73 protein-coding genes (1 of these 73 only partly in view) are annotated in these 48526 nt (G+C 52.4%); 59 read left to right on the forward strand and 14 right to left on the reverse strand.

Annotated features, from left to right (window positions below):
* The 5 genes from ppiA to argD all read left to right on the forward strand — a co-directional run.
* Window positions 1–396 carry the 3' portion of a peptidylprolyl isomerase A gene (gene ppiA / locus ACERJC_RS16810; RefSeq protein WP_042322832.1) on the forward strand. 177 nt of this gene lie to the left of the window's left edge, so the window shows 396 of its 573 coding nt (coding positions 178–573); its start codon lies off the left edge, out of view; its stop codon occupies window positions 394–396.
* Between the two features lie 108 nt (window positions 397–504).
* A complete protein-coding gene (gene ficA, locus ACERJC_RS16815) occupies window positions 505–672 on the forward strand; it encodes a FicA/YhfG family antitoxin (protein WP_373672110.1) in 168 nt (55 codons plus the stop codon).
* Window positions 662–1264, forward strand: a complete 603-nt coding sequence (locus ACERJC_RS16820; RefSeq protein WP_373672111.1) for a putative adenosine monophosphate-protein transferase Fic — start codon at window positions 662–664, stop codon at window positions 1262–1264. The genes ficA and ACERJC_RS16820 overlap by 11 nt, the downstream gene beginning before the upstream one ends.
* Window positions 1265–1295: 31 nt before the next feature.
* Window positions 1296–1859: an aminodeoxychorismate synthase component 2 gene (gene pabA, locus ACERJC_RS16825; RefSeq protein WP_373672112.1), complete on the forward strand. Its 564-nt coding sequence runs from the start codon at window positions 1296–1298 to the stop codon at window positions 1857–1859.
* A gap of 85 nt (window positions 1860–1944) precedes the next feature.
* Window positions 1945–3162 (forward strand): bifunctional acetylornithine/succinyldiaminopimelate transaminase, encoded by a 1218-nt coding sequence (gene argD / locus ACERJC_RS16830; RefSeq protein WP_286631791.1) that lies wholly within the window; start codon window positions 1945–1947, stop codon window positions 3160–3162.
* Between the two features lie 97 nt (window positions 3163–3259).
* Here the strand turns inward: argD and ACERJC_RS16835 are convergent, their stop codons facing one another.
* Both ACERJC_RS16835 and crp read right to left on the reverse strand, forming a co-directional pair.
* The gene (locus tag ACERJC_RS16835; RefSeq protein ID WP_152400230.1) at window positions 3260–5347 is read right to left on the reverse strand and encodes a YccS/YhfK family putative transporter; all 2088 of its coding nucleotides are present in this window, start codon (window positions 5345–5347) and stop codon (window positions 3260–3262) included.
* Window positions 5348–5398: 51 nt separating this feature from the next.
* Window positions 5399–6031: a cAMP-activated global transcriptional regulator CRP gene (crp, locus tag ACERJC_RS16840; RefSeq protein WP_000242758.1), complete on the reverse strand. Its 633-nt coding sequence runs from the start codon at window positions 6029–6031 to the stop codon at window positions 5399–5401.
* Between the two features lie 307 nt (window positions 6032–6338).
* Between crp and ACERJC_RS16845 the strand changes: the two genes are divergently transcribed.
* On the forward strand, window positions 6339–6743 hold the full coding sequence (locus ACERJC_RS16845; protein ID WP_152400228.1) for an OsmC family protein: 405 nt from the start codon (window positions 6339–6341) through the stop codon (window positions 6741–6743).
* A 74-nt stretch (window positions 6744–6817) separates the two neighbouring features.
* Here the strand turns inward: ACERJC_RS16845 and ACERJC_RS16850 are convergent, their stop codons facing one another.
* The 4 genes from ACERJC_RS16850 to ACERJC_RS16865 are packed head-to-tail and all read right to left on the reverse strand — an operon-like array spanning window position 6818 to window position 10886.
* Window positions 6818–7687, reverse strand: a complete 870-nt coding sequence (locus tag ACERJC_RS16850) for a phosphoribulokinase (RefSeq protein WP_046491247.1) — start codon at window positions 7685–7687, stop codon at window positions 6818–6820.
* A 54-nt stretch (window positions 7688–7741) separates the two neighbouring features.
* On the reverse strand, window positions 7742–7960 hold the full coding sequence (locus ACERJC_RS16855; protein ID WP_152400224.1) for a YheU family protein: 219 nt from the start codon (window positions 7958–7960) through the stop codon (window positions 7742–7744).
* Between the two features lie 2 nt (window positions 7961–7962).
* Entirely contained in the window at window positions 7963–8979 is a 1017-nt protein-coding gene (locus tag ACERJC_RS16860) for a hydrolase (RefSeq protein ID WP_235922448.1), read from the reverse strand.
* Window positions 8980–8984: 5 nt separating this feature from the next.
* Window positions 8985–10886, reverse strand: a complete 1902-nt coding sequence (locus ACERJC_RS16865; RefSeq protein WP_373672113.1) for an ABC transporter ATP-binding protein — start codon at window positions 10884–10886, stop codon at window positions 8985–8987.
* 137 nt (window positions 10887–11023) lie between these two features.
* Between ACERJC_RS16865 and kefG the strand changes: the two genes are divergently transcribed.
* The 4 genes from kefG (at window position 11024) to slyD (ending at window position 14281) form a co-directional block, all read left to right on the forward strand.
* A complete protein-coding gene (gene kefG / locus ACERJC_RS16870; protein ID WP_042322810.1) occupies window positions 11024–11575 on the forward strand; it encodes a glutathione-regulated potassium-efflux system ancillary protein KefG in 552 nt (183 codons plus the stop codon).
* Window positions 11575–13380 carry a glutathione-regulated potassium-efflux system protein KefB gene (kefB, locus tag ACERJC_RS16875; RefSeq protein ID WP_373672114.1) on the forward strand — a complete coding sequence of 602 codons (1806 nt, stop codon included), beginning with the start codon at window positions 11575–11577 and terminating at the stop codon, window positions 13378–13380. Before kefG ends, kefB begins: the two co-directional genes overlap by 1 nt.
* A gap of 9 nt (window positions 13381–13389) precedes the next feature.
* Window positions 13390–13590, forward strand: coding sequence for a YheV family putative zinc ribbon protein (locus ACERJC_RS16880; RefSeq protein ID WP_042998388.1), 201 nt, complete (start codon window positions 13390–13392; stop codon window positions 13588–13590).
* A 94-nt stretch (window positions 13591–13684) separates the two neighbouring features.
* On the forward strand, window positions 13685–14281 hold the full coding sequence (gene slyD / locus ACERJC_RS16885; protein ID WP_178825662.1) for a peptidylprolyl isomerase: 597 nt from the start codon (window positions 13685–13687) through the stop codon (window positions 14279–14281).
* A 135-nt stretch (window positions 14282–14416) separates the two neighbouring features.
* Here the strand turns inward: slyD and ACERJC_RS16890 are convergent, their stop codons facing one another.
* Window positions 14417–14635, reverse strand: a complete 219-nt coding sequence (locus ACERJC_RS16890) for a protein SlyX (RefSeq protein ID WP_042322802.1) — start codon at window positions 14633–14635, stop codon at window positions 14417–14419.
* 223 nt (window positions 14636–14858) lie between these two features.
* Here ACERJC_RS16890 and fkpA point away from each other — a divergent pair, with 223 nt between their 5' ends.
* From fkpA to bfr, 11 genes are all read left to right on the forward strand, one after another.
* Window positions 14859–15683, forward strand: a complete 825-nt coding sequence (gene fkpA / locus ACERJC_RS16895) for an FKBP-type peptidyl-prolyl cis-trans isomerase (protein WP_152400218.1) — start codon at window positions 14859–14861, stop codon at window positions 15681–15683.
* A 290-nt stretch (window positions 15684–15973) separates the two neighbouring features.
* The gene (locus tag ACERJC_RS16900; protein ID WP_042286247.1) at window positions 15974–16696 is read left to right on the forward strand and encodes a helix-turn-helix transcriptional regulator; all 723 of its coding nucleotides are present in this window, start codon (window positions 15974–15976) and stop codon (window positions 16694–16696) included.
* Complete coding sequence (gene tusD, locus ACERJC_RS16905) at window positions 16696–17082, forward strand: sulfurtransferase complex subunit TusD (protein ID WP_102602913.1); 387 nt, start codon at window positions 16696–16698, stop codon at window positions 17080–17082. The genes ACERJC_RS16900 and tusD overlap by 1 nt, the downstream gene beginning before the upstream one ends.
* A complete protein-coding gene (gene tusC / locus ACERJC_RS16910; protein ID WP_373672115.1) occupies window positions 17082–17441 on the forward strand; it encodes a sulfurtransferase complex subunit TusC in 360 nt (119 codons plus the stop codon). The genes tusD and tusC overlap by 1 nt, the downstream gene beginning before the upstream one ends.
* A 7-nt stretch (window positions 17442–17448) precedes the next feature.
* Window positions 17449–17736: a sulfurtransferase complex subunit TusB gene (gene tusB / locus ACERJC_RS16915; protein ID WP_178826359.1), complete on the forward strand. Its 288-nt coding sequence runs from the start codon at window positions 17449–17451 to the stop codon at window positions 17734–17736.
* A gap of 125 nt (window positions 17737–17861) precedes the next feature.
* Entirely contained in the window at window positions 17862–18236 is a 375-nt protein-coding gene (gene rpsL, locus ACERJC_RS16920) for a 30S ribosomal protein S12 (protein WP_000246815.1), read from the forward strand.
* 96 nt (window positions 18237–18332) lie between these two features.
* Window positions 18333–18803, forward strand: a complete 471-nt coding sequence (rpsG, locus tag ACERJC_RS16925; RefSeq protein ID WP_042322792.1) for a 30S ribosomal protein S7 — start codon at window positions 18333–18335, stop codon at window positions 18801–18803.
* A 96-nt stretch (window positions 18804–18899) separates the two neighbouring features.
* On the forward strand, window positions 18900–21014 hold the full coding sequence (gene fusA, locus ACERJC_RS16930) for an elongation factor G (RefSeq protein WP_046491016.1): 2115 nt from the start codon (window positions 18900–18902) through the stop codon (window positions 21012–21014).
* Between the two features lie 70 nt (window positions 21015–21084).
* Entirely contained in the window at window positions 21085–22269 is a 1185-nt protein-coding gene (gene tuf / locus ACERJC_RS16935) for an elongation factor Tu (RefSeq protein ID WP_373672116.1), read from the forward strand.
* Window positions 22270–22451: 182 nt separating this feature from the next.
* Window positions 22452–22646 (forward strand): bacterioferritin-associated ferredoxin, encoded by a 195-nt coding sequence (gene bfd / locus ACERJC_RS16940; protein WP_012135433.1) that lies wholly within the window; start codon window positions 22452–22454, stop codon window positions 22644–22646.
* A gap of 72 nt (window positions 22647–22718) precedes the next feature.
* Window positions 22719–23195, forward strand: a complete 477-nt coding sequence (bfr, locus tag ACERJC_RS16945; RefSeq protein WP_042326254.1) for a bacterioferritin — start codon at window positions 22719–22721, stop codon at window positions 23193–23195.
* On the opposite strand, the gene ACERJC_RS16950 is transcribed toward bfr, so the two are convergent.
* On the reverse strand, window positions 23179–23661 hold the full coding sequence (locus ACERJC_RS16950; RefSeq protein WP_373672117.1) for a prepilin peptidase: 483 nt from the start codon (window positions 23659–23661) through the stop codon (window positions 23179–23181). The two genes, bfr and ACERJC_RS16950, sit on opposite strands and share 17 nt — an antisense overlap.
* Window positions 23662–24038: 377 nt before the next feature.
* On the opposite strand from ACERJC_RS16950, the gene rpsJ reads away from it, so the two are divergent.
* From rpsJ to arfA, 31 genes are all read left to right on the forward strand, one after another.
* Window positions 24039–24350: a 30S ribosomal protein S10 gene (gene rpsJ, locus ACERJC_RS16955; RefSeq protein ID WP_001181005.1), complete on the forward strand. Its 312-nt coding sequence runs from the start codon at window positions 24039–24041 to the stop codon at window positions 24348–24350.
* Window positions 24351–24382: 32 nt separating this feature from the next.
* On the forward strand, window positions 24383–25012 hold the full coding sequence (gene rplC / locus ACERJC_RS16960) for a 50S ribosomal protein L3 (RefSeq protein WP_042326256.1): 630 nt from the start codon (window positions 24383–24385) through the stop codon (window positions 25010–25012).
* A gap of 10 nt (window positions 25013–25022) precedes the next feature.
* Entirely contained in the window at window positions 25023–25628 is a 606-nt protein-coding gene (gene rplD, locus ACERJC_RS16965; RefSeq protein WP_000424395.1) for a 50S ribosomal protein L4, read from the forward strand.
* A complete protein-coding gene (rplW, locus tag ACERJC_RS16970) occupies window positions 25625–25927 on the forward strand; it encodes a 50S ribosomal protein L23 (protein ID WP_000617546.1) in 303 nt (100 codons plus the stop codon). Before rplD ends, rplW begins: the two co-directional genes overlap by 4 nt.
* Before the next feature lie 17 nt (window positions 25928–25944).
* Window positions 25945–26766 carry a 50S ribosomal protein L2 gene (gene rplB / locus ACERJC_RS16975; RefSeq protein WP_000301864.1) on the forward strand — a complete coding sequence of 274 codons (822 nt, stop codon included), beginning with the start codon at window positions 25945–25947 and terminating at the stop codon, window positions 26764–26766.
* 16 nt (window positions 26767–26782) lie between these two features.
* Entirely contained in the window at window positions 26783–27061 is a 279-nt protein-coding gene (gene rpsS / locus ACERJC_RS16980) for a 30S ribosomal protein S19 (protein WP_001138117.1), read from the forward strand.
* A gap of 14 nt (window positions 27062–27075) precedes the next feature.
* Window positions 27076–27408 (forward strand): 50S ribosomal protein L22, encoded by a 333-nt coding sequence (gene rplV, locus ACERJC_RS16985; protein ID WP_000447529.1) that lies wholly within the window; start codon window positions 27076–27078, stop codon window positions 27406–27408.
* Between the two features lie 17 nt (window positions 27409–27425).
* Window positions 27426–28127: a 30S ribosomal protein S3 gene (gene rpsC / locus ACERJC_RS16990; protein WP_000529945.1), complete on the forward strand. Its 702-nt coding sequence runs from the start codon at window positions 27426–27428 to the stop codon at window positions 28125–28127.
* Between the two features lie 12 nt (window positions 28128–28139).
* A complete protein-coding gene (gene rplP / locus ACERJC_RS16995; RefSeq protein WP_000941208.1) occupies window positions 28140–28550 on the forward strand; it encodes a 50S ribosomal protein L16 in 411 nt (136 codons plus the stop codon).
* The gene (gene rpmC, locus ACERJC_RS17000) at window positions 28550–28741 is read left to right on the forward strand and encodes a 50S ribosomal protein L29 (protein WP_000644742.1); all 192 of its coding nucleotides are present in this window, start codon (window positions 28550–28552) and stop codon (window positions 28739–28741) included. Before rplP ends, rpmC begins: the two co-directional genes overlap by 1 nt.
* Window positions 28741–28995, forward strand: coding sequence for a 30S ribosomal protein S17 (rpsQ, locus tag ACERJC_RS17005; protein WP_002438707.1), 255 nt, complete (start codon window positions 28741–28743; stop codon window positions 28993–28995). Before rpmC ends, rpsQ begins: the two co-directional genes overlap by 1 nt.
* Before the next feature lie 162 nt (window positions 28996–29157).
* Window positions 29158–29529, forward strand: a complete 372-nt coding sequence (gene rplN, locus ACERJC_RS17010) for a 50S ribosomal protein L14 (RefSeq protein WP_000613954.1) — start codon at window positions 29158–29160, stop codon at window positions 29527–29529.
* A gap of 10 nt (window positions 29530–29539) precedes the next feature.
* Window positions 29540–29854 carry a 50S ribosomal protein L24 gene (rplX, locus tag ACERJC_RS17015; protein WP_035894981.1) on the forward strand — a complete coding sequence of 105 codons (315 nt, stop codon included), beginning with the start codon at window positions 29540–29542 and terminating at the stop codon, window positions 29852–29854.
* A 14-nt stretch (window positions 29855–29868) separates the two neighbouring features.
* Window positions 29869–30408, forward strand: a complete 540-nt coding sequence (gene rplE / locus ACERJC_RS17020) for a 50S ribosomal protein L5 (RefSeq protein WP_001096206.1) — start codon at window positions 29869–29871, stop codon at window positions 30406–30408.
* Between the two features lie 14 nt (window positions 30409–30422).
* Window positions 30423–30728 (forward strand): 30S ribosomal protein S14, encoded by a 306-nt coding sequence (rpsN, locus tag ACERJC_RS17025; protein ID WP_001118929.1) that lies wholly within the window; start codon window positions 30423–30425, stop codon window positions 30726–30728.
* A 33-nt stretch (window positions 30729–30761) separates the two neighbouring features.
* Entirely contained in the window at window positions 30762–31154 is a 393-nt protein-coding gene (rpsH, locus tag ACERJC_RS17030; protein WP_000062611.1) for a 30S ribosomal protein S8, read from the forward strand.
* 12 nt (window positions 31155–31166) lie between these two features.
* The gene (gene rplF, locus ACERJC_RS17035) at window positions 31167–31700 is read left to right on the forward strand and encodes a 50S ribosomal protein L6 (RefSeq protein ID WP_012135817.1); all 534 of its coding nucleotides are present in this window, start codon (window positions 31167–31169) and stop codon (window positions 31698–31700) included.
* Window positions 31701–31709: 9 nt separating this feature from the next.
* Window positions 31710–32063 (forward strand): 50S ribosomal protein L18, encoded by a 354-nt coding sequence (rplR, locus tag ACERJC_RS17040; RefSeq protein ID WP_000358956.1) that lies wholly within the window; start codon window positions 31710–31712, stop codon window positions 32061–32063.
* 14 nt (window positions 32064–32077) lie between these two features.
* On the forward strand, window positions 32078–32581 hold the full coding sequence (rpsE, locus tag ACERJC_RS17045; protein WP_000940121.1) for a 30S ribosomal protein S5: 504 nt from the start codon (window positions 32078–32080) through the stop codon (window positions 32579–32581).
* A 3-nt stretch (window positions 32582–32584) separates the two neighbouring features.
* Window positions 32585–32764: a 50S ribosomal protein L30 gene (gene rpmD / locus ACERJC_RS17050; protein WP_001140434.1), complete on the forward strand. Its 180-nt coding sequence runs from the start codon at window positions 32585–32587 to the stop codon at window positions 32762–32764.
* A gap of 3 nt (window positions 32765–32767) precedes the next feature.
* Complete coding sequence (rplO, locus tag ACERJC_RS17055) at window positions 32768–33202, forward strand: 50S ribosomal protein L15 (RefSeq protein WP_001238917.1); 435 nt, start codon at window positions 32768–32770, stop codon at window positions 33200–33202.
* Between the two features lie 7 nt (window positions 33203–33209).
* Window positions 33210–34541 carry a preprotein translocase subunit SecY gene (gene secY, locus ACERJC_RS17060; RefSeq protein WP_001118864.1) on the forward strand — a complete coding sequence of 444 codons (1332 nt, stop codon included), beginning with the start codon at window positions 33210–33212 and terminating at the stop codon, window positions 34539–34541.
* A gap of 31 nt (window positions 34542–34572) precedes the next feature.
* Entirely contained in the window at window positions 34573–34689 is a 117-nt protein-coding gene (rpmJ, locus tag ACERJC_RS17065) for a 50S ribosomal protein L36 (protein WP_000868187.1), read from the forward strand.
* 146 nt (window positions 34690–34835) lie between these two features.
* Window positions 34836–35192 (forward strand): 30S ribosomal protein S13, encoded by a 357-nt coding sequence (rpsM, locus tag ACERJC_RS17070; RefSeq protein ID WP_046490351.1) that lies wholly within the window; start codon window positions 34836–34838, stop codon window positions 35190–35192.
* A gap of 16 nt (window positions 35193–35208) precedes the next feature.
* Window positions 35209–35598 (forward strand): 30S ribosomal protein S11, encoded by a 390-nt coding sequence (gene rpsK / locus ACERJC_RS17075; RefSeq protein ID WP_001029684.1) that lies wholly within the window; start codon window positions 35209–35211, stop codon window positions 35596–35598.
* Between the two features lie 33 nt (window positions 35599–35631).
* On the forward strand, window positions 35632–36252 hold the full coding sequence (gene rpsD / locus ACERJC_RS17080; protein ID WP_000135226.1) for a 30S ribosomal protein S4: 621 nt from the start codon (window positions 35632–35634) through the stop codon (window positions 36250–36252).
* A 25-nt stretch (window positions 36253–36277) separates the two neighbouring features.
* Window positions 36278–37267: a DNA-directed RNA polymerase subunit alpha gene (locus tag ACERJC_RS17085; protein WP_001162094.1), complete on the forward strand. Its 990-nt coding sequence runs from the start codon at window positions 36278–36280 to the stop codon at window positions 37265–37267.
* Between the two features lie 40 nt (window positions 37268–37307).
* On the forward strand, window positions 37308–37694 hold the full coding sequence (gene rplQ, locus ACERJC_RS17090) for a 50S ribosomal protein L17 (RefSeq protein WP_001216372.1): 387 nt from the start codon (window positions 37308–37310) through the stop codon (window positions 37692–37694).
* 107 nt (window positions 37695–37801) lie between these two features.
* The gene (locus ACERJC_RS17095; RefSeq protein ID WP_373672118.1) at window positions 37802–38170 is read left to right on the forward strand and encodes a DnaJ family domain-containing protein; all 369 of its coding nucleotides are present in this window, start codon (window positions 37802–37804) and stop codon (window positions 38168–38170) included.
* A gap of 10 nt (window positions 38171–38180) precedes the next feature.
* The gene (gene zntR, locus ACERJC_RS17100) at window positions 38181–38606 is read left to right on the forward strand and encodes a Zn(2+)-responsive transcriptional regulator (RefSeq protein WP_152400210.1); all 426 of its coding nucleotides are present in this window, start codon (window positions 38181–38183) and stop codon (window positions 38604–38606) included.
* 55 nt (window positions 38607–38661) lie between these two features.
* Complete coding sequence (gene arfA, locus ACERJC_RS17105) at window positions 38662–38880, forward strand: alternative ribosome-rescue factor ArfA (RefSeq protein WP_152400208.1); 219 nt, start codon at window positions 38662–38664, stop codon at window positions 38878–38880.
* Here the strand turns inward: arfA and mscL are convergent.
* The 5 genes from mscL to def all read right to left on the reverse strand — a co-directional run bounded on the left by mscL (window position 38877) and on the right by def (window position 43640).
* A complete protein-coding gene (gene mscL / locus ACERJC_RS17110) occupies window positions 38877–39287 on the reverse strand; it encodes a large-conductance mechanosensitive channel protein MscL (RefSeq protein WP_152400205.1) in 411 nt (136 codons plus the stop codon). The two genes, arfA and mscL, sit on opposite strands and share 4 nt — an antisense overlap.
* A gap of 141 nt (window positions 39288–39428) precedes the next feature.
* Window positions 39429–40805, reverse strand: coding sequence for a Trk system potassium transporter TrkA (gene trkA / locus ACERJC_RS17115; RefSeq protein WP_012908437.1), 1377 nt, complete (start codon window positions 40803–40805; stop codon window positions 39429–39431).
* Window positions 40806–40826: 21 nt separating this feature from the next.
* Entirely contained in the window at window positions 40827–42116 is a 1290-nt protein-coding gene (gene rsmB / locus ACERJC_RS17120) for a 16S rRNA (cytosine(967)-C(5))-methyltransferase RsmB (RefSeq protein ID WP_152400203.1), read from the reverse strand.
* Between the two features lie 52 nt (window positions 42117–42168).
* Entirely contained in the window at window positions 42169–43116 is a 948-nt protein-coding gene (gene fmt / locus ACERJC_RS17125; protein ID WP_373672119.1) for a methionyl-tRNA formyltransferase, read from the reverse strand.
* A 14-nt stretch (window positions 43117–43130) separates the two neighbouring features.
* On the reverse strand, window positions 43131–43640 hold the full coding sequence (gene def / locus ACERJC_RS17130; RefSeq protein WP_042326273.1) for a peptide deformylase: 510 nt from the start codon (window positions 43638–43640) through the stop codon (window positions 43131–43133).
* A gap of 129 nt (window positions 43641–43769) precedes the next feature.
* On the opposite strand from def, the gene dprA reads away from it, so the two are divergent.
* From dprA to ACERJC_RS17160, 6 genes are read left to right on the forward strand one after another with little or no spacing between them, the layout of a single operon-like run.
* Window positions 43770–44894, forward strand: a complete 1125-nt coding sequence (gene dprA / locus ACERJC_RS17135; RefSeq protein ID WP_373672120.1) for a DNA-protecting protein DprA — start codon at window positions 43770–43772, stop codon at window positions 44892–44894.
* Window positions 44866–45339, forward strand: coding sequence for a DUF494 family protein Smg (gene smg / locus ACERJC_RS17140; RefSeq protein WP_012908442.1), 474 nt, complete (start codon window positions 44866–44868; stop codon window positions 45337–45339). The genes dprA and smg overlap by 29 nt, the downstream gene beginning before the upstream one ends.
* Window positions 45340–45365: 26 nt before the next feature.
* A complete protein-coding gene (locus ACERJC_RS17145) occupies window positions 45366–45923 on the forward strand; it encodes a DNA topoisomerase family protein (protein WP_373672121.1) in 558 nt (185 codons plus the stop codon).
* Window positions 45913–46485, forward strand: a complete 573-nt coding sequence (tsaC, locus tag ACERJC_RS17150; RefSeq protein WP_178824673.1) for an L-threonylcarbamoyladenylate synthase type 1 TsaC — start codon at window positions 45913–45915, stop codon at window positions 46483–46485. Before ACERJC_RS17145 ends, tsaC begins: the two co-directional genes overlap by 11 nt.
* Before the next feature lie 4 nt (window positions 46486–46489).
* Window positions 46490–47308 carry a shikimate dehydrogenase gene (aroE, locus tag ACERJC_RS17155; RefSeq protein ID WP_373672130.1) on the forward strand — a complete coding sequence of 273 codons (819 nt, stop codon included), beginning with the start codon at window positions 46490–46492 and terminating at the stop codon, window positions 47306–47308.
* Window positions 47305–47562 carry a DUF1488 family protein gene (locus ACERJC_RS17160; protein ID WP_152400193.1) on the forward strand — a complete coding sequence of 86 codons (258 nt, stop codon included), beginning with the start codon at window positions 47305–47307 and terminating at the stop codon, window positions 47560–47562. Before aroE ends, ACERJC_RS17160 begins: the two co-directional genes overlap by 4 nt.
* Here the strand turns inward: ACERJC_RS17160 and ACERJC_RS17165 are convergent.
* Window positions 47538–48092, reverse strand: a complete 555-nt coding sequence (locus tag ACERJC_RS17165) for a gamma carbonic anhydrase family protein (RefSeq protein ID WP_373672122.1) — start codon at window positions 48090–48092, stop codon at window positions 47538–47540. The two genes, ACERJC_RS17160 and ACERJC_RS17165, sit on opposite strands and share 25 nt — an antisense overlap.
* Before the next feature lie 26 nt (window positions 48093–48118).
* Between ACERJC_RS17165 and ACERJC_RS17170 the strand changes: the two genes are divergently transcribed.
* The gene (locus tag ACERJC_RS17170) at window positions 48119–48286 is read left to right on the forward strand and encodes a hypothetical protein (RefSeq protein WP_373672123.1); all 168 of its coding nucleotides are present in this window, start codon (window positions 48119–48121) and stop codon (window positions 48284–48286) included.
* The last annotated feature ends 240 nt before the right edge of the window (window positions 48287–48526 follow it).

The following is a 48526-nucleotide window of genomic DNA, read 5'->3' on the forward strand; positions in this document are numbered from 1 at the left end:
GTGAACAACGGTTTCTATAACAACACCACGTTTCACCGCGTGATTCCGGGCTTCATGGTCCAGGGCGGTGGCTTCACTGAACAGATGCAGCAGAAGAAACCCAATCCTCCGATTAAAAACGAAGCCGACAACGGCCTGCGCAACACGCGCGGCACCATCGCGATGGCGCGTACTGCCGATAAAGACAGCGCGACCAGCCAGTTCTTTATCAACGTAGCCGATAACGCCTTCCTCGATCACGGCCAGCGTGACTTCGGTTATGCCGTATTTGGTAAAGTTGTGAAAGGGATGGACGTGGCTGATAAGATCTCCCAGGTTCCGACCCATGATGTCGGCCCTTACCAGAATGTGCCGTCAAAACCGGTTGTTATCCTGTCCGCAAAAGTTCTGCCGTAATCCTTTCCTGCGCGGGCATTGCTGGCCCGCGTCGTTTCATCCTCCCTGCGTAACTGCGTTTTGCTGCTTATACTTGTGGCAAACACGGATCAATCAGGGAGGCGTAAAGTGAAAAAACTCACCGACAGGCAAAAATCCCGGCTCTGGGAACAGCAGCGAAACGTGAATTTTCAGGCCAGTCGCCGTTTTGAGGGCGTCGAACATCCGCTAATCACGCTTAGCGCCGCAGAGGCGCTGACGCGTCTGGAAGAACTCCGGAGGCACTATGAGCGCTAAAATTGGCGACGACCGCGATCCGTATCTCTACCCCGGACTGAACGTGATGCGTAACCGTCTGGGGATCCACCAGGTCGAACGTCTGGAACAGGCCGCTTACGAACTCACCGCGCTACGTGCGGCGACCATCGAACTGGGACCGGCGAAGCGCGGGTTACCTCACCTGTGTGCGATTCATCGTCAGCTTTACCAGGACGTTTTCGACTGGGCAGGCCACCTGCGTGAAGTGGATATCTATCAGGGAGATACCCGTTTCTGCCACTTCGCCTACATCGAAAAAGAGGGCAATGCCTTGATGCAGGATCTGGAAGAAGAGGGCTACCTGATAGGACTGCCGGAAGAGAAATTCGTCAATCGTCTTGCGCATTATTACTGTGAGATCAATGTGCTGCATCCATTTCGTCTTGGCAGCGGCATGGCGCAGCGGATTTTCTTCGAACAACTGGCTATTCATGCCGGTTATCTTCTTCACTGGGGGGATGTTTCGGTGGCGGAGTGGAATCGGGCGAATCAGGAAGGGGCGATGGGCGACCTTAGTGCTTTACAGGCGATATTTCGTAAAGGGGTAAGCGAAGCCGAGGAAACTGAGTAGAATAGCGCGGTTTTCCTGGACTGGAGCCGTCATGATCCTGCTTATCGATAACTACGATTCTTTCACCTGGAACCTCTACCAGTATTTTTGCGAGCTGGGCGCTGACGTGCGGGTTAAGCGTAATGACGAGTTGACGCTGTCGCAGATCGATGCGCTGAATCCGCAAAAAATCGTCATTTCGCCCGGCCCCTGCACTCCAGATGATGCCGGAATTTCGCTGGACGTGATTCGCCACTATGCCGGTCGTTTGCCGATACTGGGTGTTTGTCTGGGGCATCAGGCGATGGCGCAGGCATTTGGCGCGACAATCGTGCGCGCCGCAAAAGTGATGCACGGAAAAACGTCACCCATCCGCCATACGGGACAGGGCGTGTTTCAGGGGCTAGCTAACCCCCTTACCGTCACCCGTTACCATTCTCTTCTCATCGATCCCGCCACGCTTCCCGACTGCTTTGAGGTGACCGCCTGGAGCGAAACGCAGGAGATTATGGGGATCCGCCATACGACGTGGGATCTGGAGGGCGTGCAGTTTCATCCGGAAAGTATTCTTAGCGAACAGGGTCATCAGCTGCTGGCCAATTTCCTCAGTCGGTGATTTGTGGTTGCTATCCGATGATTTTTTATGCATATTTTGTGATTATATTTTCACATTCATTTTTGCGTAACTGGATGGTCATGAGATGGCAACTGAACAAACGGCAGTAACCCGGGCAACTTTTGATGAAGTCATTCTGCCAATTTATGCACCGGCGGAATTTATTCCGGTAAAAGGGAAAGGCAGCCGGGTCTGGGATCAGCAGGGCAAGGACTACGTTGATTTCGCGGGCGGGATTGCGGTGACTGCGCTGGGGCACTGCCATCCGGCGCTGGTGGAGGCCCTGAAAACCCAGGGCGAAACGCTCTGGCATACCAGTAACGTTTTCACCAACGAACCCGCACTGCGTCTGGGGCGAAAAATCATCGACGCCACCTTTGCCGAGCGCGTGCTGTTCATGAACTCCGGGACAGAAGCCAACGAAACGGCGTTCAAGCTGGCGCGTCATTACGCCTGTGTGCGCCATAGCCCGTTCAAAACCAAAATCATTGCCTTTCATAATGCATTCCACGGCCGCTCGTTGTTTACCGTTACCGTGGGTGGACAGCCGAAGTATTCTGATGGCTTCGGTCCAAAACCGGCGGATATCGTCCACGTTCCGTTTAACGATCTCCACGCCGTGAAAGCGGTGATGGATGACCATACCTGCGCTGTCGTGGTTGAACCTGTACAGGGTGAGGGCGGCGTTCTGGCCGCAACGCCGGCGTTCCTGCAAGGTCTGCGTGACCTCTGCAGTCAGCATCAGGCGCTGCTGGTGTTTGATGAAGTGCAATGCGGAATGGGGCGCACCGGCGACCTCTTTGCCTATATGCACTACGGCGTGACGCCGGATATTCTTACCAGTGCGAAAGCCCTGGGCGGCGGCTTCCCGGTGAGTGCGGTCTTGACGACTCAGGAGATCGCCTCAGCGTTTCACGTCGGCTCTCATGGATCAACCTACGGCGGCAACCCGCTAGCCTGCGCGGTAGCAGAGGCGGCGTTCGACATCATCAACACCCCGGATGTGCTGGGCGGCGTGGTGGCGAAACGGCAGAAATTTGTTCAACATCTGCAACAGATTGATGAGCAGTACCACGTGTTTAGCGACATTCGCGGCATGGGCCTGTTGATTGGTGCCGAGTTGCAACCGCAGTACAAAGGACGCGCGCGCGATTTCCTCTATGCGGCGGCGGATGCTGGCGTAATGGTGTTGAATGCGGGGCCGGACGTGATGCGCTTTGCGCCATCGCTGGTGGTGGAAGAGGCGGATATCGACGAAGGGATGCTGCGTTTTGCCGACGCTGTCGCAAAAATTGTCGGTTAACAGTTTGCCTGATGGCGCTGCGCTTATCAGGCCTGGTGTCGATAACACGCTCCATGTAGGCCGGATAAGGCGTTACGCCGCCATCCGGCAATCAGTGTTAACCCCGCATATCCCGCAAGCGGCGGCTGAGCCAGATTCCGTGGTGCGGCCGCTGACGCCATGCCACTGACGAGATGGTATGCATAGTGTTCAGGTGGCCGATAACACGCTGCAGATGCTGTTCCAGGGTGCTTAACGGTCCGTGGGAAAGCATCTCTGGCGCTTCCAGAATATTCACATCCCCTGAGCTGCCAGGCCCGTCATACTCCAGTCGCTGCTGACAGCGTTGCAGCGCAATTTCACACGATTGCAGGTATCGTTGCGCCAGATCCGGCGTGAGCATCGTATGCTCGCGCGCCAGCGTGGTCATCGCATTGATGTGTTCGACGATAAACTGGCTGTGCGTCACCCACAGCTTCATATCTTCCAGATAATGGGTGTTGAAGCCGGGTTCCTGCATCGCCTGATTGAGCGAGTTGAACAACGTGTTGTGTGCCTGGTTGACCCGCATACGTTGCCAGGCGAGCGGCGTCGGTTGCGGATCGTTGCTTAGAATCAGGCGAATGGCCTCCTGATCGGCCTCCAGCGCGTCATGGGCGTTTTTACGCAACAGACCGCTCTGCCATTGCGGCCACAGCCAGACGGTACCCCCGAATGCAATCAGGCAGCCTATGACCGTATCGACAAATCGCGGGATAATGAACTGCTCGCCGTCCAGCGTCAGGAGTTGTAAGGTATACACCGCGGTGATGGTAAATCCTACCGTCGCCCAACCGTAGTTTTTCCGGATGGTCAGATAGCTGACCAGGGTGATTGCCAGCATCAGCGCCAGCGTATACCCCTCAGGAATATGAAAGTGCAGCGTCACGCCTGCGATAATCAGCCCCACCAGCGTTCCCGCCGAACGGTGCAGAATACGCACGCGGGTGGCACCGTAACCATTTTGCGTCACAAACAGAACGGTCATTAGGATCCAGTAAGGTTTCGGCAGATGTAACGCGGACCCCATCAGACTGGCAATGCTGAGCATTACGCTGATACGCCCGGCGTTACGCAGCGCCGGAGATTTCAACGAGAGGTAGTTTTTCAGCGCCGGCAGCAGCGGTAACCGACGCTGTTTGTCGGCCATCAGATCGCGGGCGTAGAGTGGGCGCTGAGTGCGAAGCACGCGGGCGATACGGCTGAAATGCCAGTAACAGAACTGCCCTACGGGGTTATCCGGATGCTGATTAGCAATTTTTTCCAGCGCGCCAATCTGCTTTTGCATGGTGAACCGCGTCGGCAGTCGGTGATAGAGAATGTCATCCGCCAGTACGCGCAGGCGAGCGGCGACCGTTTGCGCATTCCAGCGAATCACCTGTTCCGCATGGCTGCGTTCGACCAGCTTTTGCACTTCTTCCGGCTGATGCAGACTGACGGAGATATGCTCCTGCAGATCCAGCGCTTCCTGAAAGGCGCGCAGCATCCGCTTGTAGTCATTGTTGCGGTGCGCCGACAGCATGTGCATCTGCTGATAGCACTGGGTGATGAGGTCGACCGCTTTCTGCTGGCGCATCAGCAGTGGCGGCAGGGCTTTTTCCGGATCAGTATGCTGGGTCAGCATACTGTATTTGGCTTCGCAGTAATCCGCCAGTTCACGGTATAACAGGCTCAGCGACTCGCGAAGCGGCTGTTCGCGCCAGAGCCAAAACCAGAACCAGTTAAACAATCCGTACCATAGCGTGCCCAATGCGTAGATCAGCAGAGGCTCCCAGACCGGCATGTTCCCCGCGAGGCTCAGTGTGAAAATCGCTGCAATCAGCGAGGCTGGAAGCAGGCGGGCGTGAAGGGAGCTCAATTCCGCAGTGACGCCGAGCGTGAGCGTTAGTCCGGTCAGGATCAGGGGTAACGGTATCGCCTGCGCCAGCAGCAGTTGCATGATCAGGCTACAGCCGGCAAACAGCGACGCCCCGATAATCAGGCGTTTGAAAAAGCGTTTGTGCGGAGTATCAAGCCCGGCAATGTTGCAGCAGGCGGGAACGAGAGAGAAGAGCAGGCCAAGATGTAACTGCCCGATGAGCAGGCCGACGGCCACGGGCAAACAGAGCACCAGTGTTTGACGTAGTGCATAGTTGATTTCTGGGTGATAAATCAGTCTGCGCCACATTGGCAAAACAAAAATGACGCGCTATCGGGTAGCGCGTCATTTTCGATGAGATTAACGAGTGCCGTAAACGACGATCGTTTTACCGTGAGCGGAGATCAGGTTCTGATCTTCCAGCATCTTCAGAATACGACCAACGGTTTCGCGAGAGCAGCCAACGATCTGGCCAATCTCCTGGCGAGTGATTTTGATCTGCATACCGTCCGGGTGAGTCATCGCATCAGGCTGTTTCGCCAGATTCAGCAGCGTCTGGGCGATACGACCGGTCACATCGAGGAAGGCCAGGTTACCGACTTTCTCCGAAGTAACTTGCAGGCGGCGAGCCATTTGGGAAGACAGGCGCATCAGAATATCTGGGTTCACCTGGATCAACTGGCGGAATTTCTTGTAGGAAATTTCAGCCACTTCACACGCTGTTTTCGCTCGAACCCATGCGCTACGTTCCTGGCCTTCTTCAAACAGGCCCAGTTCGCCAATGAAATCACCCTGATTCAGATAAGAAAGGATCATTTCTTTCCCTTCCTCATCTTTAATCAACACTGCCACTGAGCCTTTAACGATGTAGTACAACGTTTCTGCTTTTTCACCCTGGTGAATCAGCGTGCTCTTGGACGGGTACTTATGAATGTGGCAATGAGACAAGAACCATTCAAGTGTCGGGTCTGTTTGCGGTTTGCCAAGCACCATGCGCGATTATCCTCTGTTATAAGCTGTCTCCAGAGCCAAAAAAATCCGCTGTCTCTGGGGTTGCAAAAATGTGCTTCCCTCGTCCTGGGAAGAGGCCGTCAAAAACGAACTGCAGCCTTTAATGTGAAGTCCTCTGCATACATGCAGTACATCAATGTATTACTGTAGCATCCTGACTGTTTTAGCATAGCTTTAGCCGTGTGTCTCCTGGTGTCTCGCTTCAGCATGACGGAGGTCGCCTTCCGTTGCGAGAATTGTTATGTACGCGTAATCTGTCAGGAAAATTGACGCACTGGAGTTAAAAAATATGCAAGCGCGTGTTAAATGGGTTGAAGGGTTAACCTTCCTGGGTGAGTCGGCTTCCGGTCACCAGATTTTGATGGACGGTAACTCCGGTGATAAAGCGCCGAGCCCGATGGAAATGGTGTTGATGGCGGCAGGGGGGTGCAGCGCGATTGACGTGGTTTCTATCCTGCAAAAAGGTCGTCAGGATGTGACGAACTGCGAAGTGAAACTGACGTCAGAACGTCGCGAAGAGGCACCCCGCCTGTTCACCCACATCAATCTGCATTTTATTGTCACGGGTCACGACCTGAAGGATGCCGCCGTTTCGCGTGCGGTCGATCTGTCGGCAGAGAAGTATTGCTCCGTGGCGTTGATGCTGGAAAAAGCGGTCAATATTACCCATTCGTATGAAGTGATTGCTGCCTGATGGCACTGCACTTATCAGGCCTACGACAGGAGTAGGCCGGATAACGCAACGCCGCCATCCGGCAAAATCTTACCTTACTCGATTTTTTTCCCTTCCATCAGTCGCTGTACCAACGGCAACATAATCAGCTCCATGGCCAGCCCCATTTTGCCGCCAGGCACTACCAATGTATTGATGTGAGAAATGAATGAACCTTGCAGCATTGCCAGCAGCCAGGGGAAATCGATCCCTTCCAGATTGCGGAAATGAATCACCACAAAGCTCTCATCCAGCGATGGAATACCTTTGGCTGCAAACGGGTTTGACGTGTCCACGGTGGGGACGCGCTGAAAGTTAATGTGGGTGCGGGAGAACTGCGGCGTAATGTAGTTGATGTAGTCGTCCATAGAACGCACCACGGAATCCATCACCGCTTCACGAGAATGGCCCCGCTCGCTGGTATCACGGATCAGTTTCTGGATCCACTCCAGGTTAACGATGGGGACAACGCCGACCAGCAGGTCAACATGGCTTGCGACCTCATGCTGCGGTGTGACGACACCGCCGTGCAGGCCTTCATAGAACAGCACGTCTGTAGGTTCCGGCAGGGGTTGCCACGGGGTGAAGGTCCCTGGTACCTGGTTCCACGGGACCGCTTCATCGTAGGTATGCAGATATTTGCGCGACTGGCCTTTACCCGTCTGACCGTACTCAACAAACGTCTGTTCCAGCAGACCGAAGTCATTGGCGTCGGGGCCAAAATAGCTGATGTGGCGTCCGGCATCGCGCGCTTTGCGGATCGCCATATCCATTTCCGGGCGGGTATAGCGATGAAAACTGTCGCCTTCCACCTCGGCGGCGCGCAGGTTGAGCTGCGCAAAAATTTTACGAAACGCGAGGCTGGTGGTGGTGGTCCCCGCGCCGCTGGATCCTGTTACCGCTATCACCGGATGTTTGGCAGACATGTTAACTCCATCAATAAATTGATTTTTTATTATAGTCGGCCGATAGCGTGCAGGTTATTCGCGAAATGGTTTGTGCGGCATGATGTTGACGGTTTCGTGCAACTCGGACCACACCAGTATCGCTTCTCCACACTGCAACTGGCGTTTAACGTCGGCGACTTTTTGCTCAAGGGTACGTTCATGTTCACCATAATCGGTGCCTTCGCGCAACACAAAGCTTTCGATCAGATTGTCCAGCGTCTCGGGGGAAAGGTCTTGCCAGGGGATCTGCATAATTATGCCTCCAGGTACGGTGTCAGCCAGTCAGGAATGCGCGACTCGAGCCACATTTCTGGCCGACGCAATGTCCCGCCGATAAACCCGACGTGACCGCCGTGTTCCGTTAACTGATATTCCACCTGCGGCGGTAAATCTTCCGCTTTGGGGATCACATGACTGTCCATAAACGGGTCGTCTTTCGCGTGGATGATCAGCGTCGGAATGGCGATGTCACTGAGCAAGGGCATTGCGCTACACTGACGATAGTAGTCGATAGCATCGGCGAAACCGTGAATTTTGGCGGTGATGAGATCGTCAAACTCACGGATACGGCGCAAGGATTTCAATTGCGCCAGGCTTACCGGTAGCGAACCGGGATAGGCCGCCAGCTTGCGTGACGCGTTAGCCTTCAGCAGGTTGAGCAGATAGCGCTGATAAACACGGGAAAAGCCTTTATCCATATGGTAGCTGCAGGCTTCCAGCACAAAGGGCGCTGAGACAATGACCGCCGCGTCGAGCGGGATGTTTTTTCCCTCTTTTGCCAGCAGACACGCCAGCACGTTTCCGCCAAGCGAATAGCCCACGGCGGCCGTTGGCGCATTGCCAAATTCCCGCTGCAACCAGCCTAAGAACCAGGTCCCGTCTTCGGTTTCGCCCGAGTGATAAATGCGATTCAGACGATTGGGCTCGCCGCTGCAGCCGCGAAAGTGCATCACCACGCCAAGCCAGCCACGATTCTTTGCCGCTTCAATCAGGCCATGCGCGTACGGACTGTTCAGACTGCCTTCCAGACCATGAAACACCACCAGGCGCGGCTTATGCTTCGCCTGATGCGGATCTTCACTCCATGCCAGATCGACAAAGTCGCCGTCGGGTAATTCCAGACGCTGCCAGTGAGCGTCGAAATTCACTTTTCGCCGGATCAAACGCGGCAGCATGGTCTGCAAATGACAGTTACTGATACCGCGCATCGGGCGAAATTCGTCACTGCTGCCGTTCGGCATTTCAGGATCGTGAAGGATTACGTGTGTCATCGCCGTTACTCGCTCAGCATCTGCTCGAGTTGCTCCTGGGCGTCCAGCCAGGCCATTTCGCACTCTTCCAGTCCGGCTTTGGCGCTGGCCTGCTGTTGCAGACATTCCGTCAGTTCGGCTTTGCGGCTCTGGTCGTAAAGTTCGCTGTCGCCCAGCTTCTCTTCCGCCTGCGCCAACTGTGCGTTCAGTTTCTCCATCTCTTTTTCCAGACGGGCTATCTCCTTACGCAGCGGCTGGGTTTGCGTGCGCAGTTCGGCTTCACGACGCTTCTGATCTTTACGCGCCTGCGCGCTGTTGACGTTCTCTTTTGGGGCGTCGTCAGCCTGGTTTTCCTGCTTCTGCACGTCGCTCAGCCACTGCTGATAATCTTCCAGATCGCCATCGAACGGTTCGACCTTGCGGTCATGCACCAGATACAGATCGTCGGTCGTGGAGCGCAGCAAATGGCGGTCGTGCGAGACCACCACCAGTGCGCCTTCAAATTCAATCAACGCTTCGGTCAACGCCTGACGCATGTCGAGATCAAGGTGGTTGGTCGGTTCATCGAGCAGCAGCAGGTTCGGCCGCTGCCAGACGATCAGCGCCAGCACCAGTCGTGCCTTTTCGCCACCGGAGAAACGGCGTGTCTCTTCGCTGACTTTATCTCCCTGGAAGCCGAAACCGCCCAGATAATCGCGTAGCTTCTGTTCCAGCTCTTGTGGCGCCAGTCGCACCAGATGCTGCAACGGCGACTCATCCGCGTGCAAATACTCGAGCTGGTGTTGAGCGAAGTAACCGAGCTTGATGCCCTTCGCCAGCCCGATTTCACCGCTGACGGGAGTCAGTTCACCTGCCAGCAGTTTGATGAGCGTGGATTTACCCGCGCCGTTACGTCCCAGCAGGCCAATGCGCGAACCCGGCACCAGGTTCAGTTTGATCGAGTCCAGGATAATGCGTTCACCATAACCGGCGCTCACTTTCTCCATTTTCAGCAGCGGGTTCGGCAGGCTCTCCGGCGCGCGGAAGCTGAAATGGAACGGGTTGTCGACATGCGCCGGGGCAATCAGCTCCATGCGTTCCAGCATCTTGATACGGCTCTGCGCCTGCTTCGCTTTCGTGGCTTTGGCGCGGAAGCGATCAATGTAGCTTTGCAGATGCGCCACGCGCTCCTGTTGGCTTTCGTACATCGCCTGCTGCTGGGCCAGACGCGTTGCACGTTGAATTTCAAACGCGCTGTAGTTGCCGGTGTACTCGAACAGGGTTTGCTGTTCGATATGAATGATTTTATCCACCACCGGATCGAGGAAGTCGCGGTCGTGGGAGATCAGAATCAGAGTGCCCTGATAGCTCTTCAGCCATTTTTCCAGCCAGATAACTGCATCCAGATCGAGGTGGTTGGTCGGTTCATCGAGCAGGAGGAGATCGGAGCGACAAATTAACGCCTGGGCCAGGTTGAGACGCATACGCCAGCCGCCGGAAAAGTCGCTCACCGGACGTTCCAGTTGTTCATTAGAGAAGCCGAGACCATGCAACAGGCTGGCAGCGCGGGAACGCACGGTCCAGGCGTCGATGGCATCCAGCTTGCCGTGGACGGTGGCAATGGCGTGTCCATCGTTACGTTCGTTGGCGTCGTGCAACTGCGCTTCCAGTTGACGGTATTCGCGGTCGCCGTCAATGACATATTCCAGCGCGGGCTGGGGCAGTGCCGGTGTTTCCTGATTTACCCATGCCAGTTGCCAGCTTCCGGGGAAGGTAAAACCGCCGGCATCTGCGCTGATTTCATTTTTCAGCAATGCCAGCAGGGTAGATTTCCCGCAGCCGTTCTTACCCACCAGACCGACTTTCTGGCCCGGATTGATGGTGGCAGTGGCATTGTCCAGTAAGACGCGCACGCCGCGACGAATTTGTAACGAGGAGAAAACAATCATAAGGCGCCGTATGTTCAGACTATGTTAATTTATCATTATGATAATGTAAGGTGTGGGCCATTTTCCGCACCGGGCCGCAATGGTAGCCCAAAACGACGACTATACACAAAAACAGAAACAAAACCGGGAGGGGGATGATGTCTCAGCCAGCAAAGGTCTTGCTGCTGTATGCCCATCCGGAATCTCAGGACTCGGTGGCAAATCGGGTACTGCTTAAGCCGGCCACGCAGCTCAGCAACGTTACGGTGCACGATCTCTACGCGCACTATCCTGATTTTTTTATCGATATCCCGCATGAGCAGGCGTTACTGCGTGAGCATGACGTGATCGTGTTTCAGCATCCGCTGTACACCTATAGCTGTCCGGCGCTGCTCAAAGAGTGGCTGGATCGCGTGTTGAGCCGTGGCTTTGCCAGCGGCCCCGGGGGAAATCAGCTTGCGGGAAAGTACTGGCGCAGCGTCATCACCACCGGTGAACCGGAGAGCGCCTATCGCTATGACGCGCTGAATCGCTATCCAATGAGCGATGTATTGCGGCCATTCGAACTGACGGCAGGAATGTGCCGAATGCACTGGCTGAGTCCCATTATTATCTACTGGGCCAGACGACAAAGCGCGCAGGAGCTGGAAAGCCATGCAAAAGCGTATGGCGACTGGCTTGCTCATCCCGTTCCTGTGGGAGGCCGCTGATGGAAGGTTCCGATTTATTGACCGCGGGAGTGCTGTTTCTCTTCGCGGCGGTGGCTGCGGTGCCTCTGGCATCGCGGCTGGGTATTGGCGCCGTGTTGGGCTATTTGCTGGCGGGGATTGCCATTGGTCCGTGGGGACTGGGGTTCATCAGCGACGTGGATGAAATTCTCCACTTCTCCGAACTGGGCGTTGTGTTCCTGATGTTTATCATCGGACTGGAGCTGAATCCGTCGAAACTCTGGCAGCTTCGACGTTCTATCTTTGGCGTCGGAGCGGCGCAGGTTTTGCTCAGCGCGGCGCTGTTGGCCGGATTGCTGATGTTGACTGATTTCTCATGGCAGGCGGCGGTCGTCGGCGGGATAGGCCTCGCGATGTCGTCAACTGCGATGGCGCTGCAGCTGATGCGCGAAAAAGGGATGAACCGCAGCGAATCCGGGCAGTTGGGCTTTTCGGTTTTACTGTTCCAGGATCTGGCTGTGATCCCGGCATTAGCGCTGGTGCCGCTGTTAGCCGGGTCGGCGGATGAAAACTTTGACTGGATGAAGATCGGCATGAAGGTGCTGGCGTTTGCCGGCATGCTGATTGGCGGACGCTATTTGCTGCGCCCGGTATTCCGGTTTATTGCGGCGTCCGGTGTGCGCGAAGTGTTTACCGCCGCCACGCTGCTGCTGGTGCTGGGATCGGCACTGTTTATGGATGCGCTGGGGCTGTCGATGGCGCTCGGCACGTTTATCGCGGGGGTGCTGCTAGCGGAAAGCGAATACCGGCATGAGCTGGAAACCGCGATCGATCCGTTCAAGGGACTGCTGCTGGGCCTCTTCTTCATTTCGGTCGGGATGTCGCTCAATCTGGGCGTGCTGTACACCCATCTGTTGTGGGTCGTGGCAAGCGTGGTGGTGCTGGTGGCGGTCAAAACGCTGGTCCTTTATCTGCTGGCGCGACTGTACGGTCTGCGCAGTTCTGAAAGAATGCAGTTTGCTGGCGTATTGAGTCAGGGGGGAGAGTTTGCCTTTGTGCTGTTCTCGAGCGCGTCATCGCAGCGGCTGTTTCAGGGCGACCAGATGGCGCTTCTGCTGGTGACCGTCACGCTGTCGATGATGACCACGCCGATGCTGATGAAGCTTATCGACAAATGGCTTTCCCGCCAGCTTAACGGTCCGGATGAAGAAGATGAAATGCCGTGGGTCGAGGATGACAAGCCGCAGGTCATCGTGGTGGGCTTTGGTCGTTTTGGTCAGGTCATCGGTCGTTTGCTGATGGCAAATAAGATGCGCATTACCGTGCTGGAGCGGGACATCAGTGCGGTGAATCTGATGCGCAAATACGGCTATAAGGTTTATTACGGTGATGCGACGCAGGTGGACCTGCTGCGTTCTGCCGGCGCCGAGGCGGCGGAATCCATCGTCATTACCTGTAATGAGCCGGAAGATACGATGAAGCTGGTGGAAATTTGCCAACAGCATTTTCCGCATTTGCATATTCTTGCGCGCGCGCGCGGACGTGTCGAAGCACATGAGTTATTACAGGCTGGGGTCGTGCAGTTTTCCCGTGAGACCTTCTCCAGTGCACTGGAGCTGGGGCGCAAGACGCTGGTGTCGTTGGGAATGCATCCCCATCAGGCGCAGCGGGCGCAACTGCATTTCCGCCGGCTGGATATGCGGATGCTGAGGGAGCTCATCCCGATGCATACCGATACGCTACAAATCTCTCGCGCCAGAGAAGCCAGACGCGAGCTGGAGGAGATTTTCCAGCGCGAGATGCAACAAGAACGACGCCAACTGGATGGCTGGGATGAATTCGAATAGAGGATAAGTATGGCAATCCGTAAACGTTTTATTGCAGGGGCGAAATGCCCTTCCTGCCAGGCGCAGGATTCTCTGGCGATGTGGCGCGAGAATAATATCGATATTGTTGAATGTGTTAAGTGCGGGCATCAGATGCGGGAAGCGGATAAAGAAGTCCGCGATCACGTGCGCAAAGAAGAGCAAGTGATCGGGATCTTTCATCCAGACTAGCGATATGGCCCGAGATTTTTTAAGCTAAGGGGTACACAGGTGCAGATTTCCGCTACAATCTGCGCCAGCAATTTTCCCACGCTCAGGAGATATCATGAAAGTAGCAAAAGACCTGGTGGTCAGCCTGGCCTATCAGGTACGTACAGAAGACGGTGTGTTGGTTGATGAGTCTCCGGTGAGTGCGCCGCTGGACTACCTGCATGGTCACGGTTCCCTGATCTCTGGCCTGGAAACAGCGCTGGAAGGTCACGATGTTGGCGACAAATTTGATGTTGCTGTAGGCGCGAACGACGCTTACGGTCAGTACGACGAAAACCTGGTGCAGCGCGTTCCTAAAGACGTTTTCATGGGCGTTGATGAACTGCAGGTTGGCATGCGTTTCCTGGCTGAAACTGACCAGGGTCCGGTACCGGTAGAAATTACCGAAGTGGAAGACGACCACGTTGTGGTTGATGGCAACCACATGCTTGCAGGTCAGAATCTGAAGTTCAACGTTGAAGTTGTGGCGATCCGTGAAGCGACCGAAGAAGAGCTGGCTCATGGCCACGTTCACGGTGCGCACGGTCACGACCATGAGCACGATCACGACGGCTGCTGCGGCGGTCACGGCCATGACCACGGTCACGAGCACGGCGGCGAAGGCTGCTGCGGTGGTGGCGGTAAAGGCAACGGCGGCTGCGGTTGCCACTAAAAGGTCATAATGCCTGATGGCGCTACGCTTATCAGGCCTACGGGTTCATTGGTATGAGTAGGCCGGATAAGGCGCTTGCGCCGCCATCCGGCAATGAGCCACAAAAAAGCGGGATAAACCCGCTTTTTTTATGTCTCAATAATGAGGCGGCGGCGTCTCTTCGGCCTGAGAGGCGATATTGGAAGGCTGGCTCGCCTTGAGTTTCTCCGTCAGCAGTCGCAGATGATCGCGCAATTTGGCCATTTCCATCTCGTGAGCGGTTACCGTTACGTTGAGCTCTTCAATGGTGATTTCCTGAAAAGCCAGCCGACTTTCCAGCTCGGCCAGTCGGGTTTCCATCGTTGTATCCTGCATGATTCACCTCATCGATTGTCTCTGGTCGCGGCGGATTCTACTTAACTTTATCCGAATACACAGCCCCGATTCCTTCTCATCGAAACTAATTTAAACAAAAAGAGTCTCAAAAGAAGCGATTATCAGGTATGTCTGTATGTTGATTTGTTCAACAACGCTTTATAGTACGCTTCTCACATAAAAGTTAACCATGGGGTGAGATGCCCCGGCCCTGGAGATATGGATGAAATCACTGTTTAAAGTCACTCTGCTGGCGACCACGATGGCCGTTGCTCTGCACGCCCCGATCACCTTCGCAGCCGAAGCCGCAAAACCGGCCGCTGCTGCTGACAGCAAAGCCGCGTTCAAAAATGACGACCAGAAATCGGCTTATGCACTGGGCGCATCGCTGGGCCGCTATATGGAAAACTCCCTGAAAGAGCAGGAAAAACTGGGCATCAAACTGGACAAAGACCAACTGATCGCCGGCGTTCAGGATGCGTTTGCTGATAAGAGCAAACTGTCTGACCAGGAAATCGAACAGACTCTGCAAGCATTTGAAGCACGCGTGAAAGCCTCCGCTCAGGCGAAGATGGAAAAAGACGCGGCTGACAACGAAACCAAAGGCAAAGAATTCCGCACCAAGTTTGCGAAAGAGAAAGATGTGAAGACCTCTTCAACGGGCCTGCTCTACAAAGTGGAGAAAGCCGGTACGGGCGAAGCGCCGAAAGACAGCGACACTGTGGTGGTGAACTACAAAGGGACGCTGATCGACGGTAAAGAGTTCGATAACTCCTATACCCGTGGCGAGCCGCTCTCTTTCCGTCTGGACGGTGTGATTCCTGGCTGGACTGAAGGTCTGAAGAACATTAAGAAAGGCGGGAAGATCAAGATGGTTATCCCACCAGAGCTGGCTTACGGTAAAACCGGCGTTCCGGGGATCCCGGCTAACTCCACGCTGGTATTCGACGTAGAACTGCTGGATATCAAGCCGGCACCGAAGGCGGATGACAAGCCAGAAGCAGCAGCAGAAGCTGATGCAAAAGCAGCAGATGCCGCTAAAAAATAAAAATTGAGAACCGCCGCCGAACAGAGCGGCGGTTTTTTTTAGCAGGCCGGATACACACAAAAAATCATTCAAGTTGCATCAAGGCGGTAAGGGAGTGAATCCCCTGGCGCGTACATAAGTACGTAACTGGGGCGAACGAGCGAAACCAACGCTGAGGCAGCCTGAAGGATGACGTGTATAATTAATAGTGGAAAGTGGAAGCCCCTCTGTATTAATTTAACCATCCACAAAATTAATGAGCCTGCCCTGAAAACATAACGACAGGCTCCTGAAAAGGAGTGTTTTTTTTCATGTCCAGGTCGCTTTTAACCAACGAAACCAGTGAGCTCGACTTACTGGATCAACGTCCTTTCGATCAGACCGACTTTGATATTTTGAAATCCTACGAAGCGGTGGTGGACGGGTTAGCGATGCTCATTGGTTCCCACTGTGAAATCGTATTGCACTCTTTGCAGGATTTGAAATGTTCCGCCATTCGTATTGCCAATGGTGAACACACGGGACGTAAAATCGGTTCACCGATTACTGACCTTGCGTTACGAATGCTGCACGATATGACCGGTGCAGATAGCAGCGTTTCCAAATGCTATTTTACCCGTGCGAAAAGCGGCGTTCTGATGAAGTCAGTGACGATTGCCATTCGCAATCGCGAGCATCGCGTGATTGGTCTGCTGTGCATCAACATGAACCTTGATGTCCCGTTCTCGCAGATCATGAATACCTTTATTCCGCCGGAGACCCCGGAAGTCGGATCGTCTGTTAACTTCGCCTCTTCTGTAGAAGATCTGGTGACGCAGACGCTGGAGTTCACCATTGAAGAGGTGAACGCCGATCGTAATGTCTCCAATAATGCCAAGAACCGCCAGATCGTTCTGAATCTGTATGAGAAAGGCATCTTCGATATTAAGGACGCGATCAACCAGGTTGCCGATCGTCTGAATATCTCTAAACACACCGTGTACCTCTATATTCGCCAGTTCAAGAGCGGTGACTTCCAGGGGCAAGATAAGTAATGCGTTTTGCCATTGTGGTTACCGGTCCGGCATATGGTACCCAGCAGGCGAGCAGCGCACTGCAGTTTGCTCAGGCGCTGATTGAAGAAGGCCATACGTTAAGCAGCGTCTTTTTCTATCGGGAAGGCGTGTATAACGCCAACCAACTGACCTCTCCGGCCAGTGATGAATTTGATCTGGTCCGGGCCTGGCAACAAATGAATACACAGCATGGCGTTGAACTGAACATCTGTGTGGCGGCGGCACTGCGTCGCGGTGTGGTTGATGAAACTGAAGCGGGCAGGCTGGGGCTGGCGTCTGCCAATCTGCAGCCGGGTTTTACCCTCAGCGGACTGGGCGCGCTGGCGCAAGCCTCACTGACCTGCGATCGCGTGGTACAGTTCTGATGAAACGTATTGCCTTTGTCTTTTCCACCATGCCGCACGGGAGTGCATCGGGTCGCGAAGGGCTGGACGCGCTGCTGGCCACCTCGGCATTAACCGAAGAGATCGGCGTCTTCTTTATTGGTGATGGCGTTTTTCAGATCCTGCAGGGACAAAAACCGGATGTCATTCTGGCCCGCGACTATATTGCGACCTTCAAACTGCTGGGACTGTACGATATCAAACAGTGCTGGTTATGTGCCGCCTCGCTGCGCGAGAGGGGACTCGGGGAAGGCGTAAGTTTTGTCGTTGATGCGACACCGCTGGAGCCAGAAGCGCTGCGTCGCGAACTGGGCAACTACGATGTCATCCTGAGGTTTTGAGGTTCTCATGCTGCATACTTTACACCGCTCCGCGTGGCACTCTGATTTCTCTGCTATTCAGCGCCTGATCGCAGAAGGCGATGAACTTTTATTGCTCCAGGATGGCGTCGTCGTCGCAGTAGAAGGCAGCCGCTTCCTTGAAAGCCTGCAAAATACCCCCATAACTGTTTACGCACTGAAAGAAGACATTGAAGCTCGCGGTTTGGGTGGTCAAATTTCAGACAGTGTCGTCAGGGTTGACTATACTGACTTCGTCAGACTTACGGTTAAGCACGCCAGCCAGATGGCCTGGTGATTGTGTGATCGTTGTATATTTCTTGACACCTTTTCGACACCGCCCTAAAATTCGGCGTCCTCATATTGTATGAGGTCGTTTTATTACGTGTTTACGAAGCAAAAGCTAAAACCAGGAGCTATTTAATGGCAACAGTTAACCAGCTGGTACGCAAACCACGCGCTCGCAAAGTTGCAAAAAGCAACGTGCCTGCGCTGGAAGCATGCCCGCAAAAACGTGGTGTATGTACTCGTGTATATACTACCACTCCTAAAAAACCGAACTCCGCACTGCGTAAAGTATGCCGTGTTCGTCTGACTAACGGTTTCGAAGTGACTTCCTACATCGGTGGTGAAGGTCACAACCTGCAGGAGCACTCCGTGATCCTGATCCGTGGCGGTCGTGTTAAAGACCTCCCGGGTGTTCGTTACCACACCGTACGCGGTGCGCTTGACTGCTCTGGCGTTAAAGACCGTAAGCAAGCTCGCTCCAAGTATGGCGTGAAGCGTCCTAAGGCTTAATGGTTCTCCGTTAAGTAAGGCCAAACGTTTTAACTTAAATGTCAAACTAAACTCGTAGAGTTTTGGACAATCCTGAATTAACAACGGAGTATTTCCATGCCACGTCGTCGCGTCATTGGTCAGCGTAAAATTCTGCCGGATCCGAAGTTCGGATCAGAACTGCTGGCTAAATTTGTAAATATCCTGATGGTAGATGGTAAAAAATCTACTGCCGAAACAATCGTATACAGCGCGCTGGAGACCCTGGCTCAGCGCTCTGGTAAATCTGAACTGGAAGCTTTCGAAGTAGCTCTCGAAAACGTGCGCCCGACTGTCGAAGTTAAGTCTCGCCGCGTTGGTGGTTCTACTTATCAGGTACCAGTTGAAGTCCGTCCGGTTCGTCGTAATGCCCTGGCAATGCGTTGGATCGTTGAAGCTGCTCGTAAACGCGGTGATAAATCCATGGCTCTGCGCCTGGCGAACGAACTTTCTGATGCTGCAGACAACAAAGGTACTGCAGTTAAGAAACGTGAAGACGTTCACCGTATGGCAGAAGCCAACAAGGCGTTCGCACACTACCGTTGGTAATCCCTTCGGAGTTTTAGTCACCAGGCGGGCGCTTCCAGTAAGCAGCCCGCTTTGGGCTACTTAAATTGAACGCCTAAAAGATAAACGAGGAATCAAATGGCTCGTACAACACCCATCGCACGCTACCGTAACATCGGTATCAGTGCGCACATCGACGCCGGTAAAACCACTACTACCGAACGTATTCTGTTCTACACCGGTGTAAACCATAAAATCGGTGAAGTTCATGACGGCGCGGCCACCATGGACTGGATGGAGCAGGAGCAGGAACGTGGTATTACTATCACTTCCGCAGCGACTACTGCATTCTGGTCTGGTATGGCTAAGCAGTATGAACCGCATCGTGTAAACATCATCGACACCCCGGGGCACGTTGACTTCACAATCGAAGTAGAACGTTCCATGCGTGTTCTTGATGGTGCGGTAATGGTTTACTGCGCAGTTGGTGGTGTTCAGCCGCAGTCTGAAACCGTATGGCGTCAGGCAAACAAATATAAAGTTCCGCGCATTGCGTTCGTTAACAAAATGGACCGTATGGGTGCGAACTTCCTGAAAGTTGTTGGTCAGATCAAAACCCGTCTGGGCGCGAACCCTGTTCCGCTGCAGCTGGCAATTGGCGCTGAAGAAGCGTTCACCGGTGTTGTTGACCTGGTGAAAATGAAAGCCATCAACTGGAACGAAGCAGATGCAGGCGTTACCTTCACTTATGAAGATATCCCGGCTGACATGCAGGAACTGGCTGAAGAATGGCACCAGAACCTGATCGAGTCCGCTGCGGAAGCTTCTGAAGAGCTGATGGAGAAATACCTGGGTGGTGAAGAACTGACTGAAGAAGAGATCAAAAAAGCTCTGCGTCAGCGCGTTCTGAACAACGAAATCATCCTGGTAACCTGTGGTTCTGCATTTAAGAACAAAGGTGTTCAGGCGATGCTGGATGCGGTAATTGATTACCTGCCATCCCCGGTTGACGTACCTGCGATCAACGGTATCCTGGACGACGGTAAAGATACGCCTGCTGAGCGTCACGCTAGCGACGAAGAGCCTTTCTCTGCACTGGCATTCAAAATCGCTACCGACCCGTTCGTGGGTAACCTGACCTTCTTCCGTGTGTACTCCGGTGTGGTTAACTCTGGTGATACCGTACTGAACTCCGTGAAATCTGCACGTGAGCGTTTCGGCCGTATCGTTCAGATGCACGCTAACAAACGTGAAGAGATCAAAGAAGTTCGCGCGGGCGACATCGCTGCTGCGATCGGTCTGAAAGACGTAACCACTGGTGACACCCTGTGTGACCCGGATGCGCCGATCATTCTGGAGCGTATGGAATTCCCTGAGCCGGTAATTTCCATCGCCGTAGAACCGAAAACCAAAGCTGACCAGGAAAAAATGGGTCTGGCTCTGGGTCGTCTGGCTAAAGAAGACCCGTCATTCCGCGTATGGACTGACGAAGAATCTAACCAGACCATTATCGCCGGTATGGGTGAACTGCACCTCGACATCATCGTTGACCGTATGAAGCGTGAATTCAACGTTGAAGCGAACGTCGGTAAACCTCAGGTTGCTTACCGCGAAGCGATTCGTGCGAAAGTTACCGATATCGAAGGTAAACACGCCAAGCAGTCTGGTGGTCGCGGTCAGTATGGTCATGTTGTTATCGACATGTACCCACTGGAGCCGGGTTCTAACCCGAAAGGCTACGAGTTCGTCAACGACATTAAAGGTGGTGTAATCCCTGGCGAATACATCCCGGCCGTTGATAAAGGTATCCAGGAGCAGCTGAAAGCCGGCCCGCTGGCAGGTTACCCGGTTGTTGATATGGGTGTTCGTCTGCACTTCGGTTCTTACCATGACGTTGACTCCTCTGAACTGGCGTTTAAACTGGCTGCGTCTATTGCCTTTAAAGAAGGCTTTAAGAAAGCTAAACCAGTTCTGCTTGAGCCAATCATGAAGGTTGAGGTAGAAACGCCGGAAGAAAACACCGGTGATGTTATCGGTGACTTGAGCCGTCGTCGCGGTATGCTGCGCGGTCAGGAATCCGAAGTCACTGGCGTTAAGATCCACGCTGAAGTTCCGCTGTCTGAAATGTTCGGATATGCAACTCAGCTGCGTTCTCTGACCAAAGGTCGCGCATCGTACACTATGGAATTCCTGAAGTATGATGATGCACCGAACAACGTTGCTCAGGCCGTAATCGAAGCCCGTGGTAAATAATCCACAGGATTAAAACCTAAGTCCCGTGCTCTCTCCACAAGGGGAGAGCGCTATAGTAAGGAATATAGCCGTGTCTAAAGAAAAATTTGAACGTACAAAACCGCACGTTAACGTCGGCACCATCGGCCACGTTGACCACGGTAAAACTACCCTGACTGCTGCCATCACTACCGTACTGGCTAAAACCTACGGCGGTGCTGCTCGCGCATTCGATCAGATCGATAACGCGCCGGAAGAAAAAGCTCGTGGTATCACCATCAACACCTCTCACGTTGAATATGACACCCCGACTCGCCACTACGCGCACGTAGACTGCCCGGGCCACGCCGACTATGTTAAAAACATGATCACCGGTGCTGCGCAGATGGACGGCGCGATCCTGGTTGTTGCTGCGACTGACGGCCCGATGCCGCAGACTCGTGAGCACATCCTGCTGGGTCGTCAGGTAGGCGTTCCGTACATCATCGTGTTCCTGAACAAATGCGACATGGTTGATGACGAAGAGCTGCTGGAACTGGTAGAGATGGAAGTTCGTGAACTGCTGTCTCAGTACGATTTCCCGGGCGACGACACGCCGATCGTTCGTGGTTCTGCTCTGAAAGCGCTGGAAGGCGAAGCAGAGTGGGAAGCGAAAATCATCGAACTGGCTGGCTTCCTGGATTCTTACATCCCGGAACCAGAGCGTGCGATTGACAAGCCGTTCCTGCTGCCGATCGAAGACGTATTCTCCATCTCCGGTCGTGGTACCGTTGTTACCGGTCGTGTAGAGCGCGGTATCATCAAAGTTGGCGAAGAAGTTGAAATCGTTGGTATCAAAGAGACTGCCAAGTCTACCTGTACTGGCGTTGAAATGTTCCGCAAACTGCTGGACGAAGGCCGTGCGGGTGAGAACGTAGGTGTTCTGCTGCGTGGTATCAAACGTGAAGAAATCGAACGTGGTCAGGTACTGGCTAAGCCGGGTACCATCAAGCCGCACACAATGTTCGAATCTGAAGTGTACATTCTGTCCAAAGACGAAGGCGGCCGTCATACTCCGTTCTTCAAAGGCTACCGTCCGCAGTTCTACTTCCGTACCACTGACGTGACTGGCACCATCGAACTGCCGGAAGGCGTAGAGATGGTAATGCCGGGCGACAACATCAAAATGGTTGTTACCCTGATCCACCCGATCGCGATGGACGACGGTCTGCGTTTCGCAATCCGTGAAGGCGGCCGTACTGTTGGTGCGGGCGTTGTTGCTAAAGTAATGAGCTAATTATTTACTGATTAGTTCTGCACTTAAAAAGGGCGCTTCGGCGCCCTTTTTTGCTGCCTGTGATTTGGTTGTCACATTTACTCGCAATTTTTACTTCGCTCCCGTTGCGTAGAGAGAATTGTGCTATTGTAATCATAACTATTCTCATTTACACTTTGCACAGAAATTGAACGGGAGCGATCATGTACGTTTGTTTGTGTAATGGTGTAAGTGATAAAAAAATTCGCCAGGCGGTACGTCAGTTTCATCCTCAATCCTTCCAACAGTTACGCAAGTTTATACCTGTGGGAAATCAATGCGGTAAATGCGTTCGGGCAGCACGCGAAGTGATGCAGGATGAGTTAATGCAAATGCCAGAATTTAAAGAGATCGCCTGAGTCACACTCTTTTTTTTGACATCCCTGTAGCCCCATCTATGCTCTGGAGAGTGGAAGCGGAGGGACTATAAAATGAAAGGTGATGTTAAAATCATAAATTATCTCAATAAACTATTGGGAAATGAGCTTGTCGCGATCAACCAGTATTTTCTCCATGCACGTATGTTCAAAAATTGGGGACTTACCCGCCTCAATGACGTCGAGTACCATGAATCCATCGATGAGATGAAACACGCGGATAAATATATTGAGCGTATTTTGTTCCTGGAAGGGATCCCGAACCTGCAGGATCTCGGTAAGTTGGGGATTGGCGAAGATGTTGAAGAGATGCTGCAGTCCGATCTCAGATTAGAGCTCGAAGGGGCGAAAAACTTACGTGAAGCGATCGCCTATGCTGATACCGTTCATGATTATGTCAGCCGGGATATGATGATCGAAATCCTTGCGGATGAAGAAGGGCATATCGACTGGCTGGAGACTGAACTGGATCTCATCTCGAAAATTGGCCTGCAAAATTATCTGCAGTCGCAAATTAAAGTGACCAGTTAATCGCTTCAGAAGTGAAACGGTAACATCCGGTGATGAAACCCGCTGCCGCCAGAAATGGCCCAAAAGGCAGCGGGTTTTTTAATACCGACTTTCCATGAATTATCCCCAATGCTGCGATACCAGAACACGCTAACAGCGCCGCCCAAAAGACCAAAAATGGTAATGACATCCACCCATGCCAGGCACCCAGCGCGGCAAGGAATTTCACATCACCATAGCCGAGTCCTTCTCTCTTACGAACCAACCGATAGCTCCAGTAGATAAAGGCAAAACTGGCGTAGCCTGCAATGGCACCCCATACGGCATCTGCAAGTTGTGCCGGGATGATGCACAGGTGAAAGAGGAGTCCGCCCCACAACAATGGGCAGGTAAACCGGTCCGGCAGTTGTCCGCTGCGCACATCGCAGAAACTAAGAGACAAAGACAATGCGGTATATAGCAGCAGAAAGGGCAGGGCAGCGACCATCAGGTATCCTCCATCAATCCTGTCGCTACTTTAAAGAAGGCTAATGAGGGAGCAAGGTACTATTATGAGTATTGCGAGCGACTTTCCTGCTCAATTGCCGCGTTTCATTCACTACATAAAAGCCTGGAACCCTACTCGCATTACGGACGAAGTGATTAATATCTACGCGACACTTGCTTCAGTCTGATATTTACGTATAATGCGCGGGCTTGTCTTAATCGACGGCAGGTTCGATCTGAACCTCAGGTAGCCGATTTGGCTATCTAACAATGCTCCCAATCGGGGGGCTACGTAAGAACGGTTACACTCTCCCATCAATCGTAATGGGTCTGAGGAGTAATCATTTTCGTTTATAAAATAATTGGAGCTCTGGTCTCATGCAGAACCAAAGAATCCGTATCCGCCTTAAAGCGTTTGATCATCGTCTGATCGATCAATCAACCGCGGAAATCGTCGAGACTGCTAAGCGCACTGGTGCGCAAGTCCGTGGTCCGATCCCGCTGCCGACCCGCAAAGAGCGCTTCACCGTTCTGATCTCTCCGCACGTTAACAAAGACGCGCGCGATCAGTACGAAATCCGCACTCACAAGCGTCTGGTTGACATCGTTGAGCCAACCGAGAAAACCGTTGATGCTCTGATGCGTCTGGACCTGGCTGCCGGTGTAGACGTGCAGATCAGCCTGGGTTAATCAGGTCATCGAGCGATTGAGAGGTTGATACAATGATTGGTTTAGTCGGTAAAAAAGTGGGTATGACCCGCATCTTCACTGAAGATGGCGTCTCTATCCCAGTAACCGTAATCGAAGTTGAAGCAAACCGTGTTACTCAGGTTAAAGACCTGGCTAACGATGGCTATCGTGCTGTTCAGGTTACCACCGGTGCTAAAAAAGCTAACCGTGTAACCAAGCCGGAAGCTGGCCATTTCGCTAAAGCTGGCGTTGAAGCTGGCCGCGGCCTGTGGGAGTTCCGTCTGGCTGAAGGTGAAGAATTCACCGTTGGTCAGAGCATCAGCGTAGAACTGTTTGCTGAAGTTAAAAAAGTTGACGTAACTGGCACCTCTAAAGGTAAAGGTTTCGCTGGTACCGTTAAGCGCTGGAACTTCCGTACCCAGGACGCGACTCACGGTAACTCCTTGTCTCACCGCGTTCCGGGTTCTATCGGTCAGAACCAGACTCCGGGCAAAGTGTTCAAAGGCAAGAAGATGGCAGGTCAGCTGGGTAACGAACGTGTAACCGTTCAGAGCCTGGACGTAGTACGTGTTGACGCTGAGCGCAACCTGCTGCTGGTTAAAGGTGCTGTCCCGGGTGCTACCGGTAGCGACCTGATCGTTAAACCAGCTGTGAAGGCGTAAGGGGATAGCAATGGAATTAGTATTGAAAGACGCGCAGAGCGCGCTGACTGTTTCCGAAACTACCTTCGGTCGTGATTTCAACGAAGCGCTGGTTCACCAGGTTGTTGTTGCTTATGCAGCTGGTGCTCGTCAGGGTACTCGTGCTCAGAAGACTCGTGCTGAAGTAACTGGTTCCGGCAAAAAGCCGTGGCGCCAGAAAGGTACCGGCCGTGCGCGTTCAGGTTCTATCAAGAGCCCGATCTGGCGTTCCGGTGGCGTGACCTTCGCTGCTCGCCCGCAGGACCACAGTCAAAAAGTTAACAAGAAGATGTACCGCGGCGCGCTGAAAAGCATTCTGTCCGAACTGGTACGTCAGGATCGTCTGATCGTTGTCGAGAAGTTCTCTGTTGAAGCGCCTAAAACTAAGCTGCTGGCACAGAAACTGAAAGACATGGCTCTGGAAGATGTGTTGATCATCACCGGTGAGCTGGACGAAAATCTGTTCCTCGCAGCACGTAACCTGCACAAGGTTGACGTTCGCGATGCAACGGGTATCGACCCGGTTAGCCTGATCGCCTTCGACAAAGTCGTAATGACTGCTGATGCTGTTAAGCAAGTTGAGGAGATGCTGGCATGATTCGTGAAGAACGTCTGCTGAAGGTGCTGCGTGCACCGCACGTTTCTGAAAAAGCGTCTACTGCGATGGAAAAAACTAACACCATCGTTCTCAAAGTTGCTAAAGACGCGACCAAAGCAGAGATCAAAGCTGCTGTGCAGAAACTGTTTGAAGTCGAAGTCGAAGTCGTTAACACCCTGGTAGTTAAAGGGAAAGTTAAACGTCACGGACAGCGTATCGGTCGTCGTAGCGACTGGAAAAAAGCTTACGTCACCCTGAAAGAAGGCCAGAATCTGGACTTCGTTGGCGGCGCTGAGTAAGTCGGAGGAGTAATACAATGGCAGTTGTTAAATGTAAACCGACATCTCCGGGTCGTCGCCACGTCGTTAAAGTGGTTAACCCTGAGCTGCACAAGGGCAAACCTTTTGCTCCGTTGCTGGAAAAAAACAGCAAATCCGGTGGTCGTAACAACAATGGCCGTATCACCACTCGTCATATCGGTGGTGGCCACAAGCAGGCGTACCGTATTGTTGACTTCAAACGCAACAAAGATGGTATCCCGGCAGTTGTTGAACGTCTTGAGTACGATCCGAACCGTTCCGCGAACATCGCGCTGGTTCTGTACAAAGACGGTGAGCGCCGTTACATCCTGGCCCCTAAAGGCCTGAAAGCTGGCGACCAGATCCAATCTGGCGTTGATGCTGCAATCAAACCAGGCAACACCCTGCCGATGCGCAATATCCCGGTTGGTTCTACCGTTCATAACGTAGAAATGAAACCAGGAAAAGGCGGTCAGCTGGCACGTTCCGCTGGTACTTACGTTCAGATCGTTGCTCGTGATGGTGCTTATGTCACCCTGCGTCTGCGTTCTGGTGAAATGCGTAAAGTCGAAGCAGACTGCCGTGCAACTCTGGGCGAAGTTGGCAATGCTGAGCATATGCTGCGCGTTCTGGGTAAAGCAGGTGCTGCACGCTGGCGTGGTGTTCGTCCGACCGTTCGCGGTACCGCGATGAACCCAGTCGACCACCCACATGGTGGTGGTGAAGGTCGTAACTTTGGTAAGCACCCGGTAACTCCGTGGGGCGTTCAGACCAAAGGTAAGAAGACCCGCAGCAACAAGCGTACTGATAAATTCATCGTACGTCGCCGTAGCAAATAATTTTAGAGGATAAGCCATGCCACGTTCTCTCAAGAAAGGTCCTTTTATTGACCTGCACTTGCTGAAGAAGGTAGAGAAAGCGGTGGAAAGCGGAGACAAGAAGCCCCTGCGCACTTGGTCCCGTCGTTCAACGATCTTTCCTAACATGATCGGTTTGACCATCGCTGTCCATAATGGTCGTCAGCACGTTCCAGTATTCGTAACCGATGAAATGGTCGGTCACAAACTGGGTGAATTCGCACCGACTCGTACTTATCGCGGCCACGCTGCTGATAAAAAAGCGAAGAAGAAATAAGGTAGGAGGAAGAGATGGAAACTATCGCTAAACATCGCCATGCTCGTTCTTCTGCTCAGAAGGTTCGCCTTGTTGCTGACCTGATTCGCGGTAAGAAAGTGTCGCAGGCTCTGGATATTCTGACCTACACCAATAAGAAAGCGGCTGTACTGGTCAAGAAGGTACTGGAATCTGCCATTGCTAACGCTGAACACAACGATGGCGCTGACATTGACGATCTGAAAGTTACGAAAATTTTCGTAGACGAAGGCCCGAGCATGAAGCGCATTATGCCGCGTGCAAAAGGTCGTGCAGATCGCATCCTGAAGCGCACCAGCCACATTACTGTGGTTGTGTCCGATCGCTGAGACTCTGGAGACTAGCAATGGGTCAGAAAGTACATCCTAATGGTATTCGCCTGGGTATTGTAAAACCATGGAACTCTACCTGGTTTGCGAACACCAAAGAATTCGCTGACAACCTGGACAGCGATTTTAAAGTACGTCAGTACCTGACTAAGGAACTGGCTAAAGCGTCTGTATCTCGTATCGTTATCGAGCGTCCGGCTAAGAGCATCCGTGTGACTATTCACACTGCTCGTCCGGGCATCGTTATCGGTAAGAAAGGCGAAGACGTAGAAAAACTGCGTAAGGTCGTAGCGGATATCGCTGGCGTTCCTGCACAGATCAATATCGCCGAAGTTCGTAAGCCTGAACTGGACGCAAAACTGGTTGCTGACAGCATCACTTCACAGCTGGAACGTCGCGTTATGTTCCGTCGTGCGATGAAGCGTGCTGTACAGAACGCAATGCGTCTGGGCGCTAAAGGGATTAAAGTTGAAGTTAGCGGCCGTCTGGGCGGCGCGGAAATCGCACGTACCGAATGGTACCGCGAAGGTCGCGTACCGCTGCACACTCTGCGTGCTGACATCGACTACAACACCTCTGAAGCGCACACCACTTACGGTGTAATCGGCGTTAAGGTATGGATCTTCAAAGGCGAGATCCTGGGTGGTATGGCTGCTGTTGAACAACCGGAAAAACCGGCTGCTCAACCTAAAAAGCAGCAGCGTAAAGGCCGTAAATAAGGAGCGTCGCTGATGTTACAACCAAAGCGTACAAAATTCCGTAAAATGCACAAAGGCCGTAACCGCGGTCTGGCTGCTGGCGCGGATGTTAGCTTCGGCAGCTTCGGTCTGAAAGCTGTTGGCCGTGGTCGTCTGACTGCCCGTCAGATCGAAGCAGCACGTCGTGCTATGACCCGTGCAGTTAAGCGTCAAGGTAAGATCTGGATCCGCGTATTCCCGGACAAACCGATCACTGAAAAGCCGCTGGCAGTGCGTATGGGTAAAGGTAAAGGTAACGTGGAGTATTGGGTTGCCTTGATTCAGCCGGGTAAAGTCCTGTATGAAATGGACGGCGTACCGGAAGAGCTGGCCCGTGAAGCATTCAAGCTGGCAGCAGCGAAACTGCCGATTAAAACCACTTTTGTAACTAAGACGGTGATGTAATGAAAGCAAAAGAGCTGCGTGAGAAGAGTGTTGAAGAGCTGAACACCGAGCTGCTGAACCTGCTGCGTGAGCAGTTCAACCTGCGTATGCAGGCTGCAAGTGGCCAGCTGCAACAGTCTCACCTGTTGAAGCAAGTGCGTCGTGATGTCGCACGCGTTAAGACTTTACTGACTGAGAAGGCGGGTGCGTAATGACCGATAAAATCCGTACTCTGCAAGGTCGCGTTGTTAGCGACAAAATGGAGAAATCCATTGTTGTTGCTATCGAACGTTTTGTGAAACACCCGATCTACGGTAAATTCATTAAGCGTACGACCAAACTGCACGTACATGACGAGAACAACGAATGCGGTATCGGCGACAAGGTTGAAATCCGTGAATGCCGTCCGCTGTCCAAGACTAAGTCCTGGACGCTGGTTCGCGTTGTAGAGAAAGCGGTTCTGTAATACAGTACGCGTTCTCAACGAATAAACGGCTCAGCGATGGGCCGTTTATTTTTTCTACCCATATCCTGAGAGCGGTGTTATAATGCCGCGCCCTAGATATGGGGCTTTTTTAACGACCTGATTTCGGGTCTCAGTAGTAGTTGACATTAGCGGAGCACTAAAATGATCCAAGAACAGACTATGCTGAACGTCGCCGACAACTCCGGTGCACGTCGCGTAATGTGTATCAAGGTTCTGGGTGGCTCGCACCGTCGCTACGCAGGCGTAGGCGACATCATCAAGATCACCATCAAAGAAGCAATTCCGCGTGGTAAGGTCAAAAAAGGTGATGTGCTGAAGGCGGTAGTGGTGCGCACCAAGAAGGGTGTTCGTCGCCCGGACGGTTCTGTCATTCGCTTCGATGGTAATGCATGCGTTATTTTAAACAATAACAGCGAGCAACCTATCGGTACGCGTATTTTTGGGCCGGTAACTCGTGAACTTCGTAATGAGAAGTTCATGAAAATTATCTCTCTGGCACCAGAAGTACTCTAAGGAGCGAATCATGGCAGCGAAAATCCGTCGTGATGACGAAGTTATCGTGTTAACCGGTAAAGATAAAGGTAAACGCGGTAAAGTTAAGAATGTCTTGTCTTCCGGCAAGGTCATCGTTGAAGGTATCAACCTGGTTAAGAAACACCAGAAGCCGGTTCCGGCTCTGAACCAACCAGGCGGCATTGTAGAGAAAGAAGCAGCTATTCAGATCTCTAACATTGCACTCTTCAATGCGGCAACCGGCAAGGCTGACCGTGTAGGCTTTAGATTCGAAGACGGCAAAAAAGTCCGTTTCTTCAAGTCTAACAGCGAAACTATCAAGTAATTTGGAGTAGTACGATGGCGAAACTGCATGATTACTACAAAGACGAAGTAGTTAATAAACTCATGACTGAGTTTAACTACAATTCTGTCATGCAAGTCCCTCGGGTCGAGAAGATCACCCTGAACATGGGTGTTGGTGAAGCGATCGCTGACAAGAAACTGCTGGATAACGCAGCAGCTGACCTGACAGCAATCTCCGGTCAAAAACCGTTGATCACCAAAGCACGCAAATCTGTTGCAGGCTTCAAAATCCGTCAGGGCTATCCGATCGGCTGTAAAGTAACTCTGCGTGGCGAACGCATGTGGGAGTTCTTTGAGCGCCTGATCACTATTGCTGTACCGCGTATCCGTGACTTCCGTGGCTTGTCCGCTAAGTCATTCGATGGTCGTGGTAACTACAGCATGGGTGTCCGTGAGCAGATCATCTTCCCAGAAATCGACTACGATAAAGTCGACCGCGTTCGTGGTTTGGATATTACCATTACCACTACTGCGAAATCTGACGAAGAAGGCCGTGCTCTGCTGGCTGCCTTTGACTTCCCGTTCCGCAAGTAAGGTAGGGTTACTGAATGGCTAAGCAATCAATGAAAGCACGCGAAGTAAAACGCGTAGCTTTAGCTGATAAATACTTCGCGAAACGCGCTGAACTGAAAGCGATCATCTCTGATGTGAACGCTTCCGACGAAGATCGTTGGAACGCTGTTCTTAAGCTGCAGTCTCTGCCGCGTGATTCCAGCCCGTCTCGTCAGCGTAACCGCTGCCGTCAAACAGGTCGTCCACATGGTTATGTGGGCAAGTTCGGGTTGAGCCGTATCAAGTTACGTGAAGCCGCAATGCGCGGTGAAGTACCAGGCTTGAAAAAGGCTAGCTGGTAATTGTCACCAATTGAATCACGGGAGTAAAGACAGATGAGCATGCAAGATCCGATCGCGGATATGCTGACCCGTATCCGTAACGGTCAGGCCGCGAACAAAGCTGCGGTCACCATGCCTTCCTCCAAGCTGAAAGTGGCAATTGCCAACGTGCTGAAGGAAGAAGGTTTTATTGAAGATTTTAAAGTTGAAGGCGACACCAAGCCGGAACTGGAACTGACTCTTAAGTATTTCCAGGGTAAAGCTGTTGTAGAAAGCATTCAGCGTGTCAGTCGCCCAGGTCTGCGCATCTACAAACGTAAAGATGAGCTGCCGAAAGTTATGGCGGGTCTGGGTATCGCGGTTGTTTCTACCTCTAAAGGTGTTATGACTGATCGTGCAGCGCGCCAGGCTGGTCTTGGTGGCGAAATTATCTGCTACGTAGCCTAATCGGAGGAAAAAATGTCTCGTGTTGCTAAAGCACCGGTCGTTGTTCCTGCCGGCGTTGATGTAAAAATCAACGGTCAGGTTATTACGATCAAAGGTAAAAACGGCGAGCTGACTCGTACTCTCAACGATGCTGTTGAAGTTAAACATGCAGATAATGCACTGACCTTCGGTCCGCGTGATGGTTACGTAGACGGTTGGGCTCAGGCTGGTACCGCGCGTGCCCTGCTGAACTCAATGGTTATCGGTGTTACCGAAGGCTTCACTAAGAAGCTGCAGCTGGTTGGTGTAGGTTATCGTGCAGCGGTTAAAGGGAACGTAGTAAACCTGTCTTTAGGTTTCTCGCATCCAGTTGACCATCAACTGCCGGCAGGGATTACTGCAGAATGTCCGACTCAAACTGAAATCGTGCTGAAAGGCGCTGATAAGCAGGTAATCGGCCAGGTTGCAGCAGATCTGCGTGCCTACCGTCGTCCTGAGCCTTACAAAGGCAAGGGTGTTCGTTACGCCGACGAAGTCGTGCGTACCAAAGAGGCTAAGAAGAAGTAAGGTAACACTATGGATAAGAAATCTGCTCGTATCCGTCGTGCGACCCGCGCACGCCGCAAGCTCAAAGAGCTGGGCGCAACTCGCCTGGTGGTACATCGTACCCCGCGTCATATTTACGCACAGGTAATTGCACCGAACGGTTCTGAAGTTCTGGTAGCTGCTTCTACTGTAGAAAAAGCTATCGCTGAACAACTGAAGTACACCGGTAACAAAGACGCGGCTGCAGCTGTGGGTAAAGCTGTCGCTGAACGCGCTCTGGAAAAAGGCATCAAAGATGTGTCCTTTGACCGTTCCGGGTTCCAATATCATGGTCGTGTCCAGGCACTGGCAGATGCTGCCCGTGAAGCTGGCCTTCAGTTCTAAGGTAGAGGTGTAAGATGGCTCACATCGAAAAACAAGCTGGCGAACTGCAGGAAAAGCTGATCGCGGTAAACCGCGTATCTAAAACCGTAAAAGGTGGTCGTATTTTCTCCTTCACAGCTCTGACTGTAGTAGGCGATGGTAACGGTCGCGTTGGTTTTGGTTACGGTAAAGCGCGTGAAGTTCCAGCAGCGATCCAGAAAGCGATGGAAAAAGCCCGTCGCAATATGATTAACGTCGCGCTGAACAACGGCACCCTGCAACACCCGGTTAAAGGTGTTCACACGGGGTCTCGTGTATTCATGCAGCCAGCTTCCGAAGGTACCGGTATCATCGCCGGTGGTGCAATGCGCGCCGTTCTGGAAGTTGCTGGGGTTCATAACGTTCTGGCTAAAGCATATGGTTCCACCAACCCGATCAACGTGGTTCGTGCAACTATTGATGGCCTGGAAAATATGAATTCTCCAGAAATGGTCGCTGCCAAGCGTGGTAAATCCGTTGAAGAAATTCTGGGGAAATAAACCATGGCAAAGACTATTAAAATTACTCAAACCCGCAGTGCAATCGGTCGTCTGCCGAAACACAAGGCAACGCTGCTTGGCCTGGGTCTGCGTCGTATTGGTCACACCGTAGAGCGCGAGGATACTCCTGCTGTTCGTGGTATGGTCAACGCGGTTTCCTTCATGGTTAAAGTTGAGGAGTAAGAGATGCGTTTAAATACTCTGTCTCCGGCCGAAGGCTCCAAAAAGGCGGGTAAACGCCTGGGTCGTGGTATCGGTTCTGGCCTCGGTAAAACCGGTGGTCGTGGTCACAAAGGTCAGAAGTCTCGTTCTGGCGGTGGCGTACGTCGCGGTTTCGAGGGCGGCCAGATGCCTCTGTATCGTCGTCTGCCGAAATTCGGCTTCACTTCTCGTAAAGCAGCGATTACAGCCGAAGTTCGTCTGTCTGACCTGGCTAAAGTAGAAGGCGGTGTTGTAGACCTGAACACGCTGAAAGCGGCTAACATTATCGGTATCCAGATCGAGTTCGCGAAAGTGATCCTGGCTGGTGAAGTCACTACTCCGGTAACTGTTCGTGGTCTGCGTGTTACTAAAGGCGCTCGTGCTGCTATCGAAGCTGCTGGCGGTAAAATCGAGGAATAAGTAGCAGATGGCTAAACAACCGGGATTAGATTTTCAAAGTGCCAAAGGTGGCTTAGGCGAGCTGAAACGCAGACTGCTGTTTGTTATCGGTGCGCTTATTGTGTTCCGTATTGGCTCTTTCATTCCGATCCCTGGTATTGATGCCGCTGTCCTTGCCAAACTGCTTGAGCAACAGCGAGGCACCATCATTGAAATGTTTAACATGTTCTCTGGTGGTGCTCTCAGCCGTGCTTCTATCTTTGCCCTGGGTATTATGCCGTACATTTCGGCATCAATTATTATCCAGCTGCTGACGGTGGTTCACCCAACGTTAGCGGAAATCAAGAAAGAAGGGGAGTCTGGTCGTCGTAAGATCAGCCAGTACACCCGCTACGGTACTCTGGTGCTGGCAATATTCCAGTCGATCGGTATTGCTACCGGTCTGCCGAATATGCCTGGTATGCAAGGTCTGGTTATGAACCCAGGCTTTGCATTCTATTTCACCGCTGTTGTTAGTCTGGTCACAGGGACGATGTTCCTGATGTGGTTGGGCGAACAGATTACTGAACGTGGTATCGGTAACGGTATCTCGATCATTATCTTCGCCGGTATTGTCGCGGGACTCCCGCCAGCCATTGCCCATACTATCGAGCAAGCGCGTCAAGGCGACCTGCACTTCCTCGTGTTGCTGTTGGTTGCAGTATTAGTATTTGCAGTGACGTTCTTTGTTGTATTTGTTGAGCGTGGTCAACGCCGCATTGTGGTAAACTACGCGAAACGTCAGCAGGGTCGTCGTGTCTATGCTGCACAGAGCACACATTTACCGCTGAAAGTGAATATGGCGGGGGTAATCCCGGCAATCTTCGCTTCCAGTATTATTCTGTTCCCGGCAACCATCGCGTCATGGTTCGGGGGCGGTACTGGTTGGAACTGGCTGACAACAATTTCGCTGTATTTGCAGCCTGGGCAACCGCTTTATGTGTTACTCTATGCGTCTGCAATCATCTTCTTCTGTTTCTTCTACACGGCGTTGGTCTTCAACCCGCGTGAAACAGCAGATAACCTGAAGAAGTCCGGTGCATTTGTACCAGGGATTCGTCCGGGAGAGCAAACGGCGAAGTATATCGATAAAGTAATGACCCGCCTGACTTTGGTTGGTGCGCTCTACATTACCTTTATCTGCCTGATCCCGGAGTTCATGCGCGATGCAATGAAAGTACCGTTCTACTTCGGTGGGACCTCACTGCTTATCGTTGTTGTCGTGATTATGGACTTTATGGCTCAAGTGCAAACTCTGATGATGTCTAGTCAGTACGAGTCTGCATTGAAGAAGGCGAACCTGAAAGGCTACGGCCGATAATTGGTCGCCCGAGAAGTTACGGAGAGTAAAAATGAAAGTTCGTGCTTCCGTCAAGAAATTATGCCGTAACTGCAAAATCGTTAAGCGTGATGGTGTCATCCGTGTGATTTGCAGTGCCGAGCCGAAGCATAAACAGCGCCAAGGCTGATTTATTCGCATATTTTTCTTGCAAAGTTGGGTTGAGCTGGCTAGATTAGCCAGCCAATCTTTTGTATGTCTGTACGTTTCCATTTGAGTATCCTGAAAACGGGCTTTTCAGCATGGTGCGTACATATTAAATAGTAGGAGTGCATAGTGGCCCGTATAGCAGGCATTAACATTCCTGATCAAAAACATGCTGTGATCGCGTTAACGTCGATCTACGGCATCGGTAAGACCCGTTCTAAAGCCATTCTGGCTTCAGCGGGTATCGCTGAAAATGTTAAGATCAGTGAGCTGTCTGAAGGACAAATCGACACGCTGCGTGACGAAGTTGCCAAATTTGTCGTTGAAGGTGATCTGCGCCGTGAAATCAGCATGAGCATCAAGCGCCTGATGGATCTTGGTTGCTATCGCGGTTTGCGTCATCGTCGTGGTCTGCCAGTGCGCGGTCAGCGTACTAAGACCAACGCACGTACCCGTAAGGGTCCGCGCAAACCGATCAAGAAATAATCGGGGTGATTGAATAATGGCAAAGGCACCAATTCGTGCACGTAAACGTGTAAGAAAACAAGTCTCTGACGGCGTGGCTCATATCCATGCTTCTTTCAACAACACCATCGTGACTATCACTGATCGTCAGGGTAACGCGCTGGGTTGGGCAACAGCCGGTGGTTCCGGTTTCCGTGGTTCTCGCAAATCTACTCCGTTCGCAGCTCAGGTTGCAGCAGAGCGTTGCGCTGACGCCGTAAAAGAATACGGTATCAAGAATCTGGAAGTTATGGTTAAAGGTCCGGGTCCAGGCCGCGAATCTACTATTCGTGCTCTGAACGCCGCTGGTTTCCGCATCACTAATATTACTGATGTGACTCCGATCCCTCATAACGGTTGTCGTCCGCCGAAAAAACGCCGCGTATAACGCTTCGTTTTCCAGGTTTGTTGGAGAAAGAAAATGGCAAGATATTTGGGTCCTAAGCTCAAGCTGAGCCGTCGTGAGGGCACCGACTTATTCCTTAAGTCTGGCGTTCGCGCGATCGATACCAAGTGTAAAATTGAACAAGCTCCTGGCCAGCACGGTGCGCGTAAACCGCGTCTGTCTGACTATGGTGTGCAGTTGCGTGAAAAGCAAAAAGTTCGCCGTATCTACGGTGTGCTGGAGCGTCAGTTCCGTAACTACTACAAAGAAGCAGCACGTCTGAAAGGCAACACCGGTGAAAACCTGTTGGCTCTGCTGGAAGGTCGTCTGGACAACGTTGTATACCGTATGGGCTTCGGCGCCACTCGTGCAGAAGCACGTCAGCTGGTTAGTCATAAAGCGATTATGGTAAACGGTCGTGTTGTTAACATCGCTTCTTATCAGGTTAGTCCGAATGACGTTGTTAGCATTCGTGAGAAAGCGAAGAAGCAGTCTCGCGTGAAAGCCGCTCTGGAGCTGGCTGAGCAGCGTGAAAAGCCAACCTGGCTGGAAGTTGATGCTGGCAAGATGGAAGGTACGTACAAGCGTAAGCCTGAGCGTTCTGATCTGTCTGCGGACATTAACGAACACCTGATCGTCGAGCTTTACTCCAAGTAAAGCTTAGTACCAAAGAGAGGACACAATGCAGGGTTCTGTGACAGAGTTTCTAAAACCGCGCCTGGTAGATATCGAGCAAGTGAGTTCGACGCACGCCAAGGTGACCCTTGAGCCTTTAGAGCGTGGCTTCGGCCATACTCTGGGTAACGCACTGCGCCGTATTCTGCTCTCATCGATGCCGGGTTGCGCGGTGACCGAGGTTGAGATTGATGGTGTACTACATGAGTACAGCACCAAAGAAGGCGTTCAGGAAGATATCCTGGAAATCCTGCTCAACCTGAAAGGGCTGGCGGTGAGAGTTCAGGGTAAAGATGAAGTTATTCTTACCTTGAATAAATCTGGCATTGGCCCTGTGACTGCAGCCGACATTACCCATGATGGGGATGTCGAAATCGTCAAGCCGCAGCACGTGATCTGCCACCTGACCGATGAGAACGCGTCTATTAGCATGCGTATCAAAGTTCAGCGCGGTCGTGGTTATGTGCCGGCTTCTACCCGAATTCATTCGGAAGAAGATGAGCGCCCAATCGGCCGTCTGCTGGTCGACGCATGCTACAGCCCTGTAGAGCGTATTGCCTACAATGTTGAAGCAGCGCGTGTAGAACAGCGTACCGACCTGGACAAGCTGGTCATCGAAATGGAAACCAACGGCACAATCGATCCTGAAGAGGCGATTCGTCGTGCGGCGACCATTCTGGCTGAACAACTGGAAGCTTTCGTTGACTTACGTGATGTACGTCAGCCGGAAGTGAAAGAAGAGAAACCAGAATTCGATCCGATCCTGCTGCGCCCTGTTGACGATCTGGAATTGACTGTCCGCTCTGCTAACTGCCTTAAAGCAGAAGCTATCCACTATATCGGTGATCTGGTACAGCGTACTGAGGTTGAGCTTCTTAAGACGCCTAACCTTGGTAAAAAATCTCTTACTGAGATTAAAGACGTGCTGGCTTCCCGTGGACTGTCTCTGGGCATGCGCCTGGAAAACTGGCCACCGGCAAGCATCGCTGACGAGTAACCGGATCACAGGTTAAGGTTTTACTGAGAAGGATAAGGTCATGCGCCATCGTAAGAGTGGTCGTCAACTGAACCGCAACAGCAGCCATCGCCAGGCTATGTTCCGCAACATGGCAGGTTCACTGGTTCGTCATGAAATCATCAAGACGACCCTGCCTAAAGCGAAAGAGCTGCGTCGCGTAGTTGAGCCGCTGATTACTCTTGCCAAGACTGATAGCGTAGCTAATCGTCGTCTGGCATTCGCCCGCACTCGTGATAACGAGATCGTGGCAAAACTGTTTAACGAGCTGGGCCCGCGTTTTGCGAGCCGCGCCGGTGGTTACACTCGCATTCTGAAGTGTGGCTTCCGTGCAGGCGACAACGCGCCGATGGCTTACATCGAGCTGGTTGATCGCTCTGAGTCGAAAGCAGAAGCTGCTGCAGAGTAATCTGTAGTAACGTAAAGAAACCCGCTCCGGCGGGTTTTTTTATATCCGCAGTACCCCCACTTATCTACAATATCTGTACTCTTTTTGTTCATCCCCTGGAGTCTTCTATGTGGTTACTGGATCAGTGGGCAGAGCGCCATATCACTGATGCACAGAGAAAAGGTGAATTCGAGAATCTTCATGGTACTGGCGAGCGGCTGGTTCTGGATGATGATTCACATGTGCCTGTTGAGCTGCGGGCTGGTTATCGCTTACTGAAAAATGCCGGCTGTCTGCCGTCCGAGCTGGAGCAGCGAAAAGAAGCCATCCAGTTACTGGATCTGCTGAAAGGCCTTAGGCAGGATGATCCTCAGTATCAGGAAGTGAGTCGGCGTTTGTCACTTCTGGAACTGAAGCTGCGGCAGGCTGGCCTAAGCACTGAATTTTTACGCGGTGAGTACGCAGATAAATTGCTGCATAAGATTAATGATAATTAAGGACATGGGCATGTATCGCATTGGTGAGTTAGCAAAGCTGGCGGAAGTAACCCCTGATACGATCCGCTATTATGAAAAGCAGCAGATGATGGAACATGAGGTGCGCACGGAAGGGGGATTCCGGTTATATACGGAAAAGGATCTTCAGCGGCTTAAGTTCATCCGCTATGCCCGGCAGCTCGGATTTACCCTTGAGTCGATCCGTGAGTTATTGTCGATCCGCATTGATCCCGAACATCATACCTGTCAGGAGTCAAAAGGGATCGTGCAGGACAGACTGAAAGAAGTCGAAGCGCGTATTGCCGAACTGCAAAGTATGCAGCGTTCATTACAGCGTCTGAATGATGCCTGCTGCGGTACTGCGCACAGCAGCGTGTACTGCTCAATCCTTGAAGCCCTGGAGCAGGGTGCCAGTGGAGTGAAGTCGGGCTGTTGATTTATCAGACTGGTGGGACTACACTCCCGCCGTTAAACCACAAACTGGAGCTATTATGAGTCGTTATCAGCATACGAAAGGGCAGATAAAAGACAATGCCATCGAGGCATTATTACATGACCCGCTATTCAGACAGCGTGTTGAAAAGAACAGGAAAGGCAAAGGGAGTTATTTACGCAAAGGGAAACACGGTAATCGGGGTAACTGGGAGGCCAGTGGCAAGAAAGTGAATCACTTTTTTACCACTGGCCTTCTGCTTTCTGTGGTCTGTTAAGAACGACTATTCTGTTCTTTAAGCAGGTCACGGATCTCAGTGAGCAAGACTTCCTCTTTCGTTGGCGCAGGTGCAGCAGCCGGTTCTTCTTTCTTACGATTGAGTTTGTTAATGAGCTTAATTGCCATGAAAATAGCAAATGCCACAATCACAAAGTCGAAAATGTTCTGAATAAACACACCATAATGCATCACAACGGCAGGAATATCTCCCTGTGCATCGCGCAGCGTCACGGCAAACTGTTTAAAGTCGATCCCGCCAATTAGCAAACCCAGCGGCGGCATAATGATATCGGCAACCAGTGACGATACAATTTTACCGAATGCCGCACCGATAATGACACCCACCGCCAAATCGACAACATTCCCGCGCATCGCAAATTCGCGAAACTCTTTAATAATGCTCATTATATTCTCCCTATGCAGCTGACGTTAATAAGTTTAACAAATGTTAAGGCATTTTCCATTTAAGTATTCAGATTAATAGTGCTAATTAAGCCTTGATAACTCAGGGGATTTAAAAGGGTGCGAATAATGCACCCTTCAAAGTTAAAGGAAGAAAGGACTTGGCTGGAATAAGCGTTCGACGTCGGTAATAAACTTTTTATCCGTCAGGAACATAATGACGTGATCGCCTTGTTCGATGCGTAAGTTATCATTGGCAATCATCACATCGTTACCACGCACTACGGCACCAATAATCGTACCCGGCGGCAGCTTGATCTCGTCTATAACCCGACCCACAACGCGCGAAGTACTTTCATCGCCGTGAGCGACGGCTTCAATAGCTTCCGCGACACCACGACGCAATGAAGAGACACCAACGATATCTGCTTTTCGCACATGGCTGAGGAGAGCGGAGATTGTCGCCTGCTGAGGAGAGATCGCAATATCAATGACGCTACCCTGGACGAGGTCGACATACGCGCGACGTTGAATCAGGACCATTACCTTCTTCGCCCCCATTCGCTTGGCCAACATTGCTGACATAATGTTAGCTTCATCGTCGTTGGTGACGGCAATGAACAGATCGACCTGATCGATATGTTCTTCAGCCAGCAACTCCTGATCCGAGGCGTCGCCAAAGAAGACGATCGTATTCTGCAGTTTTTCAGCCAGTTCGGCAGCGCGCTGTTGATCGCGTTCGATCAATTTCACGCTGTAATCTTTCTCAAGACGACGCGCCAGACCGGCCCCTATGTTACCGCCGCCAACCAGCATGATGCGCTTGTAAGGTTTTTCGAGACGTTGCAACTCGCTCATCACCGCACGAATGTGTTGGGAGGCGGCAATAAAGAAGACTTCGTCACCCGCTTCCACAATGGTGGAGCCCTGCGGGCGAATCGGTCTGTCATGACGGAAAATCGCCGCAACGCGGGTATCGATATGCGGCATATGTTCCCGCATCGTTGAGAGTGCGTTGCCGATCAGTGGGCCACCATAATAGGCTTTTACCACTGCCAGGCTCACTTTACCTTCCGCAAAGTTGACGACCTGTAACGCGCCTGGATACTCGATCAGTCGATAAATACTGTCGATGACGAGCTGCTCGGGCGCGATCAGATGATCGATAGGTACGGCTTCCGAGTGGAACAGTTTGTCCGCATCACGAACATAATCAGGGGAGCGGATACGGGCGATTCGGTTTGGCGTGTTGAACAGCGAATAGGCCACCTGGCAGGCAACCATATTCGTTTCATCGGAGCTGGTCACGGCAACCAGCATATCCGCATCATCCGCACCGGCTTCGCGCAACACGCGTGGGTGTGAACCATGCCCCTGAACGACACGCAGATCGAACTTGTCCTGCAGGCTGCGCAGACGTTCACCGTTGGTATCGACCACAGTGATGTCGTTGTTCTCGCCGACCAGGTTCTCTGCCAGCGTTCCCCCCACTTGTCCTGCGCCCAGAATGATTATTTTCATCAGTCGCGACCCGTTATCCCATCACTTTTTGATTAGCTTAGCGTAAAAGAAGCCGTCACCGTCTTCTGCACCCGGCAGATTTTGTAGACCCGGCGCTTCAGGCGTTCCTGTCTCGCTAAGCGTGGCGTCCGTCGTACGCTGTAAGAAGGCGCGAACCTGCTGGCTGTTCTCTTCCGGCAACACTGAACAAGTGGCATACACCAGCGTGCCGCCAGATTTCAAATGCGGCCAGACGGCATCGAGAATTTCAGCCTGTAGCTTTGCCAGTTCTGCAATATCGCGATCGCGGCGTAGCCATTTGATATCGGGATGGCGACGGATAACCCCGGTTGCGGAACAGGGCGCATCTAACAGTATGCGATCAAACTGCTGCTCACCACACCACTGAGCAGGATAACGCCCGTCACCCTGTTTGACCGTTGCTTTCATCCCGAGACGTTTCAGGTTGTCATAAACGCGGGAGAGTCGTTGTTCATCCACATCGACTGCCAGCACGTCTGCTTCGGGGGCGGCTTCGAGGATGTGGGTAGTTTTACCGCCTGGCGCTGCACACAGATCTAAAATGTGCTCGCCGTTTTGCGGCGCAAGGAAGGCGACGCACCCCTGAGCGGAGGCATCCTGAACGGTGACCCATCCTTCATCGAATCCCGGTAGCGCATGAACCGGTGCCGGCGTTTCCAGGCGTACGGCATCGGGATAGTCAGGATGGGGGAAACCTTTCATCCCGGCGTCTTCGAGCAGTGCCAGCCAGCTGTCGCGCGAATGGTGTATGCGATTCACGCGTAACCACATCGGTGGCCGTTGATTGTTGGCATCGACAATGGCTTCCCATTGAGTGGGATACGCTTTTTGCAGGCGTTTCAGCATCCAGGAAGGATGCAGAAAACGCGCCTCGCTGTTGGCGAATTCTGCCAGCAGTTCTTCTTGTTGACGCTGAAACTGGCGCAGGACACCGTTTATCAGCCCTTTAAGCTGCGGGCGCTTTATCGCTACTGCACCTTCGACCGTCTCCGCCAGCGCAGCATGGGGAGGAATACGGGTATGCAGTAATTGATAGAATCCCACCATAATCAGGTAGTGCACGGTACGCTGTTTTCCCGTCATCGGACGGGACATCAGTTTGTTGATCAACCAGTCGAGTTGCGACAACGTACGCAGAACCCCAAAACAGAGTTCTTGTAATAGTGCTTTGTCTTTATCGGAGACTTTTTGTTGTAGCGGCGGCAGGACATTGCTCAGTGAATGCCCTTGCTCGACGACCTGTTCAACGGCCTGCGCCGCCATACTGCGTAAGTTAAGTTTCTTATTCATAACCGCAAAAATAAAAAGGCCCGGCAACACCGGGCGTAATCAGAAGTGACCGTCAGGCCAGACGGTTGCCAGGAATGAACCATTCCCGACGTGAATTTAGCAGATCCTGGGCGCTCATCGCTTTTTTCCCGGCGGGTTGTAATGAGAGCAAGTTCAGGATCCCGTTGCCAGTCGCGACCTGAATGCCTTGTTTTGTGGCTTCAAGGATGGTACCGGGCTCTTCCTTCGTCGGCGAGTCTATCACGGATGCCTGCCAGACTTTTACCGGCTGGCCATCAATTTCCAGCCAGCTCATTGGCCAGGGATTGAATGCGCGGATGCAGCGTTCCAGTTGTGCCGCAGAAAGTGACCAGTCGATGCGCGCTTCTTCTTTACTGAGCTTCTCAGCATGGGTAACCTGCGCTTCGTCCTGTACTTCCGGATTTGCACGACCTTCCGCTAGCTGCTTCAGCGTTTCAATCAGACCCTGTGGGCCCAGATCCGCCAGTTTGTCGTACAGCGTGCCGCTGGTGTCCTGCGCGGTGATGGGGCAGGCGAGTTTGTAGAGCATATCGCCTGTATCCAGACCGACGTCCATCTGCATAATGGTAACCCCCGTTTCAGCATCGCCCGCCCAGAGCGAACGTTGAATGGGGGCCGCGCCACGCCAGCGCGGCAGCAGGGAACCATGCACGTTAATGCAGCCGAGTCGCGGCATCTCCAGCACGGCTTTCGGTAGAATCAGGCCATACGCTACGACGACCATCACGTCTGCGTTCAGGTCAGAAACCAGATGCTGGTTTTCCTGTGGGCGCAAGGAGACAGGTTGGAAAACCGGAATGCCTTTTTCTTCCGCCAGGACTTTCACCGGGCTCGGCATCAGTTTTTTACCCCGCCCCGCCGGACGGTCCGGTTGGGTAAACACGCCGACGACGTGATGTCCAGAAGACAACAGCGCGTCAAGATGACGCGCTGCAAAGTCAGGTGTACCCGCGAAAATAATACGTAGTGAGTCTGACACGTTGATTCTTGTCCTTAAGCTCGTGCGTTCAGGCGGTCGAGTTTCTCAACTTTCTGACGAATACGTTGCTGTTTCAGCGGCGACAAATAATCGATAAACAGTTTACCGACCAGGTGATCCATTTCGTGCTGAATACAGATAGCCAGCAGGCCGTCGGCTTCCAGCTCAAACGGTTTACCCTCACGATCGAGTGCGCGAACTTTCACTTTCTCGGCACGTGGCACTAAAGCACGTTGTTCCGGAATAGACAGGCAACCTTCTTCAATACCGGTTTCGCCTTCTTTTTCCAGCAGTTCCGGGTTAATTAGCACCAGGCGTTCGTCGCGGTTTTCTGACACGTCAATGACGATAATTCGCTGATGAATATCAACCTGCGTTGCCGCGAGGCCAATACCTTCTTCTGCGTACATCGTCTCGAACATATCATCGACGATACGCTGAATTTCTGCATTCACTTCTTCTACCGGTTTTGCGACTTTGCGAAGACGCTCGTCCGGAATATGTAACACTTGCAAAACTGACATAGTTATCCAGAGTTGTGTTCAGGAGTTGGAAAGATTATTACCTCTATTCTAGACAAATCCCCCTCTGATTGACAGCATCAGTGACCAATCGCAAAGATTGCTAAGACTGCTTGTGGCAGGGGGATAAGGATGACCCGTACCGAAATTTGGCTACGTTTAATGGGCGTGAGCGAGTTGTTCGGCGATGAGATGGTGCGCGTCGCTCACGGGCTGATAGCACAACCGCATATTGATACCGCTGTCCTGCGGCGTATGGGCTTTTCTCCCTCCCAGGCCACTCGCTTTATTACCTTTTCGCAAAACGAACTGGAAAAGACCTTTCGCTGGCTTGAGCCACCGCATCACCACTTATTACTGGCAGACAGTGAAGATTATCCCGCTCAGCTTCGTGCCATTGAAGATTACCCCGGCGCGCTTTTGGTCTCCGGCTCCTCGCAATGCCTCCATGATTTTCAACTCGCCGTGGTGGGAAGCCGAACCCCGTCCTGGTATGGCGAACGGTGGGGACGGTTGTTCTGTGAGAAGCTTGCGGGCTGGGAAATCACCATTACCAGCGGTTTGGCACGTGGTATTGATGGCATCGCCCATCGGGCAGCGATCCAGTCGAAGGGGAAAAGCATTGCCGTATTAGGAAATGGTCTGCAGTCCATCTATCCCCGCCGGCATGCCGGGATGGCCGAGGCTTTACTGGAAACGGGAGGTGCGCTGGTGTCCGAATTTCCGCTACTGATGCCTCCTTTACCGCGTAATTTTCCCCGCCGAAACCGTATTATCAGTGGTCTGAGTAAAGGCGTTCTGGTGGTTGAAGCGGCCTTACGCAGCGGCTCGTTGGTTACTGCACGCTGTGCGCTGGAACAAGGGCGAGAGGTGTTCGCCGTACCCGGGCCTCTCGGCAGTCCCGGAAGTGAAGGGCCGCACTGGCTGGTACAGCAGGGAGCCACACTTGTGACGGCTCCAGAGGAAATCATGGAAAATTTGCAGTATGGCTTGCATTGGCTGCCAGATGAGCCTGAAAAATCACTTTATTCACCAGATCAGGAAGACGCAGCATTGCCATTTCCCGAGCTCCTGGCTAACGTAGGAGATGAGGTAACACCTGTTGACGTCGTCGCTGAACGTGCCGGCCAACCTGTGCCAGAAGTAGTGGCTCAGCTACTCGAACTGGAGTTAGCAGGATGGATCGCAGCTGTACCCGGCGGCTATGTCCGATTGAGGAGGGCATGCCATGTTCGACGTACTAATGTATTTGTTTGAGACATATATCCACAATGAAGCTGAATTACGTGTGGATCAGGACAAACTTGAACGGGATCTTACCGACGCTGGTTTTGATCGTGAAGACATCTACAATGCGCTCCTGTGGCTGGAAAAGCTTGCTGATTATCAGGAAGGACTTGCCGAACCGATGCAGCTTGCCTCCGATCCTCTCTCTGTGCGTATTTATACCCCAGAAGAGTGTGACCGACTGGATGCCAGTTGCCGGGGATTCCTGTTATTCCTTGAACAGATCCAGGTGCTAAACCTCGAAACGCGAGAAATGGTGATTGAACGTGTGCTCGCGCTGGATACTGCAGAATTCGACCTGGAAGACCTGAAGTGGGTCATCCTGATGGTTTTGTTCAACATTCCGGGTTGTGAAAATGCATATCAGCAAATGGAAGAATTACTCTTTGAAGTGAATGAAGGTATGCTGCATTAATCAACCTTAATTCAGCATGAGTTGTTATGGCTAAATCAGCACTGTTTTCGGTGCGTAAGAATGAGCCTTGCCCACAGTGCGGGGCTGAACTGGTGATTCGCTCCGGGAAACATGGTCCGTTTCTTGGCTGCTCGCGCTATCCGGAATGTGACTACATCCGTCCGTTGAAATCCTCAGCGGACGGACATATCGTCAAAGTTCTGGAGGGAAAGCATTGTCCTGTCTGCGGTGGTGAACTGGTGTTGCGCCAGGGGCGTTTTGGCATGTTTATCGGCTGCAGCAACTATCCTGAATGTGAGCATACCGAGCTCATTGATAAGCCCGATGAAACCGCAATTACCTGCCCACAATGCCAGACGGGCCATCTGGTCCAGCGGCGTTCCCGTTATGGCAAGACCTTCCACTCCTGCGATCGCTATCCGGAGTGCCAGTTTGTCATTAACTTTAAGCCGCTAGCCGGAGAGTGCCCAGAGTGCCATTATCCGCTACTCATCGAAAAGAAAACCGCGCAGGGTGTGAAGCACTTTTGCGCCAGTAAACAATGTGGAAAGCCGGTTTCGGCGGAACAAACAAGTGAAGAATAACCTGCTAACCGACCCTGTCGCAGACGCGATAGAGGTACTGAATAAAGAAAATGTCATCGCCTATCCAACAGAAGCCGTCTTTGGCGTCGGGTGCGATCCCGATAGCGAAGTGGCCGTTAATCGCCTGTTGGCCTTAAAACAGCGTCCGGTCGATAAAGGGTTAATTTTGATCGCCGCCAGTTTTGAGCAGTTCAAACCGTATGTTGATGACAGTATGCTGACCAATGCCCAGCGTGATGCCGTGTTTGCGCGTTGGCCAGGTCCGGTGACTTTTGTTTTCCCCGCGCTGCCGACAACACCTCGCTGGTTAACGGGACGCTTTGATTCACTGGCCGTGCGCGTGACGGATCATCCGCTGGTGGTCGCCTTGTGCCAGGCTTATGGCAAACCGTTGGTTTCAACCAGCGCCAACCTGAGTGGATTACCCCCTTGTCGTACGGTAGAGGAGGTCCACGCTCAGTTTGGTACCGACTTTCCGGTGGTGCCAGGAGAAACCGGCGGCCGCTTGAATCCTTCGGAAATTCGTGATGCCCTGACGGGCGAGCTGTTTCGACAGGGGTAAGATGATGGAAACCTATGCTGTTTTTGGTAATCCAATCGCGCACAGCAAATCGCCGTTTATTCATCAGCAATTTGCGCAGCAGCTGCATATTGCGCATCCGTATGGCCGTGTGCTGGCGCCTGTAAATGATTTTATTAATACCCTAAACGCGTTCTTTGCCGATGGCGGTAAAGGGGTGAACGTCACGGTGCCGTTTAAAGAAGAGGCGTTTGCCCGCGCCGATGAACTCACGGAGCGTGCTGCGCTGGCTGGTGCGGTGAATACTATCAAGCGGCTCGAAGATGGTCGTTTGCTTGGCGATAATACGGACGGCATCGGTCTGTTAAGCGATCTCGAACGCCTGTCATTTATCCTGCCGGGGCAGCGTATCCTGCTGATTGGTGCGGGTGGGGCTTCGCGTGGCGTACTGTTACCGCTGCTTTCTATGGATTGCGGGGTGACTATCGTCAACCGGACTGCATCCCGAGCGGAAGAACTGGCGCAAGTTTTTGCGCATACGGGCAGCGTGCAGTCGTTGGATCTTAATGAGCTGGAAGGGCATGAATTTGATCTGATCATCAATGCCACCTCCAGCGGTATCAGCGGTGAGATCCCGGCGATCCCGGCATCGCTTATTCGTCCGTCTGTATGTTGTTACGACATGTTCTATCAAAAGGGCAATACGCCGTTTCTCTCCTGGTGTGAACGCCAGGGGGCGAAACGTTATGCCGATGGTCTGGGGATGCTGGTGGGGCAAGCGGCCCATGCCGTTCTGCTCTGGCACGGCGTGTTGCCGGAAATTGAACCGGTGATTGCGCGGCTCAAACAGGAGTTGTCCGCATGAACCAGGCTATCCACTTCCCTGACAGGGAAGAGTGGAACATGCAGAAAGAAGCGGTCTGCTTTCCCGTGCTGGTTAATGGTATGCAGTTAATGTGCGCAATTAAGGGAGAAACGCTGGCGAATCGCTTTGGTGGTGAGACGGCGGAACAATGGCTGATCCGCTTTTGCGAACATCGCTGGGATCTGGAAGAAGAAGCAGAAGCGCTGATCCAGTCCCAGCAAGAAGACGATCACGGTTGGGTCTGGTTATCCTGAGCGAGATACTCGTCTTTCCATTTCACATAGTTTTTGGCGGAGTATTGCAGCCCCGCTTTTTCCTCCTCGGTTAGCGGCCGGATCTGTTTGACCGGACTCCCCAAATAGAGATAGCCGCTCTCCAGACGCTTGTTTTGTGGCACCAGGCTTCCCGCCCCGATCATGACGTCATCTTCTATCACCGCACCATCCAGCAGAATCGATCCCATACCGACCAGGACGCGGTTGCCGATGATGCAGCCATGCAGCATCACTTTATGCCCGACCGTCACATCTTCCCCCACAATGAGCGGATTGCCCTCAGGGTTAGAGGCGGATTTGTGCGTGACGTGCAGTACGCTACCATCCTGAATATTCGTACGCGCACTGATCGCAACGTAATTTACATCGCCACGGATCGCGACAAGCGGCCAGATCCCCACATCGTCCGCCAGGCGAACGTCGCCAATGATCACGCTGCTGCTGTCGAGCATCACACGTTGGCCTGTCTGTGGGAAAAGATCCTTATAAGGACGTAATACGTCAGACATGTTTACCTCAAGGAAAGAGAACAGTAATGATGACTTTGGTTGCATTTCTGGCCTTGCGCAAGTGCTTTAGCTATCAAAAATCCGCCACATTGCGCATGAATGGAGCGAAAGGGATGAAAAAGCAGCAAACGAAAAAAAAGATCGAAAAAAGGCTTGTGCAAAAAAATGGGATCCCTATAATGCGCCTCCGTTGAGACGACAAAGTGAAACACTTCACAAGATGGTCGTCACAACGAAGAGAAAAATCCTGAAAATCAGGGTTGACTCTGAAAGAGGAAAGCGTAACATACGCCACCTCGCGACAGAACGCTAAAGCGCGTCGCAACTGCTCTTTAACAATTTATCAGACAATCTGTGTGGGCACTCAAAGTGACATGGATTCTTAATGTCTTCGGACACTAAATGAATACCAAGTCTCAAAGAGTGAACACGTA

The organism is Citrobacter telavivensis, from assembly GCF_041807075.1.
Classification (GTDB): domain Bacteria; phylum Pseudomonadota; class Gammaproteobacteria; order Enterobacterales; family Enterobacteriaceae; genus Citrobacter_A; species Citrobacter_A telavivensis.

Bases quoted from the DNA above. Each gene is read 5' to 3' on its own strand.
- ACERJC_RS16820 (WP_373672111.1), top strand. From the start codon at position 662: ATGAGCGCTAAAATTGGCGACGACCGCGATCCGTATCTCTACCCCGGA.
- pabA (WP_373672112.1), top strand. From the start codon at position 1,296: ATGATCCTGCTTATCGATAACTACGATTCTTTCACCTGGAACCTCTAC.
- argD (WP_286631791.1), top strand. From the start codon at position 1,945: ATGGCAACTGAACAAACGGCAGTAACCCGGGCAACTTTTGATGAAGTC.
- ACERJC_RS16835 (WP_152400230.1), bottom strand. From the start codon at position 5,347: ATGTGGCGCAGACTGATTTATCACCCAGAAATCAACTATGCACTACGT.
- crp (WP_000242758.1), bottom strand. From the start codon at position 6,031: ATGGTGCTTGGCAAACCGCAAACAGACCCGACACTTGAATGGTTCTTG.
- ACERJC_RS16845 (WP_152400228.1), top strand. From the start codon at position 6,339: ATGCAAGCGCGTGTTAAATGGGTTGAAGGGTTAACCTTCCTGGGTGAG.
- ACERJC_RS16850 (WP_046491247.1), bottom strand. From the start codon at position 7,687: ATGTCTGCCAAACATCCGGTGATAGCGGTAACAGGATCCAGCGGCGCG.
- ACERJC_RS16855 (WP_152400224.1), bottom strand. From the start codon at position 7,960: ATGCAGATCCCCTGGCAAGACCTTTCCCCCGAGACGCTGGACAATCTG.
- ACERJC_RS16860 (WP_235922448.1), bottom strand. From the start codon at position 8,979: ATGACACACGTAATCCTTCACGATCCTGAAATGCCGAACGGCAGCAGT.
- ACERJC_RS16865 (WP_373672113.1), bottom strand. From the start codon at position 10,886: ATGATTGTTTTCTCCTCGTTACAAATTCGTCGCGGCGTGCGCGTCTTA.
- kefG (WP_042322810.1), top strand. From the start codon at position 11,024: ATGTCTCAGCCAGCAAAGGTCTTGCTGCTGTATGCCCATCCGGAATCT.
- kefB (WP_373672114.1), top strand. From the start codon at position 11,575: ATGGAAGGTTCCGATTTATTGACCGCGGGAGTGCTGTTTCTCTTCGCG.
- ACERJC_RS16880 (WP_042998388.1), top strand. From the start codon at position 13,390: ATGGCAATCCGTAAACGTTTTATTGCAGGGGCGAAATGCCCTTCCTGC.
- slyD (WP_178825662.1), top strand. From the start codon at position 13,685: ATGAAAGTAGCAAAAGACCTGGTGGTCAGCCTGGCCTATCAGGTACGT.
- ACERJC_RS16890 (WP_042322802.1), bottom strand. From the start codon at position 14,635: ATGCAGGATACAACGATGGAAACCCGACTGGCCGAGCTGGAAAGTCGG.
- fkpA (WP_152400218.1), top strand. From the start codon at position 14,859: ATGAAATCACTGTTTAAAGTCACTCTGCTGGCGACCACGATGGCCGTT.
- ACERJC_RS16900 (WP_042286247.1), top strand. From the start codon at position 15,974: ATGTCCAGGTCGCTTTTAACCAACGAAACCAGTGAGCTCGACTTACTG.
- tusD (WP_102602913.1), top strand. From the start codon at position 16,696: ATGCGTTTTGCCATTGTGGTTACCGGTCCGGCATATGGTACCCAGCAG.
- tusC (WP_373672115.1), top strand. From the start codon at position 17,082: ATGAAACGTATTGCCTTTGTCTTTTCCACCATGCCGCACGGGAGTGCA.
- tusB (WP_178826359.1), top strand. From the start codon at position 17,449: ATGCTGCATACTTTACACCGCTCCGCGTGGCACTCTGATTTCTCTGCT.
- rpsL (WP_000246815.1), top strand. From the start codon at position 17,862: ATGGCAACAGTTAACCAGCTGGTACGCAAACCACGCGCTCGCAAAGTT.
- rpsG (WP_042322792.1), top strand. From the start codon at position 18,333: ATGCCACGTCGTCGCGTCATTGGTCAGCGTAAAATTCTGCCGGATCCG.
- fusA (WP_046491016.1), top strand. From the start codon at position 18,900: ATGGCTCGTACAACACCCATCGCACGCTACCGTAACATCGGTATCAGT.
- bfd (WP_012135433.1), top strand. From the start codon at position 22,452: ATGTACGTTTGTTTGTGTAATGGTGTAAGTGATAAAAAAATTCGCCAG.
- bfr (WP_042326254.1), top strand. From the start codon at position 22,719: ATGAAAGGTGATGTTAAAATCATAAATTATCTCAATAAACTATTGGGA.
- ACERJC_RS16950 (WP_373672117.1), bottom strand. From the start codon at position 23,661: ATGGTCGCTGCCCTGCCCTTTCTGCTGCTATATACCGCATTGTCTTTG.
- rpsJ (WP_001181005.1), top strand. From the start codon at position 24,039: ATGCAGAACCAAAGAATCCGTATCCGCCTTAAAGCGTTTGATCATCGT.
- rplC (WP_042326256.1), top strand. From the start codon at position 24,383: ATGATTGGTTTAGTCGGTAAAAAAGTGGGTATGACCCGCATCTTCACT.
- rplD (WP_000424395.1), top strand. From the start codon at position 25,023: ATGGAATTAGTATTGAAAGACGCGCAGAGCGCGCTGACTGTTTCCGAA.
- rplW (WP_000617546.1), top strand. From the start codon at position 25,625: ATGATTCGTGAAGAACGTCTGCTGAAGGTGCTGCGTGCACCGCACGTT.
- rplB (WP_000301864.1), top strand. From the start codon at position 25,945: ATGGCAGTTGTTAAATGTAAACCGACATCTCCGGGTCGTCGCCACGTC.
- rpsS (WP_001138117.1), top strand. From the start codon at position 26,783: ATGCCACGTTCTCTCAAGAAAGGTCCTTTTATTGACCTGCACTTGCTG.
- rplV (WP_000447529.1), top strand. From the start codon at position 27,076: ATGGAAACTATCGCTAAACATCGCCATGCTCGTTCTTCTGCTCAGAAG.
- rpsC (WP_000529945.1), top strand. From the start codon at position 27,426: ATGGGTCAGAAAGTACATCCTAATGGTATTCGCCTGGGTATTGTAAAA.
- rplP (WP_000941208.1), top strand. From the start codon at position 28,140: ATGTTACAACCAAAGCGTACAAAATTCCGTAAAATGCACAAAGGCCGT.
- rpmC (WP_000644742.1), top strand. From the start codon at position 28,550: ATGAAAGCAAAAGAGCTGCGTGAGAAGAGTGTTGAAGAGCTGAACACC.
- rpsQ (WP_002438707.1), top strand. From the start codon at position 28,741: ATGACCGATAAAATCCGTACTCTGCAAGGTCGCGTTGTTAGCGACAAA.
- rplN (WP_000613954.1), top strand. From the start codon at position 29,158: ATGATCCAAGAACAGACTATGCTGAACGTCGCCGACAACTCCGGTGCA.
- rplX (WP_035894981.1), top strand. From the start codon at position 29,540: ATGGCAGCGAAAATCCGTCGTGATGACGAAGTTATCGTGTTAACCGGT.
- rplE (WP_001096206.1), top strand. From the start codon at position 29,869: ATGGCGAAACTGCATGATTACTACAAAGACGAAGTAGTTAATAAACTC.
- rpsN (WP_001118929.1), top strand. From the start codon at position 30,423: ATGGCTAAGCAATCAATGAAAGCACGCGAAGTAAAACGCGTAGCTTTA.
- rpsH (WP_000062611.1), top strand. From the start codon at position 30,762: ATGAGCATGCAAGATCCGATCGCGGATATGCTGACCCGTATCCGTAAC.
- rplF (WP_012135817.1), top strand. From the start codon at position 31,167: ATGTCTCGTGTTGCTAAAGCACCGGTCGTTGTTCCTGCCGGCGTTGAT.
- rplR (WP_000358956.1), top strand. From the start codon at position 31,710: ATGGATAAGAAATCTGCTCGTATCCGTCGTGCGACCCGCGCACGCCGC.
- rpsE (WP_000940121.1), top strand. From the start codon at position 32,078: ATGGCTCACATCGAAAAACAAGCTGGCGAACTGCAGGAAAAGCTGATC.
- rpmD (WP_001140434.1), top strand. From the start codon at position 32,585: ATGGCAAAGACTATTAAAATTACTCAAACCCGCAGTGCAATCGGTCGT.
- rplO (WP_001238917.1), top strand. From the start codon at position 32,768: ATGCGTTTAAATACTCTGTCTCCGGCCGAAGGCTCCAAAAAGGCGGGT.
- secY (WP_001118864.1), top strand. From the start codon at position 33,210: ATGGCTAAACAACCGGGATTAGATTTTCAAAGTGCCAAAGGTGGCTTA.
- rpmJ (WP_000868187.1), top strand. From the start codon at position 34,573: ATGAAAGTTCGTGCTTCCGTCAAGAAATTATGCCGTAACTGCAAAATC.
- rpsK (WP_001029684.1), top strand. From the start codon at position 35,209: ATGGCAAAGGCACCAATTCGTGCACGTAAACGTGTAAGAAAACAAGTC.
- rpsD (WP_000135226.1), top strand. From the start codon at position 35,632: ATGGCAAGATATTTGGGTCCTAAGCTCAAGCTGAGCCGTCGTGAGGGC.
- ACERJC_RS17085 (WP_001162094.1), top strand. From the start codon at position 36,278: ATGCAGGGTTCTGTGACAGAGTTTCTAAAACCGCGCCTGGTAGATATC.
- rplQ (WP_001216372.1), top strand. From the start codon at position 37,308: ATGCGCCATCGTAAGAGTGGTCGTCAACTGAACCGCAACAGCAGCCAT.
- ACERJC_RS17095 (WP_373672118.1), top strand. From the start codon at position 37,802: ATGTGGTTACTGGATCAGTGGGCAGAGCGCCATATCACTGATGCACAG.
- zntR (WP_152400210.1), top strand. From the start codon at position 38,181: ATGTATCGCATTGGTGAGTTAGCAAAGCTGGCGGAAGTAACCCCTGAT.
- arfA (WP_152400208.1), top strand. From the start codon at position 38,662: ATGAGTCGTTATCAGCATACGAAAGGGCAGATAAAAGACAATGCCATC.
- mscL (WP_152400205.1), bottom strand. From the start codon at position 39,287: ATGAGCATTATTAAAGAGTTTCGCGAATTTGCGATGCGCGGGAATGTT.
- trkA (WP_012908437.1), bottom strand. From the start codon at position 40,805: ATGAAAATAATCATTCTGGGCGCAGGACAAGTGGGGGGAACGCTGGCA.
- rsmB (WP_152400203.1), bottom strand. From the start codon at position 42,116: ATGAATAAGAAACTTAACTTACGCAGTATGGCGGCGCAGGCCGTTGAA.
- def (WP_042326273.1), bottom strand. From the start codon at position 43,640: ATGTCAGTTTTGCAAGTGTTACATATTCCGGACGAGCGTCTTCGCAAA.
- dprA (WP_373672120.1), top strand. From the start codon at position 43,770: ATGACCCGTACCGAAATTTGGCTACGTTTAATGGGCGTGAGCGAGTTG.
- smg (WP_012908442.1), top strand. From the start codon at position 44,866: ATGTTCGACGTACTAATGTATTTGTTTGAGACATATATCCACAATGAA.
- ACERJC_RS17145 (WP_373672121.1), top strand. From the start codon at position 45,366: ATGGCTAAATCAGCACTGTTTTCGGTGCGTAAGAATGAGCCTTGCCCA.
- aroE (WP_373672130.1), top strand. From the start codon at position 46,490: ATGGAAACCTATGCTGTTTTTGGTAATCCAATCGCGCACAGCAAATCG.
- ACERJC_RS17160 (WP_152400193.1), top strand. From the start codon at position 47,305: ATGAACCAGGCTATCCACTTCCCTGACAGGGAAGAGTGGAACATGCAG.
- ACERJC_RS17165 (WP_373672122.1), bottom strand. From the start codon at position 48,092: ATGTCTGACGTATTACGTCCTTATAAGGATCTTTTCCCACAGACAGGC.
- ACERJC_RS17170 (WP_373672123.1), top strand. From the start codon at position 48,119: ATGATGACTTTGGTTGCATTTCTGGCCTTGCGCAAGTGCTTTAGCTAT.